Source organism: Niallia sp. Marseille-Q9988 (assembly GCF_976954375.1).
In genome coordinates this window covers 1-49357 of sequence record NZ_CDRJSZ010000022.1, presented here as the reverse complement: position 1 = coordinate 49357, position 49357 = coordinate 1, and the positions used below count along the sequence as shown (strand labels likewise).

Here is a 49357-nt window from a genome sequence, read left to right as displayed (position 1 = left end):
ATCATAGTATCCACCCACACTGAAATTGATACTATAATTATACAATAAAAAAAGGATAGTTCCTTCAAATAATGAAGGACTATACCTTTTAGATTATGAACATTTGGAGGACTTTTTCAGTGGCCTCGTTACTTTTTGGCCTCTTTTTTTTCTGTACTCAATGGGACGGTTCTTCCGCTTCCCTTTTCTAGTTTTGCAAAAAAAACGGAAACAGGAGAACCGTCCCATAGCTTTCCTTACATCCCTGTCTTATACTTTTTTTCACTTGAAGACGTATTTTTTGTATCATGCTTAGCTTTTTCTTCTCGTAGCTCTTCTTTCAGATCTTCCATAGGGATTGGATCTACATTTAATTCACTTTCAAATTTATCAAATAAACTTTCATTTTCCGTTGGATATTGCTCGGGATTATCCATACTTATTTGTGCATTATTCAAACCTGGTTCTTTTTTATCTGCCATTATCTATCACCTCCCTCTATTAGTAGTAATACCCGAGTTTCATTTAAAGTACTCAAAAAGGACGGTACCTCTAGTATTTCTAGTTCCACTTACTAAATACAAAGTAAAAAAGGATTTAGGAGCATCAGCGCACTATCTACCATTAATCCCCTATTTAATTAAAATAACTATTAAGTTATAATAATTATAAAAGGAGGCTGGATAATGGCTAAACAAGCATTAGTAAATAAACAAAAAAGAACGGCTAAATATAAAGTACAAGAATATACAAGATGCGAAAAATGCGGCAGACCTCATTCTGTTTACCGCAAATTTAAATTATGCAGAATTTGCTTAAGAGAATTAGCCTACAAAGGCCAAATTCCTGGACTAAAAAAAGCAAGTTGGTAATAAGGGATTTAGAATAGTCTTCACAGGGATAGTTCTACCTTTTCCCTATCTTTTTGCTTCTATAAAAGCGGAATCAGTAAAACCGTCCCTCTGATTCCCTCCTCCCAAATACAAAATAATTCCATTTCTTCCTATTACATTTTGGTTTAATCTACTTCAAAACGTCTATATAAAAGAAAAAGGGAGGCGTTTATAGGTATGGTTAAAAATGAAGATTTGAAAAACAAAACGGTGGATCGTGATTTTAAAATTACGGAAGAGCAAAAAGAGAAGCAACAAGAGAAGAAAAAAGAGGATAAAAAGGATAAATAATTTAAAAGGGTACTGGCTCCATCGGAGATTCAGTACCCTTTTTATAAACACAATTTACTTATCAAACCTTGGTTCTTAAACTTACTTCCCCTCTACCACTTCTCTTAATATTTCATAAGAGCGTTTCTGCTTGTCAGGGTCATAAATATATGAAACAGCCATGATCTCGTCCACATTAAAGCGTTCTTGAAAAGCTGTAAGCTGCTTACGAACCGAATCTTTACTTCCCAATAGAGTAACACTTGACATTGATTTGGCCATTTCTTCTTCCTGTGGGTTCCAAAGTCCATCTAGGCTTTCCACTGGTGGCTGAAGAGGCATTTGTGTACCACGTATTACATTAAGGAAAAACTGATGAGTGGATGTCTGTAAAACAGCAGCCTCTTCATCCGTTTCAGCAGCAATTAAATTTAAACAAACCATCATATAAGGTTTATCTAAATACTTCGAAGGCTTGAAACGATCACGATAAATCTTAATTGCATCTGCCATATATCTTGGCGCAAAATGAGATGCAAAAACATAAGGCAATCCTAGGCTTGCCGCTAAATAGGCGGAATCAGTGGAAGAACCAAGAATGTAAATCGGTACATTGGTTCCAACACCTGGATGGGCTTTTACATACCCTTGATCTTCTTCTGGCCCAAAATATGTCAGAAGAGCATTAACATCCTCTGGAAACGTATAGACAGAATCCTTTTGCGATCTTCTCAAGGCGCTTGCGGTTAGCATATCCGTTCCAGGAGCTCTCCCAAGCCCTAAATCCACGCGATTTGGATAGATTGTCGCCATCGTTCCAAATTGCTCTGCTACAACTAGTGGAGAATGATTAGGTAGCATCACTCCACCAGATCCTACACTAATACTATTTGTATGTTCAAGCGTATGCTTTATTAATATTGCTGTCGCCGAACTAACAAGTGTAGCTGTATTATGATGTTCTGCAATCCAATATCTTTTATAACCCATTTTTTCAGTTGCTTGAGCTAAATCCACTATTGATTCAATGGCTTCTTTAGAATTTTGTCCCTCGCGAATAGGAGCAAGGTTTAGTACAGATAAAGGTATATTTAAATTTGCCATTTTGCAACGTCCTTTCATGTTGAATTCATTCTTTATCATATCAATTGCTATCCTGGAAACAAACTAATCTGCTTGAATTTCACTTTATCAAGTAAGCCATTCTCCTCAATCCCCCTAAAAGTTAGAGAAATGTTCCCCCACCATCTATAGGCATATAACAAAAGGAAATGATACCTAACATAAAGGGTTGTTAATAGTGTATTATGGTGGATTTATGTTATATTATTTACTTAGGAAAAAAAATGTAGATAATAAACATTTTCAAAATCGGAGGAAATAGAAGATGAACCGAAAATTAAGAAGTATTAAGGAATTATTCCTTTCGCTGGGTTCTTCAAAGAAGGAAAAGCTAGTTAAAATAAGTGTAATGATACCTACATACAACACAGATCCAGAAGCTTTAGATCGTTTAATTAAATCTATCGATGCTCAAACAATGAGTATGGACGAATATGAAATCATCTTTATTGATGACGGATCTACAACCAATATATATGAAGTTCTGAAAGAATTAGCAACAGAGAGATCTAATATAATTGTTCAGCAAATTCCGAATTCCGGCTGGGGAAGCAGACCGCGAAATGTAGGAACTAAGTTAGCAAGTGGTCATTATATTCTTTATTTAGATCATGATGATACAGTTTTCCCTGAGACATTCGAGAAAGTTTATGAATATGGGATTGCAAATAATGCTGATGTTGTAAATGCTAAAGAAGTTCGAACAAAAGGATGGTCTTGGGGCTGGGATCAATTTAAAGAAAATAATCCTTCAGCTGAAAAACTTGGCATTCAGTCTCTATTACCAATGACACCACATAAATTTTACCGTAGAGAATTTTTATTGGAAAATGATATAACGTTTAATGAAGGTGCTAGAGTCTTATGGGAAGATGTTTACTTTAATACAAAAGTTTTTTCATGTGGTGCTAAAGTTGCCATTTTAGCAGATTATCCTTCTTACTATTGGATTGATACTGGAGCAAATAACTCTAGCAGTTTTGGAAGAGACCCTCATGAAAAATGGGAGCAAATTCGTAAATTAATTACATTTTTTACAGAAACCATTTCCAACAAAGAAGATCTCGATTTTATGTTAAAACATTGGTATCAATCGAGAGTTCTTGGAATACTAGGTGCATGGCTGCTTGATAAATCCGAAGATAGAATCCAGATTGAATTTGACTATGCAAAAAAAGTGGCAGAAGACCTGATTCCTTTATATATTGATGATGAACTAAATAAAATAAATCAATTACGTTCTTATTTATTGCGAAATAATAATTTAGAAGCTTTAAAAGAATTAGCTAAAAATGATAAAGGAATAACCGCTAGACCTTATGCTAAAAATGTTCAATGGCAAGATGGATTATTGACATTAGATGTTGAAACAGAAATGTCCGTTGACGAAAAGCGTCCTTATTTGTTGGAGTATACGGAAGAGAGAATTTTCAGAGCTATTCCTTCTGATTTAAAACAAATCATTCCTGATCACTATTTAGACCTAACCGAAGAAATAAAGGATAATTCCTTTAAAGCAAGTATAAAGGATCGAAATACAAGAGTTACTTGGGAGACTCCCGTATCTTCTTCTCGTGTTGAAATAAGGCATTTACCAGAATCTAAAATCACTTTTAAAGGAAATATGCAATTTAGCATTAATATGGAAAATGCAGCAATGGGTTCTCCTTTAAGAAAAAGTCCATGGGATATCGCTGCAAGATTTTCCGCTCTTGGTATGACTTTCCATCGAGGAATTGTAGGGTCAGAAGGGTATATTGAAGCAGCCCTTGTTAATGGAAGAACCGCCGTGTCCTATACAAATAAATCCCAATTACTTAGCCTTGATATCGGAAGTAAGGTTCATAGTATTGTTAGTGTTGCAAATCCCCAAAATGAGGATTTGCAGATTGAAAAAGAAAAAGATCAAAGGACTATTACAATTGAGTTACCAAATGTACAAGTCTTTGGTGAAACGAAAATAAAAGGATCGATTATCTTAAAGGAAATGGGAGACGGAGATAATAACCAAGAAAGGAAAGTAAAAGCTTTTCTTATTGGCGATGGAAAACAAGCGAAAGTAGTAGCAACATTTGATATTCCAGTCGGGGAATACTCCATTACCACCGTTTTTGAAGGCAGAAAATCTAAACTAGATTCTTTAATTCTTTCTATATCTTAACAAACGAGTATATAAATATTTCAGAAACAATCCTCCAAAGCAATAAGGGCCTGTCTAATAGTGAAATACACTATAAAGACAGGCCCTTTTAGCATTTAAAAGCTAACTCTTCCTATATTAATAATTATCTTCTTACAAAGTATACTGCTTCTCAAAATAATTCTGATATTCGCCGCTAATGATTTGCTCCCACCATTCTTTGTTGTCTAGATACCATTGAATCGTTTGGGCAATCCCAGATTCGAATGTATAGGTTGGTTTCCAACCTAACGCTTCAAGTTTAGTTGGATCAATCGCATAGCGTTTGTCATGACCTAAGCGATCGGTTACGAATTCGATTAACTCTTCTGACTTGCCTAATGTACTAATGATTGTTTTTACTACTTCTAGGTTTGTACGTTCGTTATGACCACCAACATTGTACACTTCGCCATTTGCTCCTTCATGAAGCACTAAATCAATTGCCGCACAGTGATCCAATACATGCAACCAATCACGAATGTTTTTACCGTCTCCATAAACAGGAATCTTTTGATCATTTAATACGCGAGAAATCGTTAATGGAATTAACTTCTCTGGGAAATGGTATGGTCCATAGTTATTCGAACAACGTGTAATATTAATTGGCAAGCCAAATGTTTCATGGTATGCACGAACAAGCATATCAGAAGATGCTTTACTTGCACTATATGGACTATTTGGCTGTAATGGCGTATCTTCTGTGAAGAAAGTTGTTGGATCAAAATCTAATTCTCCATACACTTCGTCTGTCGATACATGAACAAATTTCGTTACACCGATTGCCTTTGATGCATCTAATAATACTTGCGTACCGAGCACATTTGTCACGACAAAGATTTCCGGATCTGTAATCGAACGATCCACATGGCTTTCTGCAGCAAAATGAGTCACATAATCAAACTGTTCTTTTTCAAAAAGAGCTGTTATTGCGTCTCGATCGGCAATATCAGCCTTTACGAAATGATAGTTATCCTTCTTTTCGATTTCCTTATGCTTCGTTAAATCACCTGCATAGGTTAATAAATCTAAGTTATAAATATCGTAATCTGGATATTTATTGACCATATATTGCACAAAGTTTCCGCCGATAAAGCCTGCGCCACCTGTTACTAATACTTTCTTTCTTGCCACCTTAGTTCACCTCTTCTTGTAATTCAGCGATATATCGCGTTAATGCATCCTGCCATGCAGGAAGGCGGGTAAAGCCATTCTTCTCCAGCTTGTCCTTTGACATACGAGAGTTCTTTGGTCGAACGGCTTTAGTCGGATATTCTTCCGTTGTAATACTATTTACTTTCACCTTTTTTCCTGCTACTTGAAAAATTTCTTTCGCAAAGTCTGCCCATGTGGTAAAGCCTTCGTTCGATGCATGATAAACTCCGTACTTCTCTGTTTTTACCATATCTAACAAAAGCTTCGCTAAATCAAAGGTGTACGTAGGCGAGCCATATTGATCCCCTACTACATTTAATTCGTCTCTTGTTTCAGCCAGACGAAGCATAGTTTTAATAAAGTTATTGCCATTTATGCCAAATACCCAAGAAATACGAACAATAAAGTACTTGTCCAATAGGGACTGAACAGCTTTTTCCCCTTCATACTTTGTTAATCCATAGTAACCAACAGGATTCGCTGCATCTTCTTCCGTAAAGGGCTCTGTGCCTGTGCCTTCAAACACATAGTCTGTACTAATATAAATGAATGTAGCATCCACACTCTTAGCCGCAGCTGCCAAGTACTTTGTTCCATTCACATTGACATCCAAACAAGTTTCTTTATCGTCCTCTGCGTTATCCACCGCCGTATAAGCAGCACAATGAATAATCGCATCTGGCTCCACGTTATGTACATAGCTTTTCACTTGTTCTTCTTGCGTAATATCCAGTTCCTTGTGACCAACACCAATTATTTCAAATCCGCGCTTTTTTCCTTCTAAAACAACATCATAGCCTAATTGCCCAGAATACCCTGTCACTAAAATCTTCATTTAGTCTCACCAATAATAAAATTATGTTCAGCCTCTTCCAGCAATGGAGCTTTTTCATCTTTCTCAGAAAGAACAGGTGTTATGTCTAATGGCCATTCAATGCCAATAGCAGGATCATTCCAAAGGATGCCTCGATCACAATCAGGAGCATATAGATTGTCCACTTTATACTGCACTTCCACATCGTCCGTAATCGTCATAAATCCATGAGCGAACCCTTGTGGGATTAATAGCTGCTTTTTATTTTCGGCAGTAAGTTCGATTCCAAACCATTTGCCGAAAGTTGGACTATTTTTGCGAATATCTACTGCCACATCATAAATAGCCCCTTTTGTACAACGGACTAATTTTGTTTGTGCCTTCGGGTTTAATTGATAATGCAAGCCTCGAAGTGTTCCCTTCGTTGCCGAAAAGGATTGATTATCCTGTACAAATGAAATATCGATGCCTGCTTTATGGAAGCTCTCTTCATTGTATGTTTCCATAAACCAACCACGATGGTCTCCGAATACTTTTGGTTCGACTACTTTTAGCCCTTCGATAAATGTTTCTGTTATTTGCATGGTAAAGCACCTCAAATCTAGTTAATATTTAATATCGCCTTTTGCCACTTTTAATAAATATTGCCCATACCCTGTTTTGGAGTAGAGATTTCCTTGTTCGATCAGGGAATCATTCGTAATCCAGCCATTAATATAGCCAATTTCTTCTGGTGCAGCAATTTTAATCCCTTGGTGATCTTCAATGGTCCGAACAAAATTGGATGCCTCTAATAAACTTTGATGCGTTCCAGTATCCAACCATGTAAAGCCTCTGCCTAATAGCTCTACTTCTAATTCTTCTAATTTCAAGTACGCTTCATTAATGGAAGTAATCTCTAACTCCCCACGATGAGAAGGCTCCACATTTTTCGCAATCTCCACAACACGATTATCATAAAAATATAAGCCTGTTATCGCGTAATTAGACTTAGGAGCTTCCGGTTTTTCTTCCACGCTCAAGACTTTTCCATCTGCATTAAATTCCACTACTCCAAAACGCTCTGGATCCTGTACATGGTAGCCAAATACCGTTGCCCCTCTCTCCTTTTGAGCAGCACGTTGCAGAAGTTTTCTCATTCCACTACCATAATAAATATTGTCCCCTAAGATCATCGCAACAGAATCATCCCCGATGAACTCTTCGCCAATAATAAAAGCCTGCGCTAATCCCTCTGGTTTTGGTTGCACTTTATATTGTAAGGTAATCCCAAATGGAGAACCATCGCCAAGTAGTGCTTCAAATCGAGGTGTATCCTCTGGGGTAGAAATAATTAAAATGTCTTTGATTCCCGCTAACATTAAAGTAGAAAGTGGATAATAAATCATTGGCTTATCATTAATAGGTAATAACTGTTTACTTGTCACTAAAGTAAGTGGATATAGCCTTGTTCCACTTCCGCCAGCTAGTATAATTCCTTTCATTTAAGAAATTCTCCTTTTCTTTTAAGCATGCAATTTATTTTACCCTAAATATATGACAACTTATATAAATGTAATCAAAATATAATGTTTAACTTGTAAATATGGATAAAAGTTGAAATACTACATATAAAAATTAGCAATAAAGCTAGAAAAAGTCAAAATTTATTACAAGTAGAAACCCCAAACTTACTTTCTTTCATACCCAAGAAATAGTGCAGAAAATAAAAAATACCACATTTTGTTTTGTGGTATTTTTTAATATAATGAAAAAAGCTCTATTAAGTAGACTCTTGTTTATAAGAAAAACTATTCCCACCTTTTTCTTTCACTTTATATAATTCTTTATCCGCCTGTTTAAATAAGTCCTCTATATTACAAGGGGAATGGGGCGCATAAAAGGAAATTCCTATACTAGTCGAAATCTCCAATTCATTTCCACTTATCAACATTTTTTTATTCACTATTCTGAGAATTCTACCAGCTATCGAAAACATCCTCGAGTTTACTTAATTCCGGCAAGACAATCGTAAATTGATTCTTATTTTTCGCCTTTAGAAGTTCTAAACCAGTTTGATTAATAAAGCTTATTTTTTCGTCAGTAAGTATGACGATGGCTTCAGGGGCAGCTTCTACCACACGTTCAAACTTTTCCTCGCTTTCCTCTTGTTTTTTCAAAACTTGTGTATATTCCGTTACATCCTTGTAAGTGCCAACAGCTAAAATAGTTCCTTTATTAACAGGTCTATACGTAGCAACTACGTCAATAAGAGCACCATCTTTACGCATTCACTGTGTTTGAAAACTCGGAATTCTTTGCCCACTCCTTAAATCCTCTAGAAAGTAATTTACTTGTTTTAGATGAAATTCTGGATAAATAGGGGATGTAGATAGCATAATCATTTCTTCTACTTTCCACCCAAGCATCTCCTCAAAGGCTGGATTTCCCTTTAGAATTTCTCCATTTGATTAATCATAAAGATTTCCTTGAATTCTTATTGATTGCACATAGTTTCTCTATAATAATATAAGAAAAATTTCCTAATTATTGAAGCTTTTTAAGATAGCTTATTTTTTCCTCATTTATAAAACTACAATTGGTTAATAACGGATTTTTACGATATTGCACTGAAAATTTATTTAATAGTTTGGCAAAATAATCTCTTTCTTTATTCTTCATTACAAATTGGATACCATATTGGTAAATATCATTTACTTCATGTTTCCAGACAATATGTCCAGACATTTCTACATTCTCATTTAATATAAATGTTTCAAATTGTAAGTCAATATCTGGTCTAACAGGTAAATCAATATGCGAGAGAATTCTTAATCCACCAATTCCTATATCTTCAATAAGAATTTCGGTTTTCCCTAACTTAACTTTTTTCCCTTTAATAGATACTAAAGACATCGTTGCCTGTAAGGGACGCAGTAAATTAATCCGATAGAAATTCCTTCTATTTGTCATATCTTCCCTCTCCCATTGTGGATCTATTGGTTTTAAAATCTTGTTTTGCAAAAAGGATTGAAATTCTTCTTCTCCAACTGATTTACTAAATAAAAATCCTTGTATTTCATCACATTCTTGTTGCTTTAATAAAGATAATTGCTCCTTTGTTTCTACGCCTTCTGCGACAATTTTCATATCCAATCCTTTTGCTAAAAAGATCATCGATTTGACAATCATCGCATCCTTTTTGGAATCAGTTATGTTCCTTACAAAAGACCGATCTAACTTGATCGTATCAATTGGATATTGTTTTAAATAAGTTAACGAAGAATAACCCGTTCCAAAGTCGTCTAATGCAATACGAATTCCAATTTTTTTCAATTGTTGAACAGCTAATGTGACAATTTCTTCATATTGTATTAAAGTAGTCTCTGTTATCTCAAATTCGATTAAGGAAGGATCTGTATTCGTTTCTCTTAAGGTGTGAATAACATTTGGAATAAAATCACTTTTCAATAATCTTTGCGCTGAAATATTAATAGAGATAGGTACAATAGGTAGGTTCATGCTTCTCCAAATGGAGATTCTGTTACAAACCTCTCGAAAAACCCAATCACCAATAGGTAGAATCAACCCATTTTCTTCGGCAATGGGAATAAATTCTCTTGGAGAAACATATCCCCATTCTGGATTTGCCCATCGTACAAGCGCTTCTGCACTTACCATTTTACCAGAAGACGCCTCTACTCTAGGCTGAAACTGAAGAAAAAATTCTTTTTGATCTAGTGCTTTATATAAATCTCTTTCTAGCTGAAATTGCTTGAAGGAAGATATATTTAACAAAGTAGAATAAATTTGATAATTGTTTTTGCCCATTTCCTTTGCTCTATGCAAAGCAGCGTCTGCTTTTTTTACTAGTTCTTCTTTTGTTTGTCCATCAATTGGAAAAGTACTGATACCAACACTTGTCGTTACAAACAATTCATATTCATCGATTATAAAAGACAGTTTCATGGAATCGATAATTCTCTTTGCAATCGTTACTGGAAAGTCTGGTTGCTCAAAATCCCAAAGCAGAATACCGAATTCATCTCCACCAAGTCTTGCAAATAAATAATTAGTCATTTTCAGCTTCCGATCCAACCTTGTTGTAAATTGTTGTAATAGCTTATCGCCAATAACATGACCTAGTCTCTCATTAATCTGTTTAAATCTGTCTAGATTCAAATATAGAACAGAAAAATTTTGATTATTTCGTTGGGAAGTCTGAATTATTTCTTCCATCTTTTCATCAAACATTCGTTTATTAGACAAATCAGTTAAATAATCGTGATAGGCTAAATGCGTTATTTTTTCCTTACTTTTCTTTAAAAAAGTGATGTCTGAAACAATTCCATCTAATCTTTTTACATCTCCTGCCTTATCTAAAACAGGTATCGTTTGATCTTGCACCCATTTTATTTCTCCTTGTTTGGAGATAATTCGATAGGTATGAGTAAGGGATTCACCATGCGATAATTTTCCCCTTAATTGTCTATAGTCTGATAAATCATCTGGATGAATAATAGACTCCCATTCCATTTCCCTCATCTCTTCTGTGTTATATCCCGTAACAAATTTAACACCTGGGGAAGTTAGCAGAAATTTATTTTTTACAACATCAAAAGACCAAATGCCAACCTCTAAATTATCATAAATATTTCTAAATCTCTCTTCAGCTTCTACTAACTTATTTTCTGCAACTTTTCTTTTTGTTAATATCTTGAATAACTCCTACATATTTTATCGGACGGGAATTTTCATCCAAAATCAATTCTGCTTGAACAAACACATAAATAGTATTACCATCCATTCTTCTAATTCTATATTCCATTGTGCAGCTTTCTCTATTCTTAAGTGCAGTTTCGTAGATGGAATCGAAATATAGACGATCTTCTGGATGAACGAAGGCCACTATTTTCTTATAGGTAGGAGTAAACATTTTCTGATCAATTCCATATATTTCATAAATCTGCTTTGACCAATAAACTTGATCTTTGACAATGTCATATTCCCAACTTCCGATCTTTGCTACTTGTTGGGCTAATTCAAGATTCTCTTTAACTTTCAATAACTCTTGTCTATTCTTTGTCAACAAGGTTATATCTTTTGCAATTCCATAAATGCCAAGGACTTGCTCTTTTTCTCCCATAATTGGAATATATGTAATTTCAAAGTTTAGTGTTTGACCATTCCTATGGATTATTTTAGCTTTGAAATTTTGACTTTCTCCACTTAATGCCTTATTTATATAACTTTTTCTAATATGTTGATGCTTTTTTATATAAATTTTACTAACGTTTTTATCCAAGTCCTTTTTTTCATACCAAGTATTTGTTTAAACGATGGATTATAATGCAATACTTTTCCATGGATATCCAATGTAAATACAATATCCGGATGTTTTTCAAATATGGCATAAAACGTTTCCTTGTTTAATAAATATTCTAAGTTACCTAATTTTATAGGGTGCTCCTCTAATTCTATTTTTTTATCTTTGGCTCTGTTAAAGATAAATGTTGATATTTGATGCTTGTCCGAATTCTTGATATAATCATTATAAGAACAAACATTCGGGAGATGGTTAGGGTGGACAAGGCGTTTAATAATTTATTAAAGTATCTCGACAAATTGTCTCATACTAAAAAGGAACAAGTTTATCAATGGGTAAAACGCTATGTTGACCCTGCATCTTCCGTTGGTGGTCGGCTTATCAATGAAATGAGAGAAACTCGTTTCAAGGAAGGATTTGAATGCCCTCATTGTTCCTCAGAACACGTTGTTCGATTTGGAAAAGTCAAAGGTCGTCAGCGGTATCGTTGTAAAAGTTGTTGTAAAACCTTTACGGATACGACTAATACCGTTCTTTATCGCACCAGAAAAGGTGACGAATGGATTACATTTGTGGACTGTATGTTCAAAGGCTATTCCCTGCGAAAATCGGCTGAAATCGTAGGGATTACTTGGGTTACGCTTTTTTACTGGAGACATAAACTGCTGTCTGCCTTAAAACAAATAGATTTTGACCATTTTGAAGGTATCGTTGAAGTTGACGAGACCTATTTCTTGTACTCTCAAAAAGGAGAACGTGGCATTACAGAACGGAAGCCTCGAAAGCGTGGAGGAAAATCCAAACACAGAGGAATTAGCCACGAACAAGTATGTGTTCTTGTCGCAAGAGACCGCACAAAAGCAACTGTCTCCAAAATTTCTTGTATGGGTCGTATTGTGAAGACCAAAGTTGAAAAACTTATTGGCTCTAAACTATCCTCCGACAATGTGCTTGTCACCGATGCTTGGAGAGCCTACAAAACGTATGCGAAAGAAAAAGGATTAGAGCATTACCGAATCAAATCAGATGATGGAAAGCACGTTATTAAAGGCTTATATCACATTCAAAATGTGAACAGCTTTCATTCTCGGATGAAGAAGTGGATTGACCGCTTTAAAGGTGTCGCCACCAAATATCTCGACAATTACCTTGCTTGGTTCTTGTTTGTAGACAGTCGCAGTAACGAAAGCACTAAACAGCATATTAAGGAATTTCTATTAACATCATTTGTATTTGAAATGACTGACACATATGACAGTTTACGACTGTCTAAATTCAAAGTGTTATGATTCTTTTTCTAACAGGTCAATTATTGAAAATAGAACAAGAAGTTGGTGGTACTGATAATTTCTTGTTCTATTTCTTCAATTTTTATTTCCTGGTGATGAAAAAGTAAACAAGTAAAAAAGCTAATCAAACTATAATGGTTTTACGGGTACACATATTTCGCAATAAGGGTTGCTAATCATATCACCAATGTATTTTTCCATAATGGGTTTGTTATCCATTTGATACCCATTGCTTCGTAGGGATGGAAAAATATCAGAATATGCTTTTTGAATATCTTCTGCTGTATGTTTAACTTCGTAAATAAGGTACTTTCCACCAGAAAGTTCACCTTCGAAAACTGAATCATCCACTTGATAATCAGTTGAAATAACAATACAGGCATCAAATCTACAATTATCAGCTAATGTTGTTTCTGGATTATCTTGTGGAATTGCAAATAGGATTGCAGATTCAAGAAGTTTTTTCTCCTTAGCCCATTTTTTTAATTTCTCCATTACTTCAATATTAGCTGGACCATATTGACCAACTCGTCGCATATAAGCAATGCGATAGTTTGGGAGTGTTTCGACTTTAAATTTCATTAAGTTCTTTCTTCCTTTCTTAATTAGTATTGTTTGTTACATTTCGAATGTAACACGCTTTAAAAATATATACATTTAAATTTTTAAAATTTTTTGATAAATTTTAAAATGATAATTTTGCATAGAAAATCAACATTAAAGTTTAACAGAGCCTTATCTTTTAAAAAGTTAAATCTCGCCATACAAAAACCATCCTCCAATCTTTATCTTTCCATTTCATTAAAGTGAAAATTTTCTTTCATGCCTTTACTGATGGCTAGTTCATCCAACCGTTATGGATAGTTGATCTGGTTTTGACTAATTGAAGTTTATAAGTGGGTCCAACTATTACTTTTTACCTATTCCCTTCCATCTTACTAAATATACGAAGGGGGTTGTATTAGCTCTCCTTCCTATTTTTCAAATCAAAACCACCAGTGTGAACTGGTGGTTTGCTCTGCGGCTAAAAGCCTCTCTTACCGGCCTCGGCCTTAAAGGCCCACTGAAAAGGTTTCCCTTCTGCACCACATTCACTCACCAATTCTAAAGAATTTCTTTATTTACTTCCGATTTTTCTCACCCGTGAACGGATCGAATTCTTCGAACAACGTTAGCTGATCAGCCATATAATCTTCTTTCAGCTGATTTCTTATATATTCTTGTATTTGTTTCTTATTTCTCCCCACGGTATCAACGTAGAAACCACGACACCAAAATTTCCGATTCCCATAGCGATATTTCAAATTCGCATGTCGATCAAATATCATCAGGCTACTTTTTCCTTTTAGGTAACCCATGAACTGCGATACACTTAATTTTGGTGGAATACTAACCAACATATGGATATGATCCGGACAGGCATTTGCTTCATGTATAATGACACCTTTTCTTTCACATAGCTCTCTTATGATTTGTCCTATACTCTTTTTGTATTTGCCATAAATAATTTGCCTTCTGTATTTTGGGGCAAAGACTATGTGATACTTACAATTCCATGTTGTATGTGCTAAACTGTTCATGTCCTTCATAAGGGCATACCTCCTTCTTGCGTGAGATAAAGTGGTCGGGAAACCAACTTTATCCTACCATGAAAGGAGGTTTTTTTGTTACCTCGCTATAAGCTCTCCGGAACCCCCGGCATAGCCAGGGGTTTTCGAAACCATCAATAAGAAAAGAGGGGCGATTTTTTTATCGCTCCCTCTTTTTCCCTTTATTTATATACTGGAATTTCTAAATGCAGGATAAATGGTCTTAAGTTATATACTTCCGACATAACTTTTACCTGTTTAGAGGCCCATCCTATATCTGTTGCATATTGATGACCAGCAAATGATTTATTGTTCATTAATTCTGGATTCCAGCGCATTTTATAAATGGTATTTTGGACAATATTATAACTATTTTTCCCGCCTATATATCCATTTTCAATAAAGGCTGCTCCACCTAATATCGCTTTATATGGCGTTGTCCAGCCATTATCATACGCTGCTTCTGCTCCACACTCATCTGGACAGTCATCATACGCACCGATACCATACATGTTATACACTTTTTTCCCTTTATACTCTATCCCTTTTGCAAGAGTAGATGTACCATTACCCGTTTCTAATAGTGTATGAGCCATTAAATAGACTTCATTGATTCCATATTTTTTACCAGCATCAATGAAAGCTTGTCCCTGTCCTTCTAATATTCCTTTTCCTTTTAGATATTGGTTTAGAATACTTACAGGTACTTCACTTGATTTGGTTAAATCCATAAACTGAAATCTTTGGACCTTATCACTAGAGAAGTTAGTTGGATCGAGATAATATTTCACATCAGAAGAAGTAGCATTGCGCCAAGCATTATAGCTTACTTCTACCCATTTGCTTTTCGAATCCTCTTTTAAAACCGTTACTAACGTTCCTTTTTTGACAGATCCATAAATATGTCCTGTCGTACTTGCCTTTGATCTAATATTCAGTGTAGTAGCTGTTACTCTACCTACTCTAGACTCAAGTTCAACAAGCGAACTGTGAACAAATAATTCTTGCTCTTTGTATTCGATTTTATACCATTTGTCGCTGCCAGCCGTTTCATCCCCAACAACATTGTTGTCTAAAATAAGAATTGATGTTCCGGATTTCACTTTTGTTGCAACATTAGTATCCTCTTTGTCATCTTTTATTTCTGGAGACGTTCTAAGCTGCACATCATTTTTCGTGATTTTTCCTTTATCCATCATTTGAAGATATTCGCTAGATGCATATGCTTTTTCATTTCGATATTTATCTGTCTGGGGTGAAGTGTTCATTTGCATCGATAACGCATTATCCAGAGAGATATTATAGTTAGTTTTTGTCGTATAGACGTTTGTTCTGTATGAGTTTTTTTCGCTAACAGCTTCGCCCTTGTCCTTTTTAACAAGCTTTACTTCTATCGCCTCTACTCGCTTTAATAGCCCTTCTGTTCCTGCTTTCATTCCATTCTTGGCCCATCCTAACCAGCCATATGATTGAACATGAACTCGGTAATACACATCGTAATGATTAGCAATTTCGCCTGAAAGATTTATTTTCACTGCTTCTAACGGTTTGGAATAACCTTCTATGCCAGAAACTCCCCCATTGGAAACACTACTTAACCAACTACCGCCTTGCATTTTGGAGGCATAAACAACTTCTCCACTGTAGGGAGAATTTTCAATATTTACTTTTATTGCTTCTATACGTTTTGACTGCCCCTCTGTACCACTAAATTTTCCATCTTTTACCGTTTCCATCCAACCCTTTGACTGTACATAGGAGGAATAGCTAATGGAAGGATCTGTTACAAATGGTTTAGCTGTAGATCCAGGTGCCCTCTTTCCTTTTTCTACAAGCCTTATCTGAATAGACTCTACTCGCTTAGAAAGCCCTTCTGTTCCTGCAGACTGCCCATTTTTGGCCCAGTCAAGCCAGCCATAGCTTTGAGAATAAACTCGATAATACACATCATAATGTTCAGCCATTTCTCCTGTTAAGTTGATTTGGATTGCTTCAACACGTTTACTTTTTCCCGTTGTACCGCTAACTTTTCCATTCGATACTGAATCCATCCAACCATAACTTTGAACATGTGTTTTATACGTAATTCCACCAGAGTAAGGTGTTTTATTTAATGAGATTTTTATAGCTTCTACTCGCTTACTTTTTCCCGTAGTACCAGACGATGCTCCATTTTTCACCGTTTTCATCCAGCCGTAACTTTGAACATGCGTCGAATAAGAAACGGATAGATTTGTCACAAATGGCTGTTCTGTAGAACCAGGAGCTGATTGTCCCTTTTTGACTAAGACTATTTCCATTGCTTCTACTCGTTTAGAAAGTCCTTCTGTTCCTGCTGATTGACCATTTTTTGCCCAACCTAACCAACCATAAGTCTGAGAATGAACTCGATAATACACATCATAATGCTCAGCCATTTCTCCCGTTAAGTTGATTTGGATTGCTTCAACACGTTTACTTTTTCCCGTTGTACCGCTAACTTTTCCATTCGATACTGAATCCATCCAGCCATAACTTTGAACATGTGTTTTATACGTAATCCCACCAGAATATGGGGCATTTTCCAAGTCTATCTTTACTGCCTCTACACGTTTACTTTTTCCTGTAGTGCCAGATAACTTACCGTCTTTCACACTATCCATCCAGCCATAACTTTGAACATGTGTCGAATAGCTTATTGTTGGATTTTCCGCTGCATTAACATTAGTTACATTTATGGAATATCCCAAAACTAGTAAAATAGCAGCAAAAAAATAAAATAGTCCTCTTTTTTTATTCATAGATTCTATATCATTTCCCCCCATAAACTATATTAGGACATAAAACGACACCTTTGTCCTAATATCATTCTTTTTATATGCTACTATTCTATCATATTCGACAGGCATATTTTAATAGTTTTTAAAAATAGGTAAAATGTAGGAGGTATTAAAGAATAGAAGAACTGTACAGTTCTTCTATTCTTCTTATGTGGAAAAGTTGTGTTTCTTAAAGAAGTTTATTAATAACAGAGGAATACATTATAATTTCTTACTCCTTTTCTTCTAAGTAGCTCATGATCAAATAGGTAAAGTTATCCTTATCATCATTGTTCTTATGCGCATCAATATACTTTAGAAATACCTGTCTTATTTCTTCATTAAGTTATTCCATTCTGCTTTCTACTGGATATAGATTGCTGAGCATATCCGGATTATTGTGTAAAACTTCAGGCGATAAGTTAATCACTCTTCTTGACCATTCAGCTCTTTGAAATCAGAGTCTAAGCCAGATTTCCACTAAATCGTATCCAAAAAAGATTGCACAAATGGAATGGCTGCTCCAATTGGAACGCCTTTTGCAGGTGAATGACTGATATGAATAAAGCGGTCGCTGCTTGGAAAGGCGGATTTTTCGTTTGTTTTTTCATGAAGAATACGGATGTCTTCTTCTTTTAAATAGGAAGAAATATGTCCTCCAATAATAAACTCTCTGTTAAGGACAAGATACAAATTATTCATGGAAAAGGCTAAATGGTCTAAAAAAGCGTTCCACCTTTTCACAAAACAAACTACCCCAGATCGCACATTTTCGAAAAAAGCATCTAATGTCTCTCCCGTTTCTAACAGAGCATTTACAGAACTATATGTTTCCATGCACCCTTTCTTTCCACAATAGCATAAAGGTCCATCAGGATTTATCGTCATATGCTCCACTGTTCCACTATGCCCTTCTTTTCCCATATATATTTGATTATTGATGATGATTGCACCACCAAGATGTGTCCCAATTGATAGGTAGACAGCGTCTCCTATAAAGTCCATTGCAATTAAAGCAGATGTAACTAACCCTGAAGATGTAAACGCTATGATGGATACTGTATTAGAAGCTTTTGGTCGATTAGATGTTGCCTTTTGCAATGCTGGAATTTGCTTGAATGTCCCTGCTGAAGAAATGACTTTTGATCAATGGAAAAAAGTGATTGATATTAATTTGACAGGTGTATTCCTTACAGCTCAAGCAGCAGGTAAAGTCATGCTAAAACAAGGCAGCGGTTCCATTATTAATACAGCATCAATGTCAGGACATATTGTAAACTTTCCCCAACCACAATGCTCTTACAATGCTTCAAAGGCTGGTGTGATTCAACTAACAAAATCACTAGCTGTCGAGTGGGCATCAAGAAATGTACGTGTTAATTGCATTAGTCCAGGATATATCGGCACAGAGCTTACATTAAACTCTCCAAGCTTACAACCTTTAATTAAACAATGGAATGAAATGGCACCGCTTAATCGCATGGGGAAACCAGAAGAACTTCAATCCATTTGTGTTTATTTAGCAGGCGACACTAGCAGCTTTACGACAGGTTCAGACTTTGTAATAGATGGTGCTTTCACTGCGATTTAATAGACTTATAGATTTAGGAGGGACTATTTATGAATTACTTACTCGGGACTGATATCGGAACTTCCGGAACAAAGACGATATTAATGGATACTGATGGAAACTTAATTGCACAAGATTTACAAGAATACGATGTGTTAACTCCAAAGCCTTTATGGGCGGAACAATGGCCAGATGTTTGGCTTGAAGCAACAAAAGCCTCCATTAAAAACACGGTGCAAAAAGTCAGGAATTCCACCTGAGAAAATACGCGGCATCGCAATCAGCGGTTTATATGGAGGTTCCGGCATTCCATTGGACGAAAACATGGAGCCTGTTAGACCTTGTATGATTTGGATGGATCGAAGAGCAGAAGCAGAATCAAACTGGGTACTTGAACATATCGGAAAAGAAAAGCTTCTTGAAATTACCCATAATGGTGCTGATCCCTATTATGGATACACAAAAATCCTCTGGATGAAAAACAATGAACCAGAGAACTGGCTCAAAACCAAATTATTTCTCCCACCAAATGATTATGTGATTTTCAAACTAACCGGAGAAGTTGCCATTGATTATTCTTCTGCAGGGAATATCGGCGGAATCTTTGATATGAATAACAGAACATGGTCAAAAGGAATGATGGATGCGATGGGAATCCCCACTTCGTTAATGCCGGAAAAAATTGTGGAATCAACTGATATTGTTGGCGGATTAACGAAAGCAGCAGCGGCGGAGCTAGGGCTTTCTGAAGGAATGCCAGTTATTGCGAGTGGCATTGACTGTGGAGCAGCCAATATTGGACTCGGAGTATTGGAATCTGGCATTTATGCAGCCGCAATTGGCACCTCCATGTGTGCGGCACTGATTTCTGATAAACCAGTCAAAGGAAAGGACTTAATCGTTTGGCCTTATTTATATGATGCAAAAAGACTTTCCTATTATTTTGCTGGTGGAGCTACTGCTGGTGCGATCGTTAAATGGTTCCGCCAAACAATGTGTCAGTATGAATTGGAAGTCGAAAAAGAGGGCGGAAAGAACGCATATGATGCTTTAAACGAACAAGCAGCTAACATTCCAGTCGGAAGTGATGGCTTGATTGTCCTACCTTATTTTATGGGCGAAAGAAGTCCCATTTGGGATTCAGATGCAAAAGGAACGATTGTCGGACTTTCTTTAGCACATACAAAGGCTCATATCTATCGCGCATTTCTTGAAGCAGTAGCCTTCTCTTTACGTGATGCAATGGAAGCAACTGGTGAAGATCTTGGAGAATATATCTTGCTTGCAGGTGGTGTGACAAAATCGAAATTGTGGCGCCAAATTTTTGCAGATGTTACAGGCTATCCCGTTGTCTGCCCGATTCATGATGTTGAAGCCAATATGGGCGATGTTATGCTTGCTGGAATTGGAACTGGCCTTCTCTCTTATGAAGAGGTAAAGAAATGGCAGGTTCTAGATGAGAAGATTATGCCAAACAAAGAGAATCATCAAAAATATAATGAATTTTACCATGTTTATCAATCTATCTATAAGCATTTAAAGACAGATATGAAAACGTTAACAAAAATTTCAGCAATGTAAAATTTTTTTACGAAATGGATGGTGATTGGGATGGAGAAATGGAGAAAAAGGATTGGATACGGAGCTGGGGACTTCGCATGTAATCTTGTATTTAGTACAATGGCTTCTTATTTACTGTTTTTCTATACAGATGTCTTTGGAATTACGGCAACGGTTGCTGGAACGCTAATGCTTGTAACAAAGATTATTGATGCGTTTGCAGATACAGGCATGGGATTATTAGTAGATAGAACAAATACTAGATGGGGACAAGGAAGACCTTATTTCCTCATTGGAGCAATTCCTTTTGCCGTCTTTACGATTTTGACTTTTATTGTACCCGACTTCAGTATGGGTGGAAAAATTGTATGGGCTTATGTAACCTATTGCCTGTTAAACATTGCTTATACTGTTGTAAATATTCCTTTAAATACAATTGTGCCAAGATTAACTTCCGATAATCATGAACGAAACTGGCTAGTCTCAACTAGAATGATTTGCGCATTAATTGGAACCGCTTTAGTCATGACGATTACAAATCCCCTTGTTAATTTCTTCGGAAAGGGAGATACACAAAAAGGCTATCTCATTACGATGACTATTTACGGGGTTGCAGCTGTAATTGTGTTTGTCTTTACGTTTATGAATACAAAAGAAGTCGTACCACCAACTGTAGAACGAGGAAAATCTACTTTTAAAGAGGATTTAAAAGGATTAACCGGCCATGCATTAATCTTCTTTATCTTAAATTTTCTCTATTTCGCCCTTTTTGTAATCAGAAATACTACTGTGATCTATTATTTCACATACAATCTTGGACGAACAGATTGGCTTACGTTTGTTGGGCTTTTCGGTATTCTCTCTGGTCTGCCAATGCTTCTTCTTCTGCCTTGGCTTCAAAGGAAATTACCAAAAAAGAATGTCTTGCTATTAAGTACCGTTATCTATATTGTTGGAGATTTAATGATTTATTTTGGAAAAACGTCTCCTGTTTTACTCATAGCTGGTTTAGCAATTACCGGACTTGGAATTTACGGGATCTTTGGAACCACTTTTGCCATTCAACCAGATATTATCGATTATTCCGAGTATAAAAACAACAAGAGTATCGCTGGGATGATTGCAGCCTTTCAAGGTTTCGCAGTAAAAATAAGTCTAGGCCTTGGTAGTGCACTTGTCGGAGTTTTTCTTCAACTGGGTGGCTATGTTCCAAATGCCACACAAACTCCTAAAGCTTTATCGTATATTGAAGTAAGCTTCATCTGGGTGCCACTAGCAATCTGCTTACTAATCGGCATAACCATGCTGTACTACAAGCTCGATGCCAAACGAAGCGTAATGGATACAGAGTTGAACCGCAGACGAAACCTATTAAATAATAATGTCGTAAATCTTTAAAGTCGAGGGAAGCAAAGGGACGGTTCTTGTTAGGAAATTTTAGGGAAACAGTAGAACCGTCCCTCTGAGGACCCTCCTTACTGTAAATTCAAGAAGACATTTCCTCCAAGCATTTCTTCATAGCGAAGCTGCGCTTTTTCTCCTGTTTTTACTAATCCAGAAATATAGCCTTCTTTTTCATTTCCTACATACATTTCATAACTAAATTCAGGTTCTGTCGTTCCGATAATATCTCCACTATATATATCACCGTTTTTACTAACCATTTCGAAGTTCATTATCCCATCAATATGAAAGGACAAATCCTCTGTAGCCGATTCCGTAAACTTAACTTTCGTTTTCGCTAAAAGCCATTCATATCCTTCTGGGGCAGGCTCATTGAATTCATTCATGGATTTTAATTTTTGATAGGCGTCCTCCCCGCGTATAACTTCCAATACTGTTAAATCAAACTTAATAGGGAAGGATTCCCCTTCATCATTATATAGTTCATCTTCGACTGTTACTGTCTTCTTAAACGGAACTGGATTTGTTCGAGATCCAAGCTTCGACTTTGTTTCTTCTTTCTTTTCTGTCTCTTCTGTTTGTACTTCTTCCTGTTTTTCATCCTCATCTTTAATTGTTACATCCTTCGTATCTTGTCCACATCCTCCAAGGACAGTGACAATAAATAAACCAGTTAGACACAGTTTAAATATATTTGGGAAATTAATTTTCATCCTTATCCTCCTTATTTTCTCTAAATGAAAAACAACTATTTTATTCCGAATCCTTTTCTAAATCATCAGGATAAACGGTTTCATCCAATACTTCCTTTGTGGCTTCGTCTGTTGTAAATATCTTAACCTGATAATCGTCTGAGTCCACACCACTATACAGTTGATACATCATACCTGTTATTCCGAGGCTAAAAATGGCAAAACTATCCATACTATCCTCGTATTTCTCTTTATCAACCACTAACGTAAATTCAGAAAATGATTTATTATGCGTAATATCCTTAATGGACACATAATCATCACTCCCCTTCATTTCCTTTATGGATTCTTCTAGAGATGCTTCCATTTCCTTCATCATCTCTTTATGTTTTGCCTTAGACATTTTATAGGTAAGGGAACCATCGTCATTTTTAGTAACTTTAATTCCCTCTTTTTCTACATCCGCAATAACCGTATCAATATCTTCCCCTTCAAACATGGAAGCTGGCAATGTGATTTCAACGTTTAAAAGACCTTTATCAACATCTACATTTTGTTCATCTGCCTGTTTGTTATTATCAGCATTTTCTTTTTTATCCTTATCCGCTGAACAAGAAGCAAGAATTACCATACTTAATACAAAAAAAACAAAAGAAAATTTCCTCATAAAAATCCCCCTTAACCATTTTTTCATTAAACTTATGACAAAATCCTACCCATTATTATGCCTGCTTCCTCTTTTCCAATACATAAAAAAGGAAGCAGGGGACGGGTTCTTCTGAGAACATAACCTCAGAAGAACCGTCCCTCTACTTCCTTAAACGAGCAATATCTCCTTCATTTCTTTTTCCTCTTTGCTTAAACTACTTAACCAGCTTTCCACAAGCTTGACACCGTCGATTAGTTCGACGTTTAAACCTTTGGCATATTCGTAAGCTGCAGGTGTAAAGCCGCCTGTTGTAATAACATACCCTCCTGCAGCTCCTCTTTTTACTATATTCGAATGAATAAGTGCAATTGGATCAAAAGGTAAATCTCCTTGATGACATTTGACTTGTCCAAGAAACAGTCCTTTTTCTGTTTCATGTTCGAAATCAACTCCAAAATCACCTGTTGAGGGAGTTACCCAGGTCGATCCACCTCTTGTTTGCTCCACAATTTCAGCAGCAAACTTTTCAAATTGAATCGGGTCTTGTTTTATGTAAATCTCAGAATAATTTGGAGAATTTTCCTCAGTTTCTTTTCGAAATCGCAAATACAGCCCCATTGCCAATGTCTTTTTTAATTCATTACTCGATTCGATATGACTTGCCAAAAGCGAAGTCTGATATTGATCTTCCTTTTTGGTCCAAAAATACTTTATAAAAGCCATCGTTAAAAGAATTGCTACAACAATCTCCATATAGAACATTCTCACCACTCCTTGCATTATTAAAGGGTAGGCATTAATGGTTCTTTTTATACAGAGATTATCCAATCTATGCAATTAGGAAAACACCTTATGTATTATTTCGTTTCCAACCTATCTCCCTTTAACAGCATATCAATATGGGGAATATTGTCTTCTAAATATACTTTTGAGATCGATTGAAAACCAAAGGACTGGTAAAACGTTCGCAAATAGTTCTGAGCCTGTATTTTTATTACCTCTTCATTTAATTCCTTTTTAAGGTAATCAATCCCGCGACTCACAAGCTCTTCCGCCAAGCCTTGACCTCTCCATTCTTTCTTCACTAAAATTCTTCCTAGCGAAGCCTCTGGATAAGAAACCCCTGGAGGTAAAATTCTCAAATAAGCAACAACCTCTCCCTCTTTTTCAGCAAATAAATGATACGATTCAGTATCCTTCCCATCCACCTCTAAATATGGACAATTTTGTTCTACCACAAAAACAGCCGTTCTTTCTTTCAAAAGCGTATATAATTCCATGTTCGTTAACTCATTAAAATTCTTTACATGCCATTTCATTTTTTTCACCTCTCCATATTAGTTGTCTGTAGAGAAACGGCACTGTTTCCGTAACTCCTCCACTATCGCCTCGGCGTCATTTCTAAATCCATTCTCCTTTTTTTCTTGCTTCTCTCCATGATACTGATATTTTAGCATTTCTTCCCAATCTATTGTTTTGCCTAGTCCATGCTTACGAATATAGTTAATCGTATTTTGGTCTTCCTTCATTCCTTCTCTATTCAAAATCAGTAGCGGCACATTATAGACAACTGCCTCGCTTACCGTACCCCATCCTGCTTTTGAGATGACTAAATCACTCGCCGCGATATATGCTTGAGATTCCGTTTCCTCTTTTGGAATGGAGAACACATTATCCCTATCTACCTTTACATTGGAAGAAACAATAAATACACAGTTATCACTTTCCCATAAAGGAAGGGTTTCAACTTCTATTCCATCTATCTTCATCCCCAGCCCAAAAAAGATAACGGTCCTCTTCCTAGTCGGATTAACCCAATCAAGAATATGCTCCATCTTTTCCGCTCGTACTTTTCGAGCACAAAAGGGAAACAATCTCTTTTCACAAGGCCAATCACTTTCCTGATTTCCAGCTAGTAGAAAAAAACAGGTCATTTTCGAATAGGAACTTTTCCAAATCTCTAATCTTTTTTGGTCTAATAAGCTTTCATATGCTGTATACCAAGTAAAGTTAGATATACCTATCGACCGAATTCCTACTTTATCAGCAGCTTCAAAAGGCAGTGGAGAAATATCAGAGACTACCAAATCTATTTTCATTTGTTGGAAAAATTGAACCTCTAATTGAATCTTGTTTTCCCAATTCTCCACATACCGATCAAATTCTTTCGCTAGCATCTTCTTATCTGGCTCTAGGCTTCCTTCTTTTAAAAAATAGCCAACATCTGTAGCAATCTTTCGAAAGGTAACTTGATTATATGGAAGTGAGTTCTGCAAAAACTCCATCGCAAAAGCATGACATATAATGATGCGATAAGAAGGTTCTCGCTCTAAAAGTTCACGAATAATGGCAATAGAACGGGCAGCATGACCAAATCCATAGTCAGAAATATAGTATGCGATTGTTTTCATTGTAGGTACTCCTTTAAGCTTAATTCTTTTGCTACCCAATTTATTTATCTTTTATTTTAAACTTTTCTCTAGTTGCAAATAAGGTTTTATCGTTATATTTATCTATTCACTATTCAGACAGTACCTCAAGAAAATGATTGCTATTATTATTTTTACCTTTTTCTCCTTAAAATAAGAGAATTTAAGAGAAAAAGAAACTAACATGATTCAATCTTTCCTACCTTCCCAATAGATTTCTAAATATAACCATCCTATAATGAAAGTATTACAGAGAAAATTGGAGTGATAATCTTGTTGACAATTGGTTACATCGGTAATGGAAAAAGCACCAATCGCTATCATTTGCCCTTTGTTTTGCAGCGGGAAAATATAAAGGTTAAAACCATTTACAGAAGAAATCCTTCTCATGACACTTGGAAGAAACAGGATCAAATCTATTATTCTTCCAATTTAAATGAATTACTGACTGATCCCGAAATACAATTGATTGTCGTTTGTACTACTCATTCCTCTCATTATGAATATACCAAAATGGCACTTGAGTACAACAAGCATGTTTTAGTAGAAAAACCATTTATGATGACAGCAGAGGAAGCAGAAGAAATATACGCTTTAGCTAAAGAAAAAGGGTTAATTGTACAATGCTACCAAAATCGTCGCTTTGATTCTGATTTCTTAACAACACAAAAGGTTATCGAAAGTGGAAAACTAGGCGAGCTTTTGGAAGTAGAAATGCATTATGATTATTTCCGACCTGAAATACCAGAATCTAGCCATGATTTTCAATTCTATAATAGCTTTTTATATGGACATGGCTGCCATACTATTGACCAAGCAATCTCTTACTTTGGCAAACCGAAAAAAATTCATTATGATGTGAGGCAGCTTCTTGGCAGCGGCAGAATGAATGATTATTTTGATTTAGATTTATATTACGATACGTTAAAAGTCTCTATTAAATCGAGCTATTTCCGATTAAAAGAACGTCCTAGCTTCGTTGCTTATGGAAAAAAGGGTGTTTTTGTCAAACATTCAAAAGACCGACAAGAAGAACATTTAAAGCTTTTTTATATGCCTGATCAACCTAATTTCGGCATTGACCTTCCTGAACATTATGGAACATTAACGTATTTAGATGAAAACGGGCAATACCGTGAAGAAAAAGTAGTTTCCGAGCGAGGCGACTATGGCAGAGTGTATGATCAATTATATGAAGTAATAATAAATGGGGCAGACAAACAAGTAAAAGATGAAGAAACATTACTCCAAATGCACATTCTTGAAGAAGGAATGAAAGAATGTAAGTAAGCAGAGTGACGGTTCCTCATATGTTAAGCACGAGAACCGTCACTCCGTTTTCCCTTATTTCATCACAGCGACTGGATTTTCATATACTATTTCTCCATTGATTACGGTTTGTTTGATGGGGATGTCTTTGATGTGGTCTGGGATTGCATTTAGAATGGATCCCTCTAGGATGACAAAGTCTGCTAGTTTTCCTGGCTCGATGCTTCCTTTAATCTCTTCTTCAAAGGATGCATAGGCTCCGTTTATAGTAAAAATTCGAATGGCATCTTCTAGAGAGCTACACTCTTTTTCTCCTATAACCGTTCCATTTTTTGTTTTACGAGTAACGATTTCTTGTATCCCTAATAGTGGTTCGAAGTCTGTAATGGGGCTATCAGATCCAGCTGCCACCTTTACTCCATGTTCTAGGTAGGATTGTGATGGAAACATCCACTCTGCCTTTGAACCAATATACTTTACATATTCATCCCCAAAATCATAAAAGAAAGCTGGATTTATGACAATGACGGCATTCAGTTTCTTTATTCGTTCCACTAATTCTGGATTACAGACAGAGGCATGTTCAATACGATGACGATGATTTTCTCGAGGGAATTTGTTTACCACATGCTCGATGCAGCTTACCATCATTTCTACTGCTCCATCGCCAATCGCATGGGCAGTAATCTGACAGCCAGCATTGTGGGGGCGTTCCATTATGGCATTGACATCTTCTTGGCTTTTATACAAAATCCCTTTATTAGCTGGATCGGTTACATATCCCTCACTCATAGCTGCAGTTTGTCCTGTAATACTTCCATCTAAAAACAATTTACTAGGACCAATTTTAAACCTTTCATTGCCTAAACCTGTTAAAATGCTTGCATCTAATGTCTTATCAATAGCATTTGAAGAGTTATCAAAGGATACAACGGATGCATATATTCGTAATTTAAAATCTGGGTCTTTCGCTACTTTTTGCAAATAAAGGAGATGGTCGCTTCCTTTTCCTCCCATATCGTGAACACTTGTAATACCTGATTTCATATAGTCTTTCGCTGCCAAATGTAAGCCAGAAAATACTTCGTGGTCAGTATAAACATCATGATCGATAACCAACATACGGGCTGCTTCCTTTAAAACGCCTGTTACTGCTCCATCTACGCTTTCGATTTCACCGCCTTCTGGATTAGGCGTTTCGGCAGTGATTCCACCAAGGTCCAATGCCTTACTATTCGCAGCAATTACATGCCCACATGACCGTTGAATATAGATAGGATGAACAGTGGAGACAGAATCCAACTCTTTTCGATTAGGCATACGATTTTCTGCTACATTATTATCGTTATACGCCCAGCCTCTTACCCAGCCTCCCTCAGGTGTTTGCACTGCCTTAGCCTTAAGTAATTCCAACACCTCATCAATCGACTTACATGGTTTTAGATTTGTTGACACCTTTGTCAGTCCAAAATTAAGAAGGTGCAGGTGGGCATCAATAAATCCAGGCAATAATGAATTTCCGCCAAGATCAATGACATTTGTTTCTGCTCCAATCCAAGTATTTATTTCTTCATTAGACCCAACAGCAACAATTTTATTGTCCACAACTGCCACCGCTTCATGAACAGAAAACACATCATCCACCGTAATAATTTCACCATTTGTATATACTAAAGAAGCTTTCATATTTCCTCCTCCTTTACCCACTAATCTTAGGAAGAATAGCAGAATAAGCTTCCTCTAACGATGTACGAATAATCGAGATTGCTTCATCTATTTCCGATTTTTTCACGATAGTTGGAGGAATAAAGCGAATGACATTCTTATCCACCCCACAGACTAACAGCAATAACCCTTTATCTAATGCCTTTTCTTGAAGGATACCAGCTATTTTTTTATCAGGCTCTCCCTTTTCATCAAAAAACTCCATGCCAATCATTAACCCTTTTCCGCGGATATCTACTATTCTTGTAAATTCTGTGCGCAGTGCATCTAATTTTCCCATAAAGTAATCTCCCATTAGAGCAGCATTTCCGATTAATCCTCCTTCTAGCAGGTCAATTACTGCTAAAGCGGCTGCACAGGATACAGGATTCCCTCCGTAAGTCCCACCATGAGACCCTTCTTCCCATTGATCCATTATTTCTTTTTTCGCAATCATTGCACTTAGTGGAAATCCATTAGCGATACCTTTTGCAGCTGCCATAATGTCAGGCTTTATGCCGTAATGCTCCCATGCAAACATCTTTCCAGTCCGCCCAAATCCTGTTTGCACTTCATCAAAAATAAGCATAATTCCATGTTTGTCACAAATTGCGCGAATTTCTTCGATAAATTCCACCGGCGGAACAATATAGCCCCCTTCCCCTTGGATAGGCTCTAATATGATCGCGGCAACTTGATCTGGAGCAATTAAATAGGCAAAGATATCCTCCAAGCTCTTCAAACAACGTTTTACTTCATCCGCTTCTGATAAACCGGAACGTAACGCATAAGGGTATTCCGCATAATAGACACTTGGCAATAAGCCTTCATAGTTTTTTCGGTAATGAGAACTAGAGGCTGTTATACTAGTTGCACCCATTGTTCTTCCGTGAAAGCTTCGTTTAAAGGAAATAATCCCTGGTCGCTTTGTGACCCGTTTCGCTAGTTTTATCACACCTTCAACTGCCTCTGCTCCACTATTGGAAAAATAAACTTTATAATCTCCTCCCATTAATGCCACTAATTTTTCCGCTAATTCCACATAAGAGGGATAGTAGACAATGTTATGGCAGCCATGTACTAAAGAATCAATTTGTTTTTTTGCCATATCATTTACATAAGGATGATTATGACCGACATTCGTGACACCAATGCCACTACCAAAGTCTAAATACTTCTTCCCGTTTTCATCATATAAATGCATACCTTCTGCCTTCACAATCCCTAATTCAGTAATTCTTTTCCCTACTGGTGGAATGACAGATAGTGCTCTTTCATATAAAGACCTTGATTCCATTAGGCAAAACTCCCTTAACTCAATTTTTAACTGGTACTACCGGTTGGATAACCTTAATATAAAGCACTACTTATCCCTCTGCAATCAATCGGTAATATAATCTGACACACTTTTTTATAATTTTCTGATTTTTTACCAATAAAAAAATAAACCAATAGCGTTCCACTGGTTTATTCCAAAGTACTATTCACTTGCTTTCCTGCGTTTTCTAACAGATGAATATCTTCCTTGACTGTATTTAGATGCTGCTTCATTACTATTACTGCTCTCTTTTCATCCCTTGTTTGTATTGCTTCAATCATTTCTAAATGCTGCTTTTGCGCCAATTCAATACTTGCCGGATTAATCTTTGTCAAATAAACAACTTGATCAGATAAGTCGGAAAAGGATTTGGTTAATATATAAAATAATTCATTGGGTACCGATTTTGCTAGCTCCATATGAAATTTTGCATCTAATTGAACATATTGATCCACGAAAAAACGATTTTGCTCCATTTCTTCATAAACAGATTTCAATCTATCTATATTTTCCTGTGTAGCATAGATCGATGCCCTTTGAATAATAGAAATTTCTAGTACTTCACGAACCTCTAGTATATGGCGAATACCAGATAAAGACTTATCGACAAATCGACTTAAGGTATCTGCTACAACAGAAGTTTCTGGTTTCTTTACATAGGCTCCCTTGCCAACATGTACTTGTACGTAACCTTTTTCCTTTAATATTTTTATTGCCTCTCTTACAACATTTCTACTTACTTGGTAATAAGTCGCTAGTTCCCTTTCGGACATTAGTTTTGAACCAACTTTTAATTCCCCATTTAAAATACTATTCTCAATTGTTTTTACAATATCATTATAAAGAGCCTCGTTCATGCTGTTTACCACCTTTTACGAGAACATTTTCATCCTACCGGTAATACCAGTTTATTCTGAATATTATTACTTTAACATTTTTTCCCGCATCTGCCTAGCAATCACTTTGGTTTACGTTAAATGAACGCACTCTACTACGATAAATAGTCCTTTATAATAATACTTTATTTCTTTAATCTGTAATCCAGCGTTTTTGATTTTTCTACCGTATTTCTATTTAAATGGCAGCCATCACAAATTTTTTTCCATAGTGGTGTTAAAAGATCTTGCGTCTTTGCCAGTACAGCATTCTCCATTTTCACATGCTCAAAGAAGTAAAAGGTTGCATTTGGTTTACTTACGCGAATCATTTCTTTCAATGCCGCTTCAGGGTTAGGAATCGTACAAAAAACAAGAGTAGAAATGACATAATCAAACGTTTGATTAGGAAAAAGAAGCTGTTCTGCCTTTTGCTCATGACAAAAAATTGGCACAGATGCCTTCTCTAATTGTTTTTTTGATTTCTTTATCATAGAAGGATTCGGTTCAATCGCATCTACTCGCTCCACATCTCGATAGAACGAGAAATTTATCCCCGAACCAGAGCCGATTTCCAACACTCTTCCCTTTACTTTGCTGAGCAGTTCTTTTCTTATTGTGTAAAATCTTCCCTTTTCTAACGGCTTCATTCCAAAATCATATACATATGGAAACAAATTCCCCATGCTACTGCCTCCTTCGTTACCTTTATTATACCTTAAAAGGAAAACACACAGAGGGACGGTTCTTATGTAATAGTACTCATTAGAACCGTCCCTCTGTGTTCAATATTCCTTTAATTTCAAGTAATAAGAATGAAGTGGATGTTTATTCGCATATCTGGATATTTTGTAGTTTTTTAATTCTGTATGTTTTACTAAATTGCACTCTAATATTGTATATAATAAGCGCTCAGCAGGAATTCTATTACGTAGTTGCATGGTACTGATAGAATCAAAATTCGCAATATACCAAGGGATAAATTGTTGGATTTCCTTTGAATTCACTTGTTTATTTTTCCCATTATATTCTATTACTCTTTGAATAATTGCGAGCGTATGCGGATCAATTGCTTTATTCGATAAAGTATCTCCTATATAGGAATGAAAAAGATTTTCCAGAAATGAATTTACTCTCTTATTAACAACCAACTCCTCTGAAAATACGCCTGCTGCTTGCATTGGATTCTTTTGGATAAACCGAAATTTCGTAAAATCACTAGGATGGATAAATTGTGCTAAAAGAATCAGGAAGTTATAGAAAAAGAAAAGATAGCCAATTTCAACTGTAATAGGGTGAAACAATAATAATATTCCTATTAAAACAGAAAATAAATTAGCAAATATTCCACCGAATGATATATAGAAAAAATCTTTTTCGAAGAAGCGGTTAAGCTTTTCTCTAGAAGTGATTACTTCATTAAAGTTCAGCATAACAAATCCGCCGGAAAGCAGTTGAAATGGTCGCAATCTAAAATTTCGAAAAGTATTATTATAAGCTTCCATACAACCTGCTTTAAAAATTCTAAATGGATATTCCAATTGACGTGCCATTAAAAGATGTCCCATTTCATGAAGTAAAACAGAAAAGATATAAATAATCAAACACTTGCCAAGAAAAGTAAAAATGGAAAAATCCACCTTTCCAAAAACAGATTGGAGCATTAAAAAGTAGCCTATCGATCCAATGATAATCATTGTCATCATCAAAATAACAATTAGGATATTCCACCTTGAAGAATATTCAACTGTTTTATCCCACACATAGTCAGCAGAACTCGACATGTTTTCACATTTATCTATGAGTTACCCATCTCCTTTATCGTGTCTGTGTGAATATAAAAGCTTTCCACTCATCATCCTTTTAAATATGTCATACTTCTTTCATATATGAATTTTAAAAATATATAGTTTCCTCATAAGTATGTCTCTTTATCATTTACTGGCTTACCCCTTTAACATTTTAGAATCAAAAAGATTTGATAATCCAAGAAATAACCCTAGAACAACTCCCAATTGTAAATTACTGAAAGTGTAAATTTCAGATAATAAAAAGCTTATTATTCCACATAAGAAGAAAACAATAGAAAATATTGCTTTTTCCTTCCCTGAATCATTTATTTTCCCATGTAATTTTTCCATCCATGAAAGTTTTTTATACAAGGAAATAAACATAATCCTTATTAAAAGGTAAATTGGTATAGCAATAAGCAATATCACGAATAAATCCAAAAAGAATTCCATTTCTTCTGCTCACTTTCCAATTTTCAGATAATAAAAATGATAGGTTCATGAATAATATAATTATATCTGAAAATGCGTCTTCCATTCGTCTAACTTATTTTTAAATGTTATAAATATTCATATTATTATAACCCTTTTTTAGTAAAAAAAAATAAGTCTTTTTGATTATTTTTACTATTTACTGGAATTTTCGGGGATTTTACTTACTTTATTAACATCATTAACTACCTCCGAAAAAGAGTATGCATCAAATATCTCTGCTTTCCTATCCTTGGTTGCAAAACATTCTTTATACTATACTAATAAATAAGTTACATACATAATGAAAGAGGTGAATACATTGAAGATCGGTCTTATTGGATTAGGAAATATTGCGAAGAAAGCGTATTTACCTGTGCTATCTGAAAAAGTAGGGATAGAGCTCGTTCTTTGTACAAGAAATGAGGAGACACTAAACAAGCTATCAAAGAAATATAGAATAGAAGAAAAGGTTCAAACAGTAGAGCAACTCATTAGCAAAAATATTGAAGCGGCTTTTGTTAGCACCGCTACTGAAGCACATTTTGAGATAGCGAAAGAATTATTGGCGCATGGTATCCATGTATATATTGATAAACCCATTTCAATGGATTATGAGGAAACAGAAAAAATTGTCAATCTAGCAAAACAAACGGGCAAAATAGCGATGGTTGGATTCAACAGAAGATTTATCCCCAAAGTGAAGGAATTAAAAGAAAATGGGAAGGCAAATCTCATTCTTATGCAAAAGAATCGCTACGCTATGCCAGACTATATAAGAAGATTTGTTGTCGAAGATTTTATTCATGTAGTAGATACGCTTAGATTTTTAATGAATACGGAAGTAAAAGATGTAAAGGTTGAATGCCTGAAAGAAGGCAAAACACTTAATAGCTTAGTTATCCAAATGATTGGGGAGGGCTGTATTGCAATTGGAATAATGAACCGAAATGGTGGCGTAACCGAAGAAATCATTGAATATTCCACAGGCAAAGATAAGTATGTCGTAAACAGCCTTGTGGAAACAACCCACTTCCATAACAAAGAAATCCACATTTCTAAATTTGGAGACTGGGAACCAACACTATATAAACGCGGATTCTATCAGATCATTGACCATTTTATTGATTGCATTCAAAACAATAAAGTCCCAGAACCATCAATGGACGACTCATTAAAAACACATGAGATTTGCGAAATGATAGTTAGGGAAGCAGAGGAACGGTTCTAACTTCTAACCTCCCTACTTCATAAAGGCATCTATCCCTTTAATGGTATAGATGCCTTCTTATTGCAAATATTCCAGGGAAGCAAGAAAACAATGCCCTTCTCACGAATCCCTATATTTTTTCTTCTGTTTCTTTATGGAAAAAATGGCATTTATCCATGTCCAAGTAAAATGGAATGGTTTCTCCTGGTTTTACGTTGGTACTGCCGTCTACTTTTGCTACATAGGAATTGTCTTTGCCGATGGAAGAATAAAGGAGGGTTTCTGCTCCCATTAGTTCCACCACATCAACCTTTGCATTTACTTGTGCATAGGATTGATGATCATTTTGTTTTACATAAATATTCTCTGGTCTGATACCAAGAATAATATCCTGTCCAGATTTATTTATTCCCTTTAATTTTTCTACCTTTTCCTCTGGCAAATGAATGATCTCTCCCTCTGTGAGAAAGGAATTTCCTTCGATTCTACCTGTAAAGAAATTCATTGCAGGTGATCCAATAAATCCTGCAACAAAAACATTAACTGGATCATCATAAACCTCTTTTGGTGTCCCTACTTGTTGAATCACGCCATCTTTCATTACAACTAATCGAGTCGCCATCGTCATCGCTTCTGTTTGGTCATGTGTTACATAAATCGTTGTCGTCTGCAGTCTTTGATGGAGCTTTGATATTTCTGCACGCATTTGCACACGGAGTTTTGCGTCTAGATTGGAAAGTGGTTCATCCATTAAAAATACCTTGGCATCTCTGACAATCGCCCGCCCTAAAGCAACACGCTGCCGCTGCCCTCCAGAGAGAGCTTTTGGCTTTCTTTTTAAATATGGTTCTAATCCAAGCATCTTAGCGGCTTCCTCCACGCGTCGCTTTATCTCCTCTTTAGGAAATTTGCGAAGCTTCAGTCCAAATGCCATATTATCAAAGACATTCATATGAGGATATAAGGCATAATTTTGGAAAACCATGGCGATATCTCGATCTTTAGGGGCAATATCATTTACTAATTCATCATCAATATAAAATTCACCCTTCGAGATTTCCTCTAGCCCTGCCACCATTCTCAATGTCGTCGATTTACCACATCCAGAAGGTCCTACAAATACGATAAATTCTTTATCTTTAATATGTAAATTAAAATCTTTCACTGCTGCCAAATCTTTATCGTATATTTTGTAAATATGCTTTAAGTTTAATTCAGCCATACTATTCCTCCTAATAACATCCTAAAACGGGATTTTTTCTTTACTTCTAAGAGTTCGCTTCCTTGCAATCACCGCTAATCTAGATGTTTTTTAAGCAGAGGTATAGCATCAGTATCTGCTCTTTTTTGCAAGTAATACAACATTTATATTCTATGAATCAAATAATGATTACATGGAAGCATAATATTCCCTTAAATCTATCGGTAACCCAGTGTCCTGCGATTTATTTGCCGCGAGCGTAGTAGCCAGTGTTTGAATACCATTTTCATAGGATGAAAGGATTAACTCAGGCTGATTATAAGTGATTGCTTTGATAAAAGCTTGATCCTGTGCCTCATAATAATTTAACGTTGGTCGATAGGTAATTGTTGAATAAAGGAACTGCATAAATTACCGATTGCATCAGACTATCTTACAAGACTTATGCATCTACCTATTACCCTATAACCTAAGAACTCTACTTTTGGGGTTTTATCGTAAATATTTGTGGAGAAGTAGTTGGTAATAACAAATATATTATCTGGCTATAAAAAATAGTACTCAAAAAAAGAAAGAGCTATAAACCTAAAGATAAATAGGCTTTTCGCTCTTTCTTGTCCGTTCAATGGAATTCCCCTTGGTATCCATTCCAGGGATGCAAATTAGTAGAACCTGTTCCTATGCCTCTCTTCTTCGCCTTCTCAAGTAAAAAATCACTATTCCTCCTATTAATAATAGAATTCCTACCAACATCATTGTATAATTTGCTGTGGCTGTATTTGGTAGTTGAATCGGTTGATAGTCTTTGTTTGGTTCTGATGTGGATGGATTTGTTGAATTTTCCCCATCATTATTTCCATTATTGTCATCAGGAGTTGGTATTGGTGGTTCTTCATTTCCTCCATCATTCCCGGTATTGTCGTCAGGTACCGGTGCTGACGGTTCTTCCCCTTCCCCACTATTTCCATTATTACCATCTGGATTCGATGGAGTTGGTGGTTCTGCTTCTTCACTTCCTTCACCATCTCCACCTTCATCACCTGGATTTGCAGGCTCTTCTGATGCAGACTGTCCTTTTGTGAAAGACCAAATATCTGAAATAGATTTTCCTGTATACTCGTCAGACGCGACTACATACCAATCATATACTTGCCCTTCTTCAAGATTCTTCCAAGTGACTTCTGCAATATCACCGCTTGCTACGTTTTCTTGGTTACCGATTTCTTCCTTCGTATAAATATTGACCGCAAAGTAATCAGTTGCAACTTGTTTCTCTTGAACGGATAAATCTAAATCAATCACTAATTCATCCTTCAATGGATATTCTTCTGGATCATAGAAATTATAATCATCTAAATACGGTGAGTACGTATTAACAAGGATTCGATTATTGGTTTGATCAAAGTGAAGCAGCTTCATATAGCCTTGACCACCCTCTGGCCCACCTTGGTAATCTCCAAGCATTTGATAGACTTTTCGATCTGCTATGCCATCTTGATCATCATCAATCTCGCTAATTAGCGTCTCTGAATCATGATAGTGTCCACATAATACAAGGAATACATTTTTATTTTTCTCTACTACCTTTTGAAAAATTTCTTCCCCAATTGGGCTACGATTACCTGAAACTAATAGATATTCATGGAAATTCAGAATGGCTTTTCGATCAGGATATTGTTTTAACACACTGTTAATCCATTCCATATCCTCATCATTTACGCCCCAGCCCATGTATATCATGATAAAATCATTTCCCCCAGCTGAAATCAAGTCATAATGACCACGATTATCTTTATACGATTCTCCATAATGTGGTTGGTCTTTATAACGATTCTCTCCAAACCATTTCGAAAACTCGGAGTAATCATTGGATAATTGGTCTACATCATGATTTCCTGCCAGTACTCCATACGGAATTTTGTAGTCTTCTAATGTGCGCATATATTCATCCGCATAAATCCATTGCTGTTCATCATCAAATTCATCTACCACATCACCTGTATGCAAGACATATTTGATTTTCAGCTCTTCTTGTTTTTCCGCAATCCATTCTGTTTGTCGTTTATAAATATATGGATAGCTTTCTGCATAGTATTGGGTATCCGACATCCACACAAATGTAAAATCATAATCATCTGGTGAGCTTGGAATTTCATCTTGAATTAACACATTGATTTTATTAGCCTTATCAGCATACTCGTTTACCTGTACATCTGCCTTTAAGGCAAAATCTTCTGCACCCGCAATTTTATACGTTAGCAGTTTCCATTTATTCTCATTCATACTCCATGCATACATGGAAACCTTTCTTCCTTCTAATGATTTCCCATTCCACACTAACTCGACTCGGTCCTCTTTACCAATAGTAGGGTCTAGTTCCACTTCAAAGCGATGGTATGGGAATTGAGTGCTAGAATCAGTTGTTAAGTACTTTCCATCTAAGGTAGAAATCGCTGAAGCATCCTCAGCTGTTAATGCTTTTTCTCCAGCGGGCACAAGCTCAACTGGCGGTTCTGTATCACTCGCATTTTCAAATGATTGAACATTACTATCTGTTGCCTCATATTTATAGCCTTTATAATAATGAACATCCATCGAATCCTCTGTTGGATCAGTTACTCTTACCTTTAACGCTGGATCCCCGTCTACTGGAGTAGCTGTATTATTAGCTGGCGAGATTAATTCTGGCTTATTTGGATTTTCATTCGTCACACTGAATCCAATAACAGACTCCGCTTTATTACCAGCCTTATCTACCGCAACTACCTTTAACTCATGGACACCTGGGATAAGCTTAGAAGAAGCAGTATCAAATGGAACACTTATATTTTCATTATCTAACGTTACATCTATTGACTCGACAGCTGCTATTGCATCTTCTGCACTTGCTTCAATCGTAAAGGCTCCCTTATATTCTTTTTCTGATTCCATATTTGTCTTTATGACTGGCGCTGTATTATCTACTTGAATTGCAGCAGTTACTTCCTCTTCTTTATCTGTTGCTGTAATACTGTACGCTCCATCTGAAACAGTTGTTGTATCCCAGACATACGTTTTTGCTTTCATTTGGTCTTCTGTTAATGTAAAAGTAAAGTCTTCGAACGGACGATAGGTACCATCATCTCCCATATCAAATACTTGAGATGTATTCGCTTTTTGCGGATCTCTAATTACCGTGCCATCCGCTAAAATAAGACGAACATTTCTTATATTATAGTCATCTCTATTTTCTTCACTTTCTTCTAATTGGAACGGAGATGCCTTATTTCCTGAACGAACGGTAATAACATTTTCCCCAATGGATAATTTATTTGGATCAATTGGAATCGTAAAGGTTTTCCAATCTGAATTATTATCCTTATCCAATAGATGAATAATTTCATCTCCCATTGTGATTGCATTTTTGAAATACATATTTAATCCACTAATATCCACAGCAAGATAAGCTTGTGATTCTAAAGAGCTATATGTTTCTTCTGTTACTTTTTTCCCATCAATAGAAAGCTCTACATCGTCAGCAGCTGCTTCCTTCGATACTGCTTTTAAAATAACACTTCCAGATAAAATATCGTGATCCTGAACATTTAAATGGATTGGTTCATTGTTGACATCATTTTTAATGGTGATGACATATTTTTCTGAAGTCACTTCATTTTGACCATCTGTTGCGACAAAATAATATTCGATGCTTTCTTTTGCAATAAAGTTCGCTGCATATAAAACGGCTGTATAGTATTCGATATCACTAGGATCAACCGTTAATAATACCTTTTCATAATCAGTTTGATCATTTGTACGATAATAAAGAACAACAGATTTAATGCCCTTATCATCCGTTGCTTTTGCACGAATTGTTAAGTCATCCATTTGATGGATTTCTTCCACATTCGTAGCATTTGTTAAGATTGGGGCAACAAGATCCTCTTCTACATGAACAGGCTGAGTTGGAACTTGGTTAGCTTCTACCATTCCTGGTGTTCCTGGCTTTGTCTTTGTACTAATTTTTACGGACTGTGTCGAACCATCCTCTGGGAATTTATAAAGAATCCCCATATTCATTGCCGTGTCTAATTGAGTGGCCTCGTCATTATAATAGGCAACATTTATCTCTTCCTTCGTATTCGTAGCAATCACTAAGCCACGCATACTGCCATTTGCCATTCCATCACTCTTAATCCGCACAATCTCTTTATCTTCAACGAGATTTGTTCCGTAATTGGCATTAAAATCAGCAACCGTTTTTTCACCATTTTGACCATTAATAATCCAGAATACCAGTGTCTCTTGCGGTTCGATTACCACATCATCTGGAATTGATGGCCAAACAACATCCGTTGTGGGATCGGCATTATAACGATATTGAATTTTATAATCCTTAAAGTTTATCGCCTGATCGGTATTATTGTAGATTTCAATATACTCATATCCATCGGCCGTTCCAACATTTGCACTATCAGGAACTACCTCTGTAACGAGTAATTTAGGAACCTTAGTAAAATCAATATCCGATTTTTCCACAGAAAGGCTGAATGCTTCTGTTTGACTTTCGTTGATTCCGTCACTAGCTACAAGATAATAAGTGATTTCTCCATCTATATCGGCAGCTGGAATGGTTGTCGAATATTTCCCATTTGCATCCTTATTCAACGCTAATGATTTAAAGCTCTCGTCTGCCGAGTTTTTATAAAATACAGTGACAATTGGATTTGCTACCTCGTTATCTGTCACACTTGCTTCAATTGGAACTGCTGTAAAGGCTTTTGCTGTTTTAATTGGATCATGGGAAATAACCGGTGGCTCCGTATCCTTTGGCGCCTCAGGCAATTCCACTACATTTGTTGGAACCTGATCTACTTCCACGCTTCCAGGAGTAGGATCAGCTAACACCTTGTACTTCTCCATTTCCATGCCTTCTTGTGGAAATTGATAATGAATAACTTTGCCATCATTGTCATTTTCGGAACCTAAATAACTAGCGGAAATCACAACATTTCCTTGGGCATCCTTTATTTCAAGGGCACGGTTTCCGCCATTAGCGAAGCCTGGGAATGCCGTGTCTGTAAACATTACTAATTCGTTGCTTGTAAGGCTTGTCCCATATTCTTTATTAAAATCTTCTACTGTTTTATTCCCATTATTAAACCAAAACACTAGCTTTTCTTTTGATTGAATCTCTTTAGCTGGTAATTGGAATAAAATTGGCTCTCTTGAATTATCTGTATATACATAGTAAAAGGAATAAGTCGCTAGATTTAACGCTTGATTCGAATTATTATATAGCTCAAAGTATTCGTAATAATCCGTTCCTCCACCAATCGAATTAGGAGAAAGCTCCGTAATGAAGAGTGGTCGATCGCTATATGTATCCTGTTCTGGTTCTGCCCCTTCTTCTTTTTCTAGTTCAATCGTATATATTGCTGTTTTTGCTAGAAGATTACCATCAGTTGCTTCTAAATAGTACTCAATCGTACCTTGTACTTCTTCCTTTGGTATGCTTGCTGTAAATTTTTGAGGATTTGCTGAATCTTGTTTCATCTCTATTGCTTTAAATGCTGTGTCTGATTCTACTTGATAATAGATTGTAGCGGTTGGATTTTTCTGATTATCTGCTATTGTTGCTTCAATCGCAATAGCCTCTCCCGCTTTTGTTGTTGTTATTGTTTCATGCGTGATAATAGGTGCTTCTGTATCTTCTGTTATCGGACTTACCTGCAGCGGCTCTGCTGGCACTTGTCCCTCTCCTAACACACCTGGTGTTGGGGATGCTTTAACCTGCTGCTTCTCCATTTCGGTTCCTTCCGTCGGGAAAGCAAACTGCACATCTAAGCCTGTATTATCTGTTTCACTTGGTAAATATGCCGCAGATACTACTTCTTGACCTTCGATATTTTTGACGATAATTCCACGATTTCCGCCATTTGCAAATCCAGGAAAATCACCCTTAAAAGAAATAACTTGTTGTTCTGTTAAAGACGTGCTGAAATGATTGTTGAAATCCTCTAGTAAAAGATCTTTTGTATTAAACCAAAGGATAATCGATTCTTGAGGTGCAATCGTTGCTGCTGGAATAGACATTATTTTGTCAGCTGTACTACCACCAATATAATGGTAATAAAAATAATAGCTATTTAAGTCCATCGGTTGATTGGTATTGTTATAGAGTTCGATAAATTCAAAGTTATCCGTTCCTTTTGAATCAGGGGCTAACTCTGTAATAAGTAGGGGTGGTAGCTTTGTATAATCCACGGCTTCTTGTTGATCTTCCACTTGCTGTTGTTCGTTTTCGTTTGGTGTTTCTTGAGTTGGTTCTGATTTTTCATCTTTTTTTTCATTTTCTTGAGGTTGATTTTCCTCATTTGATACTGTTTCTTCTTTTGTTACTGCTGCTTCTTTTTGTTTAGAAACGGTAGGCACTTCTTCTTGTTCAGAAGAAGACGATTGTTCTTCTATACTAGTATTTCCTTCTTCCTTCTCTGGTTCGACTGTAGTATCAGATACTTCTTGACTGCTATCCTCTTCCGTTTGTGTTTTCTCCACTGGCTTTTCTCCAGTTGACTTTGTTGGTTCTGCCGCATAAGTCGTTAAACCTGGTAATACTGGAAAATAAGTAGAAAAGAAAAATACCCCCATAACAAAGATGACAAATGCCCTCCTTGTTATCTTCTTTTTTAAAGACACAAGACCATTCCTCCCTAAAGCTGATTTACGTACACACTAGAATCATAGATTTCTTCTTTTAAGGAATATTTAAGCCACTATTAATAAACATGAAGTTTTGTTAAATATGTGTAAAGGGAGGGAAAAAGGGGGACGGTTCTAAAATTTTTTAACATTTTACTTCACCTGTCGTAGTATATATGGTAAAGTATAATTACTACGACAGACATAGTACGATAAGTGAAGTATTAGAAAGGAGGGATTTTGTGATAAGCAGTGATGTCATACGAGGATATAATGACACCATTATTCTTTTTTTCCTATTGGAAAAGGATTCTTATGGTTATGAGATCTCCAAAGAAATAAGAACACGAACAAATGAAAAATACATTATTAAAGAAACAACTCTATACTCAGCCTTTAGCAGATTGATTAAGAATAACTATATTAACTCCTATTACAAAGAAGGCGAATATGGAAAAAGAAGGACTTACTACACCATTACTGCAGAAGGAAGAAAGTATTATCAGGAAAAATGCCAAGAATGGGCCGTTACACAGGAAGTAATTAACCTATTTATTAAGGAGGGATATAATGAATAGCATCATTAATTATTTAGACAATGTCTTTGCTAACTTGCCGAAAACATCCGAAATGGAAAAGCTGAAACTAGAAATGCTTTCAAACATGGAGGATAAATATTATGAATTAAAAGAAGCAGGTAAATCAGAAAATGAAGCAATTGGGATTGTGATATCAGAATTTGGTAATATTGATGAACTTTTAAGTGAGTTGGATATTCCATTAAACGAAGCAAAATCACAAGAACGACAACTCTCAGAAGACGAAGTGAATCATTTTTTTCAGCAAACAGCAAAAGCGATGAACTTGATTGGGATTGGTGTGTTCCTTTGCATACTTGGTTCTGCCCTACTAGTTCTCTTTACAGAGTTATATGACGATGGTTTTCTAAATGGTGTTACAGAAAATACAGCAGCATTAATCGGTGTAGCTCAATTACTTCTATTTGTTGCAATTGCCGTGAGTTTATTCATTTATAGTGGTCAACTATTAGAGAAGTTCAAATTCATCGAAAAAAAGGGAACCTTCTCCCTTCCTCTTCATTTGGTTAAAAAAATTGAGATGCAAAAAGAAGCCTATCAACCAATCTTTTTTCGTTCGATAATCATTGGTGTTTCCCTTTGTATTTTATCACCCGTCGTTTTATTAGTGACGATTGCCATAAATGAATCAGCAACAACATATGGTGTTTGTGTTCTACTACTTCTTATCGCAATAGCTACTTACCTCTTTATTGTAAGTGGCGCCAAAATGGACGCCTACGCAAAACTATTAAGGGACGAATCGTATTCCATTGAAAAGAAGCAGGAAGATAAAGTAATCGGTGCCTTCGCAGCAATTATTTGGCCACTTGCCACCGCCATTTTCTTATTCACTGGATTTGTATACGAAAATTGGCATATAAATTGGATTATATTTCCGATAGCAGGTCTATTAATGGCCATGTTTGGTGGAGCCTATTCCATTATGAAAAAAGAAAATTAAAGAAAACATAGGGACGGTGCTGGAAGTGGCTTGTCCTCCAAGTACCGTCCCTATTGGTCAATTATTTGGCATTTTCATCTGGTTGATGAATCCCAAATAGATTTCCTTCCGTATCTGTATAGTAGCCTTGCCATGCCATACCAGGAAGTGCGTGCTTAGGAAGTGCGATGGTTCCTCCATTTTCAAGAATTTTTGTTTCTGTGGAATCATAGTCTTCCACCCCCATTGTACAAGCATACCCATTTACAGCTTGATTTTTATCTGTGAGAGGAACGGAGCGTTTTATTAAAGCACCATTAATTCCCATCTCGCTTTCATCGCCGGTTACTGCCCCAAAATAAGGCATACCAGCATAATCACTCCAATCTTCAAATTTCCAATCAAAAACTTCTCCATAAAACTTTTTTGCGCGTTCCATGTTATCTACGTGAATTTCGAAATGAATTGGTCTTCCCATTATTCGGACCTCCTATTTTAATGAATCTTCTGATTTATTTCTATTAAAAGCCGAGAACTCCTTCCCCATTATTGTAAATATTCTATTTATTTATACATGAGACGCAGGAAATGGTACTTCCCTAATTTCTTCTAATGATTTTACAAATAAATACATTAAATGGAGGAACGAACACATATTAAGAATAACAAAGATTATAACGGAGGTTTGTCATCTATGAATTCCCATCTATTACTTGGACTCATTCTATTCTTTCATGCCGTGCTTATACCTAGTAATTATTTTAGTATAATCAATAGTCACCCTTCCCAGCAACAAGTTAAGGAACAAGATTTTTTGTGGAAATCTCCTAGTTTACCTGTGATCGACACAGAAGAATTCACTAAAGTTATGGATGAATTAGATAACCAGGTTTACATTGCGCCAAAGGATGCCATCGTTAATCAGTATGGGAGTATCGTTCCTGAGCAAGTTGGCTATCGCTTGCATCGGGAGAAATTTATCAGACAAATGTATGCGCATTATTTTAATGATACTTCCAGTAAACAAGAACTTCCCCTTCAAGTAATTTATCCTAAAGTAGATAGCGAGCTTCTAGATAGTATTCGAAGAAAAAAAATCGGCAGATATATAACTTCCTTTAACAGTAATAACAAAGAACGAAGTATGAATATTTCGCTAGCTACAGAGGCAATTAATAATAGCGTTATTTTTCCAAACGAAAAATTTTCTTTTAATCAGATTGTTGGAAAAAGAACGGTAGAAAAGGGATATTTACAAGCTCCTGTCATCATAAATGGAAAGTTTTCGGAAGATATTGGTGGTGGAATTTGCCAAGTATCCTCTACTCTATTTAATGCGGTTGACAATGCTGGATTAAAGATTATTCAACGCTATTCACACAGTAGAAGTATTCCATATGTCCCTCCTAAACGAGATGCAACGGTTAGTTGGGATGGACCAGATTTTGTTTTTGAAAATAACTATGAAAGACCCATACTCATCCGCGCTAAAATGCTAGGTAATCATTTACTTATTGAACTATTTTCGGCTGAAACGATTTCCTATCAGCCTAGAAATGTTCCATACCTTTAAAATTTACTTAATTGACATAACCATATACATGCCTTAAACTTCTAAGCATTCTTAAGGAAAGGATGTTATTGGATGAACAAGCAGCAAACATCGACTCCATCTCAAAAGGATAAAGCCGTTTCCTTTTTAATGCTTGTAGCAACAGGAAAAGTTCGCGAAGCGTTTCATAGCTACATAGGTCCTGACTTTCGCCATCATAATCCCTTCTTTAATGGCGATGCAGATTCATTAATGATCGCCATGGAAGAAAATGCCAAGCAAAGTCCTAATAAGAAGGTAGAGAGCAAGCTAGTTATCGAAGAGGATGATAAAGTAGTGGTGTATTCCCATATAAAGCAACATCCAGAGGATTTAGGAGGAGCAGTGGTGCATATCTTTCGCTTCCAAAACAACCAGATTGTTGAATTGTGGGATATTGGCCAGCCTATCCCAAAGGATTCACCGAATAAGAATGGAATGTTCTAAAAAAAGAGGGACGATTCTCGTGTGTACAAACAACACAAGAATCATCCCCTTATCCCTCTTACAAGTATTCTTTTTTTATTTCTACGTTACTTCGAACCGTATCAATAGGTCGAACGAGCTGTTCAATCTTTTCTCTATTGGATTCAAAGAATGGTGGTAAGGATAATTTTTCGCCAAGCGTTTCGTAAGGCTCATCCCCCATGAAGCCAGGGCCATCTGTTGCTAATTCAAATAGGATTTGCGGTGCCACATTAGAGTATAGAGAACCGAAATAATAACGTTCTACAAATCCAGAATTCGGTAATTTAAAACTGCTCAAACGCTCTTGCCATTGATCTAATTCTGCACGATCTTCCACGCGGAAAGCCGCATGGTGAACTGTTCCAAATCCTTGTCGTGCCTGTGGAAGAATCGTATTGAATTCCACAATGACTTGTGCACCATTTCCCCCTTCTCCCATTTCAAATAGATGGAAGTCCCCTTCTTGTGCAACCTCATTCATCAAGAATACCTTTTCTAATACTTCCTTTACATAGTCAAGATAAGCAGTTCGTACAAATATTGGTCCTAGCCCAGTGATTGCAAATTCCAATGGAACTGGCCCATTTTGCCACGGCGTACCTGCTGTAACCCCTTCATTCTGTTCATCGGAAATCAGTTGATATTGCTGATCATCAAAATCTACGAAAGACAATGTCTTTTTGCCAAACTGTTCTTGAATTCCTTTATGCTTCACTTCATACTTATCAAAGCGTTTGACCCAATATTCAAGAGCAGCATCAGTTGGCACGCGGAATGATGTTTTCGAGATTTCATTTGTACCATGCACCCCTTTTGGTATCCCAGGAAAATCAAAAAATGTCATATCTGTACCAGGGCTTCCCACATCATCTGTAAAGTATAAGTGATAGGTTTGAATATCATCTTGATTGACCGTTTTCTTTACTAATCGAAGTCCTAAAACGTATGTGAAAAATTCATAGATTTTTTCTGCACTACTTGTGATTGCTGTAATATGATGAAGTCCTTTTAGTTCATTCATTTACTTTTTCCTCCTTGCAATTATCTCGAAATTGAGATATTTATATAAAAAAATATTCTTAATTAATATATCTTTAATTCGAAATAATTTTATCATCTTATATATTTTTCGTCAATAGGAAAGAAAACAGGCCATTATAAATACCCTGCTATTTTTCTATTTTCCTTCTAACAATCTAATTGCCAACCTTACTCTCCCTATATTACACTCTTCTCTCCTTCTATCTCCACAGATCTTTTTTATCTAAATATTTAATTAACCCAAAGAATCCTCTAACTGTAAATAAAGTGAAATTTACGCTTGCAAAAGTATGTAGTGGTGACCATTTCTTCCATTTGAATAATTTACTGTTTTTCTCAAAGTACCATTGGCCAAAGCTCATTGGGACACTAAATACAAGACTTTTTAATAATTTCTTTCCTAAGTGATCTCGTTCCGTCATTTTTACCCAAAGCACACTTAATAAAGGAAAAAATAACACATCATAAATGATATTTGTTTTAAAGATCTTCGGAAAAGGACGAACTGGATAGGAGATTTTTTTTGTGCCCACAACATAAGCATCTACTAATGTTGCAAGAACACCTTTAGCGAAAAATATTAAGAAATTTTCTCTTCTTTTGCCTCTAAACAAAAATGGAACAGTTGCCACACAACCAGCTGTCAACACGCGCAATAATATTTTCTCCATGGATAATCCCCTGCTTTCAAGATTAAGATTTTATCTTAATCTCCCCATTTAGTCATAAAATATTCGGTTAAAATAACATTCTCCTAAATTATGCATACCTTTCTTTTCCATTTAAGAATCATTAAAATCATCTTAGTTCTCTTTCAAATAAAATCACATCTAAAAAGCTCCTGTTATTTAATGCTTAAAAAATCCTTTCAATATCACCACTTAAAAGACAATCTACTAAGCATTTGTGAATTTTATGTGCATTTAAAGGGTTTCCCTTTGTGTTTCAAGCACACTTATTTTTAATTACTTTGCAAACGTGTGATTACCAATTCTTACGGTAACTTCTTTTGTTAGAATCCACTCACTTTTTGCTGTTTGGGGATTGTAAAAATACAGGGATCCACTCCCTTTTCCTCTATATGCTACTGCCTCATCTACTGCTCTATAATCTATAGTGGTTGGATTATTATTTATTTTTCCATTTTGAACTGGAGAAAAAGCATAATAGCCATTTGAACGTTCATAAATTACTTCTCTTATTGTTTTTGGGAAAAGGTCACTATCTACACGATTTAAAACTACAGTCGCTACTGCAACTTTTCCAGCATAAGGTTCTCCTTGTGCTTCGGCAAAAATCAATTGAGCTAATAAAGTTCTTTCACTTGCGGTAATTGGTTCTGGTAAACTTAATCGTTGCCCTACATTTAATTTATTATCTTTTAAATTATTTGCTATTTGTATAGAACCTATAGGAACTCCACTTTGCTGACTTATTTTCCATAGAGTGTCTCCAGATTTTACTGTATAAAGAGACGATGCTTCTGTATTTACTCCAAAAAAGGATGACAATAATATTACTAGAAACACAGAATATAAAAATTTATTCGATTTCATATAAACCTCCTAGTATTAATGTCCACAGGAATCATATTATCAACGAAACTATCTATTTACTACCTCCAATATTTTCCCATTCACTTTAAGACGATATTATTAAGATTTCTTAAATGTGGCACATGTTTCCACTTGAACTTTTACACTATTAATAAATCAAGAATCTATTATTCTTAATCATACTTTAAGGAAAGAGCTTGACTCCCCATTTGTTTCCACGCATCTATAAAAGGACCTAATGGTTCTTTTTTGTTTTTTTCACCACTAATGGGATCATTAAAATATACAAAAGATTCATCATATCCTGTAATTAACACCGAATGTTCTTTATACGTTATTTTAACTTTTCCATTTGGTGTCTCCCATTCTTCAAAGGAGGAGTTAGGTAATTTTTGATAGGTTGTATTCGTTATTATCCAAACCGGCCTGTCCTTTGAAAGATATAATTTTAGTTCCTCAAACTGTTTTCCTGTTAGATTATCTATTTTGTTTGGTAAATACTCTTCCGCCAACTCTATTATAGGCCTGTGATAAACTCCATAGCCTGGTTTACTATAAGAATACATATCTCCAATATATCCATCATTGGGATCTCCCCAATGTATCTTTCCATTTTTAGTTGATAATGGGGTCTTATCTCTTTCTATTTTTTTAGCGAGTTCCATTTTATCCGTTTTAACTTGATAATATTGTAAGAACATTGCTAAACTAGTCACTTCACAGCCCCTAGGTAACTCAGGAAACTGTTTTATTATAGGTGCATCTAGTAAAATTTCCTTCTTAATTGTATCAACTTTTTTAGATGGTTGATTTACTTCCTTAATGATGTCCTCAACTTCTTTAGGCTCTTCTTCTCCCTTTTTCATCATAAATTCCGGTAGTGGTATATCTACAATTACTTCTTTACGTAATATCCTCTTTAGTTTGCCATTATCAATACTAAATAAAGAAAATAGTATAATTA

At 35.9% G+C, this 49357-nt stretch carries 48 protein-coding genes; 13 read left to right on the top strand and 35 right to left on the bottom strand.

Annotated elements, in window-relative coordinates; genetic code table 11:
- Nucleotides 1–236 precede the first annotated feature (236 nt).
- Entirely contained in the window at nt 237–461 is a 225-nt protein-coding gene (locus ACWNMZ_RS24600) for a hypothetical protein (protein WP_349205367.1), read from the bottom strand.
- Nucleotides 462–665: 204 nt separating this feature from the next.
- Between ACWNMZ_RS24600 and ACWNMZ_RS24595 the strand changes: the two genes are divergently transcribed.
- Entirely contained in the window at nt 666–851 is a 186-nt protein-coding gene (locus tag ACWNMZ_RS24595) for a type Z 30S ribosomal protein S14 (protein ID WP_031538499.1), read from the top strand.
- Nucleotides 852–1244: 393 nt separating this feature from the next.
- Here ACWNMZ_RS24595 and ACWNMZ_RS24590 read toward each other — a convergent pair whose 3' ends face one another.
- Nucleotides 1245–2246 carry an LLM class flavin-dependent oxidoreductase gene (locus ACWNMZ_RS24590; RefSeq protein WP_349205366.1) on the bottom strand — a complete coding sequence of 334 codons (1002 nt, stop codon included), beginning with the start codon at nt 2244–2246 and terminating at the stop codon, nt 1245–1247.
- 283 nt (nt 2247–2529) lie between these two features.
- Here ACWNMZ_RS24590 and ACWNMZ_RS24585 point away from each other — a divergent pair, with 283 nt between their 5' ends.
- Nucleotides 2530–4425, top strand: a complete 1896-nt coding sequence (locus ACWNMZ_RS24585) for a glycosyltransferase family 2 protein (RefSeq protein WP_031538495.1) — start codon at nt 2530–2532, stop codon at nt 4423–4425.
- 132 nt (nt 4426–4557) lie between these two features.
- Here ACWNMZ_RS24585 and rfbB read toward each other — a convergent pair whose 3' ends face one another.
- From rfbB to ACWNMZ_RS24535, 10 genes are all read right to left on the bottom strand, one after another.
- Nucleotides 4558–5577: a dTDP-glucose 4,6-dehydratase gene (gene rfbB, locus ACWNMZ_RS24580; protein WP_349205365.1), complete on the bottom strand. Its 1020-nt coding sequence runs from the start codon at nt 5575–5577 to the stop codon at nt 4558–4560.
- Between the two features lies 1 nt (nt 5578).
- Nucleotides 5579–6433, bottom strand: a complete 855-nt coding sequence (rfbD, locus tag ACWNMZ_RS24575) for a dTDP-4-dehydrorhamnose reductase (RefSeq protein WP_349205363.1) — start codon at nt 6431–6433, stop codon at nt 5579–5581.
- Nucleotides 6430–6996 carry a dTDP-4-dehydrorhamnose 3,5-epimerase gene (gene rfbC / locus ACWNMZ_RS24570; protein WP_349205362.1) on the bottom strand — a complete coding sequence of 189 codons (567 nt, stop codon included), beginning with the start codon at nt 6994–6996 and terminating at the stop codon, nt 6430–6432. The genes rfbD and rfbC overlap by 4 nt, the downstream gene beginning before the upstream one ends.
- A 21-nt stretch (nt 6997–7017) precedes the next feature.
- Complete coding sequence (gene rfbA / locus ACWNMZ_RS24565) at nt 7018–7896, bottom strand: glucose-1-phosphate thymidylyltransferase RfbA (RefSeq protein ID WP_349205360.1); 879 nt, start codon at nt 7894–7896, stop codon at nt 7018–7020.
- Nucleotides 7897–8174: 278 nt separating this feature from the next.
- Nucleotides 8175–8357, bottom strand: coding sequence for a diguanylate cyclase domain-containing protein (locus ACWNMZ_RS24560; protein ID WP_449598945.1), 183 nt, complete (start codon nt 8355–8357; stop codon nt 8175–8177).
- Nucleotides 8358–8370: 13 nt separating this feature from the next.
- Nucleotides 8371–8682, bottom strand: coding sequence for a PAS domain-containing protein (locus tag ACWNMZ_RS24555; protein WP_031538484.1), 312 nt, complete (start codon nt 8680–8682; stop codon nt 8371–8373).
- A complete protein-coding gene (locus ACWNMZ_RS24550) occupies nt 8683–8820 on the bottom strand; it encodes a hypothetical protein (protein ID WP_109769103.1) in 138 nt (45 codons plus the stop codon).
- 118 nt (nt 8821–8938) lie between these two features.
- On the bottom strand, nt 8939–11107 hold the full coding sequence (locus tag ACWNMZ_RS24545) for an EAL domain-containing protein (RefSeq protein ID WP_349205368.1): 2169 nt from the start codon (nt 11105–11107) through the stop codon (nt 8939–8941).
- A complete protein-coding gene (locus ACWNMZ_RS24540) occupies nt 11076–11696 on the bottom strand; it encodes a PAS domain-containing protein (RefSeq protein ID WP_349205357.1) in 621 nt (206 codons plus the stop codon). Before ACWNMZ_RS24540 ends, ACWNMZ_RS24545 begins: the two co-directional genes overlap by 32 nt.
- Nucleotides 11666–11851: a PAS domain-containing protein gene (locus ACWNMZ_RS24535; RefSeq protein WP_353964062.1), complete on the bottom strand. Its 186-nt coding sequence runs from the start codon at nt 11849–11851 to the stop codon at nt 11666–11668. Before ACWNMZ_RS24535 ends, ACWNMZ_RS24540 begins: the two co-directional genes overlap by 31 nt.
- 123 nt (nt 11852–11974) lie before the next feature.
- Here ACWNMZ_RS24535 and ACWNMZ_RS24530 point away from each other — a divergent pair, with 123 nt between their 5' ends.
- The gene (locus ACWNMZ_RS24530) at nt 11975–13006 is read left to right on the top strand and encodes an IS1595 family transposase (RefSeq protein ID WP_048719066.1); all 1032 of its coding nucleotides are present in this window, start codon (nt 11975–11977) and stop codon (nt 13004–13006) included.
- A 129-nt stretch (nt 13007–13135) separates the two neighbouring features.
- Here ACWNMZ_RS24530 and ACWNMZ_RS24525 read toward each other — a convergent pair whose 3' ends face one another.
- From ACWNMZ_RS24525 to ACWNMZ_RS24510, 4 genes are all read right to left on the bottom strand, one after another.
- A complete protein-coding gene (locus tag ACWNMZ_RS24525; RefSeq protein ID WP_048719068.1) occupies nt 13136–13588 on the bottom strand; it encodes an AraC family transcriptional regulator in 453 nt (150 codons plus the stop codon).
- 539 nt (nt 13589–14127) lie between these two features.
- Nucleotides 14128–14595 carry an IS200/IS605 family transposase gene (gene tnpA, locus ACWNMZ_RS24520; RefSeq protein WP_100525941.1) on the bottom strand — a complete coding sequence of 156 codons (468 nt, stop codon included), beginning with the start codon at nt 14593–14595 and terminating at the stop codon, nt 14128–14130.
- A 182-nt stretch (nt 14596–14777) separates the two neighbouring features.
- On the bottom strand, nt 14778–17324 hold the full coding sequence (locus ACWNMZ_RS24515) for a glucosaminidase domain-containing protein (protein WP_449598944.1): 2547 nt from the start codon (nt 17322–17324) through the stop codon (nt 14778–14780).
- Between the two features lie 549 nt (nt 17325–17873).
- Entirely contained in the window at nt 17874–18398 is a 525-nt protein-coding gene (locus tag ACWNMZ_RS24510; RefSeq protein WP_082169298.1) for an ROK family protein, read from the bottom strand.
- A 43-nt stretch (nt 18399–18441) separates the two neighbouring features.
- Between ACWNMZ_RS24510 and ACWNMZ_RS24505 the strand changes: the two genes are divergently transcribed.
- The 4 genes from ACWNMZ_RS24505 to ACWNMZ_RS24490 are packed head-to-tail and all read left to right on the top strand — an operon-like array spanning nt 18442 to nt 21921.
- A complete protein-coding gene (locus tag ACWNMZ_RS24505; protein ID WP_239687092.1) occupies nt 18442–18984 on the top strand; it encodes an SDR family oxidoreductase in 543 nt (180 codons plus the stop codon).
- 29 nt (nt 18985–19013) lie between these two features.
- Nucleotides 19014–19223 carry an FGGY family carbohydrate kinase gene (locus tag ACWNMZ_RS24500; RefSeq protein WP_275044152.1) on the top strand — a complete coding sequence of 70 codons (210 nt, stop codon included), beginning with the start codon at nt 19014–19016 and terminating at the stop codon, nt 19221–19223.
- Nucleotides 19156–20544 (top strand): FGGY-family carbohydrate kinase, encoded by a 1389-nt coding sequence (locus tag ACWNMZ_RS24495; protein WP_349205139.1) that lies wholly within the window; start codon nt 19156–19158, stop codon nt 20542–20544. The genes ACWNMZ_RS24500 and ACWNMZ_RS24495 overlap by 68 nt, the downstream gene beginning before the upstream one ends.
- Before the next feature lie 30 nt (nt 20545–20574).
- A complete protein-coding gene (locus ACWNMZ_RS24490; protein ID WP_031537506.1) occupies nt 20575–21921 on the top strand; it encodes an MFS transporter in 1347 nt (448 codons plus the stop codon).
- A gap of 77 nt (nt 21922–21998) precedes the next feature.
- Here ACWNMZ_RS24490 and ACWNMZ_RS24485 read toward each other — a convergent pair whose 3' ends face one another.
- From ACWNMZ_RS24485 to ACWNMZ_RS24465, 5 genes are all read right to left on the bottom strand, one after another.
- Nucleotides 21999–22640, bottom strand: a complete 642-nt coding sequence (locus ACWNMZ_RS24485) for a hypothetical protein (RefSeq protein WP_031537504.1) — start codon at nt 22638–22640, stop codon at nt 21999–22001.
- 40 nt (nt 22641–22680) lie between these two features.
- A complete protein-coding gene (locus ACWNMZ_RS24480) occupies nt 22681–23286 on the bottom strand; it encodes a hypothetical protein (protein WP_035416428.1) in 606 nt (201 codons plus the stop codon).
- 150 nt (nt 23287–23436) lie between these two features.
- On the bottom strand, nt 23437–24030 hold the full coding sequence (locus ACWNMZ_RS24475) for a restriction endonuclease (RefSeq protein WP_031537501.1): 594 nt from the start codon (nt 24028–24030) through the stop codon (nt 23437–23439).
- A gap of 95 nt (nt 24031–24125) precedes the next feature.
- Nucleotides 24126–24587, bottom strand: coding sequence for a GNAT family N-acetyltransferase (locus ACWNMZ_RS24470; RefSeq protein WP_031537500.1), 462 nt, complete (start codon nt 24585–24587; stop codon nt 24126–24128).
- Nucleotides 24588–24605: 18 nt separating this feature from the next.
- A complete protein-coding gene (locus ACWNMZ_RS24465) occupies nt 24606–25679 on the bottom strand; it encodes a glycosyltransferase (RefSeq protein ID WP_349205140.1) in 1074 nt (357 codons plus the stop codon).
- 291 nt (nt 25680–25970) lie between these two features.
- Here ACWNMZ_RS24465 and ACWNMZ_RS24460 point away from each other — a divergent pair, with 291 nt between their 5' ends.
- Nucleotides 25971–26987 carry a Gfo/Idh/MocA family oxidoreductase gene (locus ACWNMZ_RS24460; RefSeq protein ID WP_349205141.1) on the top strand — a complete coding sequence of 339 codons (1017 nt, stop codon included), beginning with the start codon at nt 25971–25973 and terminating at the stop codon, nt 26985–26987.
- 54 nt (nt 26988–27041) lie between these two features.
- On the opposite strand, the gene ACWNMZ_RS24455 is transcribed toward ACWNMZ_RS24460, so the two are convergent.
- From ACWNMZ_RS24455 to ACWNMZ_RS24430, 6 genes are all read right to left on the bottom strand, one after another.
- Nucleotides 27042–28652, bottom strand: coding sequence for an amidohydrolase (locus ACWNMZ_RS24455; RefSeq protein ID WP_349205142.1), 1611 nt, complete (start codon nt 28650–28652; stop codon nt 27042–27044).
- Nucleotides 28653–28665: 13 nt separating this feature from the next.
- Nucleotides 28666–29967 carry an aminotransferase class III-fold pyridoxal phosphate-dependent enzyme gene (locus ACWNMZ_RS24450; protein WP_349205143.1) on the bottom strand — a complete coding sequence of 434 codons (1302 nt, stop codon included), beginning with the start codon at nt 29965–29967 and terminating at the stop codon, nt 28666–28668.
- Between the two features lie 170 nt (nt 29968–30137).
- The gene (locus ACWNMZ_RS24445) at nt 30138–30845 is read right to left on the bottom strand and encodes a FadR/GntR family transcriptional regulator (protein ID WP_051640951.1); all 708 of its coding nucleotides are present in this window, start codon (nt 30843–30845) and stop codon (nt 30138–30140) included.
- A gap of 164 nt (nt 30846–31009) precedes the next feature.
- On the bottom strand, nt 31010–31549 hold the full coding sequence (locus ACWNMZ_RS24440) for a class I SAM-dependent methyltransferase (protein ID WP_349205144.1): 540 nt from the start codon (nt 31547–31549) through the stop codon (nt 31010–31012).
- 99 nt (nt 31550–31648) lie between these two features.
- Nucleotides 31649–32569: a site-2 protease family protein gene (locus tag ACWNMZ_RS24435; protein ID WP_449598943.1), complete on the bottom strand. Its 921-nt coding sequence runs from the start codon at nt 32567–32569 to the stop codon at nt 31649–31651.
- 240 nt (nt 32570–32809) lie between these two features.
- Nucleotides 32810–33004 (bottom strand): hypothetical protein, encoded by a 195-nt coding sequence (locus ACWNMZ_RS24430; protein WP_449598942.1) that lies wholly within the window; start codon nt 33002–33004, stop codon nt 32810–32812.
- 442 nt (nt 33005–33446) lie between these two features.
- Between ACWNMZ_RS24430 and ACWNMZ_RS24425 the strand changes: the two genes are divergently transcribed.
- Nucleotides 33447–34355: a Gfo/Idh/MocA family protein gene (locus tag ACWNMZ_RS24425; protein WP_031537482.1), complete on the top strand. Its 909-nt coding sequence runs from the start codon at nt 33447–33449 to the stop codon at nt 34353–34355.
- 109 nt (nt 34356–34464) lie between these two features.
- Here the strand turns inward: ACWNMZ_RS24425 and ACWNMZ_RS24420 are convergent, their stop codons facing one another.
- The 3 genes from ACWNMZ_RS24420 to ACWNMZ_RS24410 all read right to left on the bottom strand — a co-directional run bounded on the left by ACWNMZ_RS24420 (nt 34465) and on the right by ACWNMZ_RS24410 (nt 42213).
- Complete coding sequence (locus tag ACWNMZ_RS24420) at nt 34465–35556, bottom strand: ABC transporter ATP-binding protein (protein WP_031537481.1); 1092 nt, start codon at nt 35554–35556, stop codon at nt 34465–34467.
- 168 nt (nt 35557–35724) lie between these two features.
- Nucleotides 35725–35943, bottom strand: coding sequence for a hypothetical protein (locus tag ACWNMZ_RS24415; protein ID WP_152910848.1), 219 nt, complete (start codon nt 35941–35943; stop codon nt 35725–35727).
- A gap of 270 nt (nt 35944–36213) precedes the next feature.
- The gene (locus ACWNMZ_RS24410) at nt 36214–42213 is read right to left on the bottom strand and encodes a lamin tail domain-containing protein (protein WP_235251496.1); all 6000 of its coding nucleotides are present in this window, start codon (nt 42211–42213) and stop codon (nt 36214–36216) included.
- Nucleotides 42214–42458: 245 nt separating this feature from the next.
- Between ACWNMZ_RS24410 and ACWNMZ_RS24405 the strand changes: the two genes are divergently transcribed.
- Together ACWNMZ_RS24405 and ACWNMZ_RS24400 are read left to right on the top strand one after the other, a co-directional pair.
- Complete coding sequence (locus ACWNMZ_RS24405; RefSeq protein ID WP_235251497.1) at nt 42459–42794, top strand: PadR family transcriptional regulator; 336 nt, start codon at nt 42459–42461, stop codon at nt 42792–42794.
- Nucleotides 42787–43758 carry a permease prefix domain 1-containing protein gene (locus ACWNMZ_RS24400; RefSeq protein ID WP_235251498.1) on the top strand — a complete coding sequence of 324 codons (972 nt, stop codon included), beginning with the start codon at nt 42787–42789 and terminating at the stop codon, nt 43756–43758. The genes ACWNMZ_RS24405 and ACWNMZ_RS24400 overlap by 8 nt, the downstream gene beginning before the upstream one ends.
- A 61-nt stretch (nt 43759–43819) precedes the next feature.
- Here the strand turns inward: ACWNMZ_RS24400 and ACWNMZ_RS24395 are convergent, their stop codons facing one another.
- Complete coding sequence (locus ACWNMZ_RS24395; protein ID WP_235251499.1) at nt 43820–44215, bottom strand: VOC family protein; 396 nt, start codon at nt 44213–44215, stop codon at nt 43820–43822.
- Nucleotides 44216–44431: 216 nt separating this feature from the next.
- Between ACWNMZ_RS24395 and ACWNMZ_RS24390 the strand changes: the two genes are divergently transcribed.
- Nucleotides 44432–45310 carry a VanW family protein gene (locus tag ACWNMZ_RS24390; protein ID WP_031537471.1) on the top strand — a complete coding sequence of 293 codons (879 nt, stop codon included), beginning with the start codon at nt 44432–44434 and terminating at the stop codon, nt 45308–45310.
- A gap of 72 nt (nt 45311–45382) precedes the next feature.
- Nucleotides 45383–45775 carry a nuclear transport factor 2 family protein gene (locus ACWNMZ_RS24385; RefSeq protein ID WP_031537470.1) on the top strand — a complete coding sequence of 131 codons (393 nt, stop codon included), beginning with the start codon at nt 45383–45385 and terminating at the stop codon, nt 45773–45775.
- A 58-nt stretch (nt 45776–45833) separates the two neighbouring features.
- Here the strand turns inward: ACWNMZ_RS24385 and ACWNMZ_RS24380 are convergent, their stop codons facing one another.
- From ACWNMZ_RS24380 to ACWNMZ_RS24365, 4 genes are all read right to left on the bottom strand, one after another.
- Nucleotides 45834–46817, bottom strand: coding sequence for a ring-cleaving dioxygenase (locus ACWNMZ_RS24380; protein ID WP_031537468.1), 984 nt, complete (start codon nt 46815–46817; stop codon nt 45834–45836).
- A gap of 220 nt (nt 46818–47037) precedes the next feature.
- Nucleotides 47038–47508, bottom strand: a complete 471-nt coding sequence (locus tag ACWNMZ_RS24375) for a CBO0543 family protein (RefSeq protein WP_235251500.1) — start codon at nt 47506–47508, stop codon at nt 47038–47040.
- Nucleotides 47509–47802: 294 nt separating this feature from the next.
- On the bottom strand, nt 47803–48393 hold the full coding sequence (locus ACWNMZ_RS24370) for a cell wall hydrolase (protein ID WP_235251501.1): 591 nt from the start codon (nt 48391–48393) through the stop codon (nt 47803–47805).
- A gap of 173 nt (nt 48394–48566) precedes the next feature.
- A complete protein-coding gene (locus tag ACWNMZ_RS24365; RefSeq protein ID WP_449598941.1) occupies nt 48567–49259 on the bottom strand; it encodes a C39 family peptidase in 693 nt (230 codons plus the stop codon).
- Nucleotides 49260–49357: the final 98 nt, after the last annotated feature.

Bases quoted from the DNA above. Each gene is read 5' to 3' on its own strand.
- ACWNMZ_RS24600 (WP_349205367.1), bottom strand. From the start codon at position 461: ATGGCAGATAAAAAAGAACCAGGTTTGAATAATGCACAAATAAGTATG.
- ACWNMZ_RS24595 (WP_031538499.1), top strand. From the start codon at position 666: ATGGCTAAACAAGCATTAGTAAATAAACAAAAAAGAACGGCTAAATAT.
- ACWNMZ_RS24590 (WP_349205366.1), bottom strand. From the start codon at position 2,246: ATGGCAAATTTAAATATACCTTTATCTGTACTAAACCTTGCTCCTATT.
- ACWNMZ_RS24585 (WP_031538495.1), top strand. From the start codon at position 2,530: ATGAACCGAAAATTAAGAAGTATTAAGGAATTATTCCTTTCGCTGGGT.
- rfbD (WP_349205363.1), bottom strand. From the start codon at position 6,433: ATGAAGATTTTAGTGACAGGGTATTCTGGGCAATTAGGCTATGATGTT.
- rfbC (WP_349205362.1), bottom strand. From the start codon at position 6,996: ATGCAAATAACAGAAACATTTATCGAAGGGCTAAAAGTAGTCGAACCA.
- rfbA (WP_349205360.1), bottom strand. From the start codon at position 7,896: ATGAAAGGAATTATACTAGCTGGCGGAAGTGGAACAAGGCTATATCCA.
- ACWNMZ_RS24555 (WP_031538484.1), bottom strand. From the start codon at position 8,682: ATGCGTAAAGATGGTGCTCTTATTGACGTAGTTGCTACGTATAGACCT.
- ACWNMZ_RS24550 (WP_109769103.1), bottom strand. From the start codon at position 8,820: ATGCTTGGGTGGAAAGTAGAAGAAATGATTATGCTATCTACATCCCCT.
- ACWNMZ_RS24525 (WP_048719068.1), bottom strand. From the start codon at position 13,588: ATGAAATTTAAAGTCGAAACACTCCCAAACTATCGCATTGCTTATATG.
- tnpA (WP_100525941.1), bottom strand. From the start codon at position 14,595: ATGAAGGACATGAACAGTTTAGCACATACAACATGGAATTGTAAGTAT.
- ACWNMZ_RS24510 (WP_082169298.1), bottom strand. From the start codon at position 18,398: ATGGACTTTATAGGAGACGCTGTCTACCTATCAATTGGGACACATCTT.
- ACWNMZ_RS24505 (WP_239687092.1), top strand. From the start codon at position 18,442: ATGATGGATACTGTATTAGAAGCTTTTGGTCGATTAGATGTTGCCTTT.
- ACWNMZ_RS24500 (WP_275044152.1), top strand. From the start codon at position 19,014: ATGAATTACTTACTCGGGACTGATATCGGAACTTCCGGAACAAAGACG.
- ACWNMZ_RS24495 (WP_349205139.1), top strand. From the start codon at position 19,156: ATGTTTGGCTTGAAGCAACAAAAGCCTCCATTAAAAACACGGTGCAAA.
- ACWNMZ_RS24490 (WP_031537506.1), top strand. From the start codon at position 20,575: ATGGAGAAATGGAGAAAAAGGATTGGATACGGAGCTGGGGACTTCGCA.
- ACWNMZ_RS24485 (WP_031537504.1), bottom strand. From the start codon at position 22,640: ATGAAAATTAATTTCCCAAATATATTTAAACTGTGTCTAACTGGTTTA.
- ACWNMZ_RS24480 (WP_035416428.1), bottom strand. From the start codon at position 23,286: ATGAGGAAATTTTCTTTTGTTTTTTTTGTATTAAGTATGGTAATTCTT.
- ACWNMZ_RS24475 (WP_031537501.1), bottom strand. From the start codon at position 24,030: ATGTTCTATATGGAGATTGTTGTAGCAATTCTTTTAACGATGGCTTTT.
- ACWNMZ_RS24470 (WP_031537500.1), bottom strand. From the start codon at position 24,587: ATGAAATGGCATGTAAAGAATTTTAATGAGTTAACGAACATGGAATTA.
- ACWNMZ_RS24465 (WP_349205140.1), bottom strand. From the start codon at position 25,679: ATGAAAACAATCGCATACTATATTTCTGACTATGGATTTGGTCATGCT.
- ACWNMZ_RS24455 (WP_349205142.1), bottom strand. From the start codon at position 28,652: ATGAAAGCTTCTTTAGTATATACAAATGGTGAAATTATTACGGTGGAT.
- ACWNMZ_RS24450 (WP_349205143.1), bottom strand. From the start codon at position 29,967: ATGGAATCAAGGTCTTTATATGAAAGAGCACTATCTGTCATTCCACCA.
- ACWNMZ_RS24445 (WP_051640951.1), bottom strand. From the start codon at position 30,845: ATGAACGAGGCTCTTTATAATGATATTGTAAAAACAATTGAGAATAGT.
- ACWNMZ_RS24440 (WP_349205144.1), bottom strand. From the start codon at position 31,549: ATGGGGAATTTGTTTCCATATGTATATGATTTTGGAATGAAGCCGTTA.
- ACWNMZ_RS24435 (WP_449598943.1), bottom strand. From the start codon at position 32,569: ATGATGACAATGATTATCATTGGATCGATAGGCTACTTTTTAATGCTC.
- ACWNMZ_RS24430 (WP_449598942.1), bottom strand. From the start codon at position 33,004: ATGGAAAAATTACATGGGAAAATAAATGATTCAGGGAAGGAAAAAGCA.
- ACWNMZ_RS24420 (WP_031537481.1), bottom strand. From the start codon at position 35,556: ATGGCTGAATTAAACTTAAAGCATATTTACAAAATATACGATAAAGAT.
- ACWNMZ_RS24415 (WP_152910848.1), bottom strand. From the start codon at position 35,943: ATGCAGTTCCTTTATTCAACAATTACCTATCGACCAACGTTAAATTAT.
- ACWNMZ_RS24400 (WP_235251498.1), top strand. From the start codon at position 42,787: ATGAATAGCATCATTAATTATTTAGACAATGTCTTTGCTAACTTGCCG.
- ACWNMZ_RS24395 (WP_235251499.1), bottom strand. From the start codon at position 44,215: ATGGGAAGACCAATTCATTTCGAAATTCACGTAGATAACATGGAACGC.
- ACWNMZ_RS24390 (WP_031537471.1), top strand. From the start codon at position 44,432: ATGAATTCCCATCTATTACTTGGACTCATTCTATTCTTTCATGCCGTG.
- ACWNMZ_RS24385 (WP_031537470.1), top strand. From the start codon at position 45,383: ATGAACAAGCAGCAAACATCGACTCCATCTCAAAAGGATAAAGCCGTT.
- ACWNMZ_RS24380 (WP_031537468.1), bottom strand. From the start codon at position 46,817: ATGAATGAACTAAAAGGACTTCATCATATTACAGCAATCACAAGTAGT.
- ACWNMZ_RS24375 (WP_235251500.1), bottom strand. From the start codon at position 47,508: ATGGAGAAAATATTATTGCGCGTGTTGACAGCTGGTTGTGTGGCAACT.
- ACWNMZ_RS24370 (WP_235251501.1), bottom strand. From the start codon at position 48,393: ATGAAATCGAATAAATTTTTATATTCTGTGTTTCTAGTAATATTATTG.
- ACWNMZ_RS24365 (WP_449598941.1), bottom strand. From the start codon at position 49,259: ATGAAAAAGGGAGAAGAAGAGCCTAAAGAAGTTGAGGACATCATTAAG.